Source organism: Salmonella sp. K21076, assembly GCF_039650795.1.
GTDB classification, from domain to species: Bacteria; Pseudomonadota; Gammaproteobacteria; order Enterobacterales; family Enterobacteriaceae; genus Salmonella; species Salmonella enterica.
On the sequence record NZ_JBCLYA010000011.1, the window covers coordinates 1 to 57,085 of the forward strand.

General features: G+C 50.7%; 58 protein-coding genes, 1 tRNA gene, 1 other RNA gene and 2 pseudogenes (1 of these 62 cut by a window edge). 27 read left to right on the forward strand and 35 right to left on the reverse strand.

The features are described 5' to 3' along the window. Positions 1–192 precede the first annotated feature (192 nt). The 11 genes from flgL to flgB form a co-directional block, all read right to left on the reverse strand. Entirely contained in the window at positions 193–1,146 is a 954-nt protein-coding gene (gene flgL / locus AAYN39_RS05345) for a flagellar hook-associated protein FlgL (RefSeq protein ID WP_001223025.1), read from the reverse strand. A gap of 14 nt (positions 1,147–1,160) precedes the next feature. Next, on the reverse strand, positions 1,161–2,822 hold the full coding sequence (flgK, locus tag AAYN39_RS05350; RefSeq protein ID WP_000096425.1) for a flagellar hook-associated protein FlgK: 1,662 nt from the start codon (positions 2,820–2,822) through the stop codon (positions 1,161–1,163). A 64-nt stretch (positions 2,823–2,886) separates the two neighbouring features. After that, positions 2,887–3,837, reverse strand: coding sequence for a flagellar assembly peptidoglycan hydrolase FlgJ (gene flgJ / locus AAYN39_RS05355; RefSeq protein WP_000578683.1), 951 nt, complete (start codon positions 3,835–3,837; stop codon positions 2,887–2,889). Beyond that, a complete protein-coding gene (locus tag AAYN39_RS05360; protein WP_001518955.1) occupies positions 3,837–4,934 on the reverse strand; it encodes a flagellar basal body P-ring protein FlgI in 1,098 nt (365 codons plus the stop codon). Before AAYN39_RS05360 ends, flgJ begins: the two co-directional genes overlap by 1 nt. Positions 4,935–4,945: 11 nt before the next feature. Continuing rightward, positions 4,946–5,644 (reverse strand): flagellar basal body L-ring protein FlgH, encoded by a 699-nt coding sequence (gene flgH / locus AAYN39_RS05365; RefSeq protein WP_001174897.1) that lies wholly within the window; start codon positions 5,642–5,644, stop codon positions 4,946–4,948. A gap of 54 nt (positions 5,645–5,698) precedes the next feature. Further along, entirely contained in the window at positions 5,699–6,481 is a 783-nt protein-coding gene (gene flgG / locus AAYN39_RS05370) for a flagellar basal-body rod protein FlgG (RefSeq protein WP_000625851.1), read from the reverse strand. Positions 6,482–6,494: 13 nt separating this feature from the next. Beyond that, positions 6,495–7,250, reverse strand: coding sequence for a flagellar basal body rod protein FlgF (locus tag AAYN39_RS05375; RefSeq protein WP_000349284.1), 756 nt, complete (start codon positions 7,248–7,250; stop codon positions 6,495–6,497). A 20-nt stretch (positions 7,251–7,270) separates the two neighbouring features. Further along, positions 7,271–8,482 (reverse strand): flagellar hook protein FlgE, encoded by a 1,212-nt coding sequence (gene flgE / locus AAYN39_RS05380; RefSeq protein ID WP_000010567.1) that lies wholly within the window; start codon positions 8,480–8,482, stop codon positions 7,271–7,273. Between the two features lie 26 nt (positions 8,483–8,508). After that, positions 8,509–9,207 (reverse strand): flagellar hook assembly protein FlgD, encoded by a 699-nt coding sequence (gene flgD / locus AAYN39_RS05385; protein ID WP_000020450.1) that lies wholly within the window; start codon positions 9,205–9,207, stop codon positions 8,509–8,511. Positions 9,208–9,218: 11 nt separating this feature from the next. Next, entirely contained in the window at positions 9,219–9,623 is a 405-nt protein-coding gene (gene flgC, locus AAYN39_RS05390; protein WP_001196448.1) for a flagellar basal body rod protein FlgC, read from the reverse strand. Positions 9,624–9,626: 3 nt separating this feature from the next. Then, on the reverse strand, positions 9,627–10,043 hold the full coding sequence (gene flgB / locus AAYN39_RS05395) for a flagellar basal body rod protein FlgB (RefSeq protein WP_000887042.1): 417 nt from the start codon (positions 10,041–10,043) through the stop codon (positions 9,627–9,629). Between the two features lie 156 nt (positions 10,044–10,199). Between flgB and flgA the strand changes: the two genes are divergently transcribed. The 3 genes from flgA to flgN all read left to right on the forward strand — a co-directional run bounded on the left by flgA (position 10,200) and on the right by flgN (position 11,671). Next, positions 10,200–10,859, forward strand: a complete 660-nt coding sequence (gene flgA / locus AAYN39_RS05400; protein ID WP_001194076.1) for a flagellar basal body P-ring formation chaperone FlgA — start codon at positions 10,200–10,202, stop codon at positions 10,857–10,859. Positions 10,860–10,950: 91 nt separating this feature from the next. After that, entirely contained in the window at positions 10,951–11,244 is a 294-nt protein-coding gene (gene flgM, locus AAYN39_RS05405; protein WP_000020892.1) for a flagellar biosynthesis anti-sigma factor FlgM, read from the forward strand. Positions 11,245–11,248: 4 nt separating this feature from the next. After that, entirely contained in the window at positions 11,249–11,671 is a 423-nt protein-coding gene (flgN, locus tag AAYN39_RS05410; RefSeq protein ID WP_000197547.1) for a flagella biosynthesis chaperone FlgN, read from the forward strand. Positions 11,672–11,752: 81 nt separating this feature from the next. On the opposite strand, the gene murJ is transcribed toward flgN, so the two are convergent. The 4 genes from murJ to rimJ all read right to left on the reverse strand — a co-directional run bounded on the left by murJ (position 11,753) and on the right by rimJ (position 15,784). After that, positions 11,753–13,288, reverse strand: coding sequence for a murein biosynthesis integral membrane protein MurJ (gene murJ / locus AAYN39_RS05415; protein WP_001764055.1), 1,536 nt, complete (start codon positions 13,286–13,288; stop codon positions 11,753–11,755). A gap of 303 nt (positions 13,289–13,591) precedes the next feature. Further along, positions 13,592–14,515, reverse strand: a complete 924-nt coding sequence (locus AAYN39_RS05420; RefSeq protein ID WP_001259737.1) for a Gfo/Idh/MocA family oxidoreductase — start codon at positions 14,513–14,515, stop codon at positions 13,592–13,594. A 1-nt stretch (position 14,516) separates the two neighbouring features. Beyond that, positions 14,517–15,164, reverse strand: coding sequence for a YceH family protein (locus tag AAYN39_RS05425; RefSeq protein ID WP_000873047.1), 648 nt, complete (start codon positions 15,162–15,164; stop codon positions 14,517–14,519). Positions 15,165–15,199: 35 nt separating this feature from the next. Beyond that, entirely contained in the window at positions 15,200–15,784 is a 585-nt protein-coding gene (gene rimJ / locus AAYN39_RS05430) for a ribosomal protein S5-alanine N-acetyltransferase (RefSeq protein ID WP_000468201.1), read from the reverse strand. 236 nt (positions 15,785–16,020) lie between these two features. Here rimJ and mdtH point away from each other — a divergent pair, with 236 nt between their 5' ends. From mdtH to AAYN39_RS05480, 10 genes and pseudogenes are all read left to right on the forward strand, one after another. Next, positions 16,021–17,229, forward strand: a complete 1,209-nt coding sequence (gene mdtH, locus AAYN39_RS05435; RefSeq protein WP_000092170.1) for a multidrug efflux MFS transporter MdtH — start codon at positions 16,021–16,023, stop codon at positions 17,227–17,229. A gap of 63 nt (positions 17,230–17,292) precedes the next feature. Further along, positions 17,293–17,940 (forward strand): glutaredoxin 2, encoded by a 648-nt coding sequence (grxB, locus tag AAYN39_RS05440; protein WP_000780893.1) that lies wholly within the window; start codon positions 17,293–17,295, stop codon positions 17,938–17,940. A gap of 84 nt (positions 17,941–18,024) precedes the next feature. After that, a complete protein-coding gene (locus AAYN39_RS05445; protein WP_000088637.1) occupies positions 18,025–18,624 on the forward strand; it encodes a lipoprotein in 600 nt (199 codons plus the stop codon). Between the two features lie 103 nt (positions 18,625–18,727). Further along, positions 18,728–19,774, forward strand: a complete 1,047-nt coding sequence (pyrC, locus tag AAYN39_RS05450; protein WP_000126592.1) for a dihydroorotase — start codon at positions 18,728–18,730, stop codon at positions 19,772–19,774. Positions 19,775–19,847: 73 nt separating this feature from the next. Then, positions 19,848–20,093, forward strand: coding sequence for a DNA damage-inducible protein I (gene dinI, locus AAYN39_RS05455; protein ID WP_001217768.1), 246 nt, complete (start codon positions 19,848–19,850; stop codon positions 20,091–20,093). A 289-nt stretch (positions 20,094–20,382) separates the two neighbouring features. After that, positions 20,383–20,637, forward strand: a complete 255-nt coding sequence (gene bssS / locus AAYN39_RS05460; protein ID WP_000414440.1) for a biofilm formation regulator BssS — start codon at positions 20,383–20,385, stop codon at positions 20,635–20,637. 112 nt (positions 20,638–20,749) lie between these two features. Beyond that, entirely contained in the window at positions 20,750–21,868 is a 1,119-nt protein-coding gene (gene solA, locus AAYN39_RS05465) for an N-methyl-L-tryptophan oxidase (protein ID WP_000872781.1), read from the forward strand. 40 nt (positions 21,869–21,908) lie between these two features. Next, positions 21,909–22,022 carry a YceO family protein gene (locus tag AAYN39_RS05470; RefSeq protein WP_001253282.1) on the forward strand — a complete coding sequence of 38 codons (114 nt, stop codon included), beginning with the start codon at positions 21,909–21,911 and terminating at the stop codon, positions 22,020–22,022. A gap of 262 nt (positions 22,023–22,284) precedes the next feature. Then, positions 22,285–22,857 (forward strand): annotated as a pseudogene (locus AAYN39_RS05475) (cytochrome b). Then, positions 22,854–23,429 carry a YceI family protein gene (locus AAYN39_RS05480; protein WP_000739886.1) on the forward strand — a complete coding sequence of 192 codons (576 nt, stop codon included), beginning with the start codon at positions 22,854–22,856 and terminating at the stop codon, positions 23,427–23,429. The pseudogene AAYN39_RS05475 and the gene AAYN39_RS05480 overlap by 4 nt, the downstream one beginning before the upstream one ends. Before the next feature lie 51 nt (positions 23,430–23,480). Here AAYN39_RS05480 and AAYN39_RS05485 read toward each other — a convergent pair whose 3' ends face one another. After that, positions 23,481–24,533, reverse strand: a complete 1,053-nt coding sequence (locus AAYN39_RS05485) for a rhodanese-related sulfurtransferase (protein ID WP_001144640.1) — start codon at positions 24,531–24,533, stop codon at positions 23,481–23,483. A 219-nt stretch (positions 24,534–24,752) separates the two neighbouring features. On the opposite strand from AAYN39_RS05485, the gene AAYN39_RS05490 reads away from it, so the two are divergent. The 3 genes from AAYN39_RS05490 (at position 24,753) to AAYN39_RS05500 (ending at position 27,498) form a co-directional block, all read left to right on the forward strand. Beyond that, positions 24,753–25,673, forward strand: coding sequence for a Kdo(2)-lipid IV(A) acyltransferase (locus AAYN39_RS05490; RefSeq protein ID WP_000163974.1), 921 nt, complete (start codon positions 24,753–24,755; stop codon positions 25,671–25,673). 154 nt (positions 25,674–25,827) lie between these two features. Continuing rightward, complete coding sequence (gene mdtG, locus AAYN39_RS05495) at positions 25,828–27,042, forward strand: multidrug efflux MFS transporter MdtG (RefSeq protein WP_000075040.1); 1,215 nt, start codon at positions 25,828–25,830, stop codon at positions 27,040–27,042. 81 nt (positions 27,043–27,123) lie between these two features. Further along, complete coding sequence (locus AAYN39_RS05500) at positions 27,124–27,498, forward strand: MysB family protein (RefSeq protein WP_000180050.1); 375 nt, start codon at positions 27,124–27,126, stop codon at positions 27,496–27,498. Here the strand turns inward: AAYN39_RS05500 and AAYN39_RS05505 are convergent, their stop codons facing one another. From AAYN39_RS05505 to mdoG, 3 genes are all read right to left on the reverse strand, one after another. After that, positions 27,499–27,726 (reverse strand): YceK/YidQ family lipoprotein, encoded by a 228-nt coding sequence (locus tag AAYN39_RS05505; RefSeq protein WP_001217832.1) that lies wholly within the window; start codon positions 27,724–27,726, stop codon positions 27,499–27,501. A gap of 73 nt (positions 27,727–27,799) precedes the next feature. Next, entirely contained in the window at positions 27,800–30,343 is a 2,544-nt protein-coding gene (gene mdoH / locus AAYN39_RS05510) for a glucans biosynthesis glucosyltransferase MdoH (protein WP_001044602.1), read from the reverse strand. Beyond that, the gene (mdoG, locus tag AAYN39_RS05515) at positions 30,336–31,871 is read right to left on the reverse strand and encodes a glucans biosynthesis protein MdoG (RefSeq protein WP_001562609.1); all 1,536 of its coding nucleotides are present in this window, start codon (positions 31,869–31,871) and stop codon (positions 30,336–30,338) included. The genes mdoH and mdoG overlap by 8 nt, the downstream gene beginning before the upstream one ends. Positions 31,872–32,142: 271 nt before the next feature. On the opposite strand from mdoG, the gene mdoC reads away from it, so the two are divergent. Next, complete coding sequence (mdoC, locus tag AAYN39_RS05520; protein ID WP_000100054.1) at positions 32,143–33,297, forward strand: glucans biosynthesis protein MdoC; 1,155 nt, start codon at positions 32,143–32,145, stop codon at positions 33,295–33,297. Positions 33,298–33,313: 16 nt separating this feature from the next. Here the strand turns inward: mdoC and AAYN39_RS05525 are convergent, their stop codons facing one another. From AAYN39_RS05525 to csgB, 6 genes are all read right to left on the reverse strand, one after another. Beyond that, the gene (locus tag AAYN39_RS05525; RefSeq protein ID WP_000976323.1) at positions 33,314–34,801 is read right to left on the reverse strand and encodes a phospholipase D family protein; all 1,488 of its coding nucleotides are present in this window, start codon (positions 34,799–34,801) and stop codon (positions 33,314–33,316) included. After that, complete coding sequence (gene ymdB, locus AAYN39_RS05530) at positions 34,737–35,276, reverse strand: O-acetyl-ADP-ribose deacetylase (RefSeq protein WP_000203944.1); 540 nt, start codon at positions 35,274–35,276, stop codon at positions 34,737–34,739. The genes AAYN39_RS05525 and ymdB overlap by 65 nt, the downstream gene beginning before the upstream one ends. 87 nt (positions 35,277–35,363) lie before the next feature. After that, entirely contained in the window at positions 35,364–35,684 is a 321-nt protein-coding gene (locus tag AAYN39_RS05535; RefSeq protein WP_000111254.1) for a type 1 fimbrial protein, read from the reverse strand. Positions 35,685–35,815: 131 nt separating this feature from the next. Further along, complete coding sequence (csgC, locus tag AAYN39_RS05540; RefSeq protein WP_000557254.1) at positions 35,816–36,142, reverse strand: curli assembly chaperone CsgC; 327 nt, start codon at positions 36,140–36,142, stop codon at positions 35,816–35,818. Positions 36,143–36,203: 61 nt separating this feature from the next. Continuing rightward, positions 36,204–36,659, reverse strand: a complete 456-nt coding sequence (gene csgA / locus AAYN39_RS05545; protein ID WP_000771416.1) for a curli major subunit CsgA — start codon at positions 36,657–36,659, stop codon at positions 36,204–36,206. 41 nt (positions 36,660–36,700) lie between these two features. Further along, entirely contained in the window at positions 36,701–37,156 is a 456-nt protein-coding gene (csgB, locus tag AAYN39_RS05550) for a curli minor subunit CsgB (protein ID WP_000791653.1), read from the reverse strand. Between the two features lie 755 nt (positions 37,157–37,911). On the opposite strand from csgB, the gene csgD reads away from it, so the two are divergent. Genes csgD through csgG form a run of 4 tightly spaced genes read left to right on the forward strand, consistent with a single transcriptional unit; the run spans position 37,912 to position 40,265 of the window. Next, positions 37,912–38,538 carry a biofilm master transcriptional regulator CsgD gene (gene csgD / locus AAYN39_RS05555; RefSeq protein ID WP_000481516.1) on the forward strand — a complete coding sequence of 209 codons (627 nt, stop codon included), beginning with the start codon at positions 37,912–37,914 and terminating at the stop codon, positions 38,536–38,538. A 28-nt stretch (positions 38,539–38,566) separates the two neighbouring features. Beyond that, positions 38,567–38,962 carry a curli production assembly/transport protein CsgE gene (csgE, locus tag AAYN39_RS05560; protein ID WP_000833307.1) on the forward strand — a complete coding sequence of 132 codons (396 nt, stop codon included), beginning with the start codon at positions 38,567–38,569 and terminating at the stop codon, positions 38,960–38,962. 26 nt (positions 38,963–38,988) lie between these two features. Beyond that, positions 38,989–39,405: a curli production assembly/transport protein CsgF gene (gene csgF, locus AAYN39_RS05565; protein WP_001264073.1), complete on the forward strand. Its 417-nt coding sequence runs from the start codon at positions 38,989–38,991 to the stop codon at positions 39,403–39,405. 26 nt (positions 39,406–39,431) lie between these two features. Next, positions 39,432–40,265: a curli production assembly/transport protein CsgG gene (gene csgG / locus AAYN39_RS05570; protein ID WP_001137620.1), complete on the forward strand. Its 834-nt coding sequence runs from the start codon at positions 39,432–39,434 to the stop codon at positions 40,263–40,265. Between the two features lie 37 nt (positions 40,266–40,302). On the opposite strand, the gene AAYN39_RS05575 is transcribed toward csgG, so the two are convergent. From AAYN39_RS05575 to ghrA, 4 genes are all read right to left on the reverse strand, one after another. Beyond that, on the reverse strand, positions 40,303–40,785 hold the full coding sequence (locus tag AAYN39_RS05575) for a DUF1097 domain-containing protein (RefSeq protein WP_001546652.1): 483 nt from the start codon (positions 40,783–40,785) through the stop codon (positions 40,303–40,305). Between the two features lie 100 nt (positions 40,786–40,885). After that, positions 40,886–41,440 carry a molecular chaperone gene (locus tag AAYN39_RS05580; RefSeq protein ID WP_001001883.1) on the reverse strand — a complete coding sequence of 185 codons (555 nt, stop codon included), beginning with the start codon at positions 41,438–41,440 and terminating at the stop codon, positions 40,886–40,888. Between the two features lie 23 nt (positions 41,441–41,463). Then, the gene (locus AAYN39_RS05585) at positions 41,464–42,201 is read right to left on the reverse strand and encodes a phosphatase (protein ID WP_000283643.1); all 738 of its coding nucleotides are present in this window, start codon (positions 42,199–42,201) and stop codon (positions 41,464–41,466) included. An 84-nt stretch (positions 42,202–42,285) separates the two neighbouring features. Continuing rightward, entirely contained in the window at positions 42,286–43,224 is a 939-nt protein-coding gene (gene ghrA, locus AAYN39_RS05590) for a glyoxylate/hydroxypyruvate reductase GhrA (protein ID WP_000402555.1), read from the reverse strand. Positions 43,225–43,459: 235 nt separating this feature from the next. Between ghrA and AAYN39_RS05595 the strand changes: the two genes are divergently transcribed. Both AAYN39_RS05595 and AAYN39_RS05600 read left to right on the forward strand, forming a co-directional pair. After that, positions 43,460–43,547, forward strand: a tRNA-Ser gene (locus AAYN39_RS05595). A 48-nt stretch (positions 43,548–43,595) separates the two neighbouring features. Beyond that, positions 43,596–43,732, forward strand: a non-coding RNA gene (locus AAYN39_RS05600) — RtT sRNA. A gap of 151 nt (positions 43,733–43,883) precedes the next feature. Here the strand turns inward: AAYN39_RS05600 and AAYN39_RS05605 are convergent. The 4 genes from AAYN39_RS05605 to AAYN39_RS05620 all read right to left on the reverse strand — a co-directional run bounded on the left by AAYN39_RS05605 (position 43,884) and on the right by AAYN39_RS05620 (position 48,456). Then, the gene (locus tag AAYN39_RS05605; RefSeq protein ID WP_001779729.1) at positions 43,884–44,990 is read right to left on the reverse strand and encodes a Gfo/Idh/MocA family oxidoreductase; all 1,107 of its coding nucleotides are present in this window, start codon (positions 44,988–44,990) and stop codon (positions 43,884–43,886) included. A 10-nt stretch (positions 44,991–45,000) separates the two neighbouring features. Continuing rightward, the gene (locus tag AAYN39_RS05610) at positions 45,001–46,281 is read right to left on the reverse strand and encodes an MFS transporter (RefSeq protein WP_000560763.1); all 1,281 of its coding nucleotides are present in this window, start codon (positions 46,279–46,281) and stop codon (positions 45,001–45,003) included. A gap of 282 nt (positions 46,282–46,563) precedes the next feature. Further along, the gene (locus AAYN39_RS05615) at positions 46,564–47,256 is read right to left on the reverse strand and encodes an oligogalacturonate-specific porin KdgM family protein (RefSeq protein ID WP_000700857.1); all 693 of its coding nucleotides are present in this window, start codon (positions 47,254–47,256) and stop codon (positions 46,564–46,566) included. Between the two features lie 45 nt (positions 47,257–47,301). Beyond that, positions 47,302–48,456 (reverse strand): N-acetylneuraminate epimerase, encoded by a 1,155-nt coding sequence (locus AAYN39_RS05620; protein ID WP_000525766.1) that lies wholly within the window; start codon positions 48,454–48,456, stop codon positions 47,302–47,304. A gap of 506 nt (positions 48,457–48,962) precedes the next feature. On the opposite strand from AAYN39_RS05620, the gene AAYN39_RS05625 reads away from it, so the two are divergent. From AAYN39_RS05625 to AAYN39_RS05635, 3 genes and pseudogenes are all read left to right on the forward strand, one after another. Continuing rightward, positions 48,963–49,643: an N-acetylmannosamine-6-phosphate 2-epimerase gene (locus AAYN39_RS05625; RefSeq protein WP_000054243.1), complete on the forward strand. Its 681-nt coding sequence runs from the start codon at positions 48,963–48,965 to the stop codon at positions 49,641–49,643. A gap of 336 nt (positions 49,644–49,979) precedes the next feature. Further along, positions 49,980–51,477 (forward strand): annotated as a pseudogene (locus AAYN39_RS05630) (sodium:solute symporter). A 285-nt stretch (positions 51,478–51,762) separates the two neighbouring features. After that, on the forward strand, positions 51,763–52,644 hold the full coding sequence (locus AAYN39_RS05635) for a MurR/RpiR family transcriptional regulator (protein WP_000433673.1): 882 nt from the start codon (positions 51,763–51,765) through the stop codon (positions 52,642–52,644). 105 nt (positions 52,645–52,749) lie between these two features. Here AAYN39_RS05635 and phoH read toward each other — a convergent pair whose 3' ends face one another. Then, the gene (gene phoH / locus AAYN39_RS05640; RefSeq protein WP_000533527.1) at positions 52,750–53,538 is read right to left on the reverse strand and encodes a phosphate starvation-inducible protein PhoH; all 789 of its coding nucleotides are present in this window, start codon (positions 53,536–53,538) and stop codon (positions 52,750–52,752) included. A gap of 892 nt (positions 53,539–54,430) precedes the next feature. Then, positions 54,431–55,939: a sodium/proline symporter PutP gene (gene putP / locus AAYN39_RS05645; protein WP_001018468.1), complete on the reverse strand. Its 1,509-nt coding sequence runs from the start codon at positions 55,937–55,939 to the stop codon at positions 54,431–54,433. 421 nt (positions 55,940–56,360) lie between these two features. On the opposite strand from putP, the gene putA reads away from it, so the two are divergent. Beyond that, positions 56,361–57,085: the 5' portion of a trifunctional transcriptional regulator/proline dehydrogenase/L-glutamate gamma-semialdehyde dehydrogenase gene (gene putA / locus AAYN39_RS05650; protein WP_000537509.1), read on the forward strand. The gene runs 3,238 nt beyond the window's last position; the window shows 725 of its 3,963 coding nt (coding positions 1–725); its start codon is at positions 56,361–56,363; its stop codon lies off the right edge, out of view.

A 57,085-nucleotide genomic window follows, 5' to 3' on the forward strand; every position in this document is an offset into this window, starting at 1 on the left:
TTTTGCAGTTGCCAGACCGCAAGATGTTTTAACAAATCAAAAGGGGTTTTAATAACTGGCTTAAAGCTGAAAGCTTTCCGGAACCCCCAGCCTAGCTGGGGGTTTTCCATAGACAAAAAATGCCCGCGCCGGGGTGGATGGCGCGGGCAGACAAAACATATCCAGTTTCGTGATATGTTTCAAAAAGAGGCGTTACCGGTTCAACTGGAAAAGCGACATTCCCTGCATGTCGGTAAACGTTTTATAGGACGCCTGTAATGCCGCCTGTTGCATGACGTAGGAGGAAATGACCGAGTTCCAGTCCACATCTACCAGGTTGCTCATCTGTAGCTTCTGTCCCAGCGCACGGTCGCTTCCCAGTGAATCCAGCGTACTGAGTTCGCTCAGTTGCGTTCCCAGTTCCGCACGAACGGTCAGGACGTTATTAAGCGAATTTTTTAAGCCGCGATTGGTTTTATCAATGGCGGCAGCGGCTTTTTCTTTTTCCACGTCATTGCCTTCCACCGGGGTCTTGAGCGCGGCAATTGCCGTATCGAGCATGACAAACAGATTCTTTTCGGAGTCCGAGCCATCCGGTTCCGGCACCGCATTGCTGGTGATGCTATTAAAAATTTGCGCTCCCGTATGGCCAATTACCATCGTGCGTGCGGAATCCACCTGCTGGGTAACACTTTTCTCGCCGCCATGATAACCACCTGTCGCCTGGTCGAATGGCGCCGCTTCCGTTTTATACCCGGCAAAGATATAGCGACCATTGCCGTCAGTGCTGTTTGCCAGGTTCATCAGCTGATCGCGGATCCCCTGTAAATCCGTCGCCAGCGACGCGCGGTCATCGTCGCTTAACGTGCCGTTTCCGGCATAGACGATTTTTTCCTGCGCGGTTTGAATCGCCGTCGTCACCTGACTGAGTACGCTTTCTTCCAGCGACACTTTTTGGGTGGCAAACGTACGCGCCAGGGCGTACTGGCTATTCTGCGCCTGCGCCTGAAAGAGTACTACCGCCTGCGACGCGGCGATCGGATCGTCAGATGGGTTGGTAACGCGCTTACCGGTAGACATCTGCTCGCCCAGCTTCATCCATTCGGCCTGAGAATTAGTGATGCCGCTCATATTTTGTTCGTACATCATCTGGGTACTGATACGCATGTCATCCTTCTCCTTTAGCGAATATTCAATAACGCATCAAACAGCGCATTCGCGGTCTGCAATACTTGCGCATTCGCCAGATAATACTGCTGATAACGCTGCAAATTGCCGTACTCTTCGTCGAGGTTAACGCCGGAAACCGACTGTTGCTGTTTATAAAGCTGTTTAACCACATTCGCCTGCGTGGTGCTGCTGGTTTTCAGCGTTGACGTTTTGTTACCCACATCGCTGACCAACGTGGCGTAAGCATCGTTAAAGGTTTTGTTGCCGCCCACTACATTGCTGTTTTGTAAGTCCAGCAATGCCTGACCATTGCGGTTATCGCTGTCGCCGGTATCCACATCAGGATCGAGTTTTGACTCAGACGCCATCGCAATCTCGGCTTCATTTGTCACTTTAACGTTCATGTCGACGATAGCATTGCTGACCGGCTTGAGAAGAAAACTGTCGTTTTTCTGTGCGCCAGTCCCTACCGTCACTTTCAGACCGTCAATCTCCAGTTTTCCGTCAGCATCTTTTGTTGCCGTGAAGGTGGTGTTATCCGCAGTGCGAGTAACCTGCCAGTCTGTACCGTCAAAAACAATCTTATAATCCGTCGCCTGAACCTTCGTGCTGTCGACCACCTTAGCGGTTAGCGATACCGTTTTATCGGCATTATTACTGTTGCTATATACCACCGGCGAGCCAATGCTAAAGAAGTCTTTCCCTTTATTGCCGTCGGCGTCATAACCTTTGGTATGCTGCGCGTTAAACGCATCGGCAAACGCCAACGCCAACTGGCCCAGCGTATTACGAGTCTGATCCAGATCCTGAGAACGGAACGTCAGTAGCCCGCCGAGCGAACCGGTGTTCAGCAACTTTTCCGGAATTTCGATGTTACCGGCGGCCTCATCGACATAAGCGACAGTCGTTCGCGTCGGGTCGGCGCTGGAGGGAACCGCCGCCAACTGACGCGCCGTCGACCCCTGCACCAGCGTATAGCCATTGGCCATCGTCAGGTTATAGGTGCCGCCGTCCTGTACACTCACCTCGACGCCAACGATCTTGTTAAGCTCGCTAACCAACTGATCACGTTGATCGAGCAGGTCGTTCGGCGATGCGCCCGCGCCTACGCCCGTCATACGGGAGATTTGATCGTTCAGGTTAGCTATCTGCTTCGCGTAATTGTTGATTTGCGCCACGCTGGAGCCAATCGCGATATTGACCTGTTTATCCTGATCGCGCAGATACTGATCGGTGGTTTTGAACTGGTTTACCAGCCCTTCCGCTTTACCAATCAGCGCCTGACGCGCCGCAGGATCTTCCGCATTACTGACTAACGTTTGCAGGCTGGTAAAAAAACTCTGCAGCGAGCCAGACAGTGAGCTGGATTTATCGGCCAGCAGGTTGTCGATTTTCGACATTTGTTCATAGCGCGTGGTTAAGCCGCTGCTCTGGTTTTGCGCGCCGCGTAGCTGATTAGTGATAAACGCATCATATTCGCGCTGTACGCCTGAAACGTAAACGCCATTACCTATCCAGCCGCCAGCCCCTAACGTACTGTTTGCCTGCGCCAGAATAGTTGTCTGCCGGGTATAACCCGCAACGTTATAATTGTTGATGTTATTACTGACCGTATTTAACGCGGCCTGCGCGGCGTTAAGTCCGCTCATGGCGTGATTAATCAAGCTGGACATGATGGTTCCTTTTAATCCTTCAATACTCGTTGTTATCGGCAGCGACTACGTGGACTTGAGCAATTTAAAAGAGATTGTCGAGATTCGCGCTGTAGGTTTTGCTGACCTTTTCACTCATCGCTTTCAACTGCTGAATCATGCTGGCCAATTTACGCGCGTAATTCGGGTCAGTGGCGTATCCGGCGTTTTGCAGAGCCACTGCGCCCTGCTCTGCCGTGGCGGCAGTGGTCACGGCAGCGTAGCGTGGGTTACGCGTTAACAGCGCGACATAATCCGATAACGCCTCCAGATACGAGCTATAGACGCGGAATTTCGCTTTCACTTTTTTCGCTTCGCCATTTTCGTATTCAGTGGTGGTGATTTCCGTCACCGGCCCTTTCCAACTGGCGGTCGCTTTCACGCCAAATACGTTATAGCTGGGTTCGCCATTCTCCCGCAGGATTTGCCGCTGCCCCCAGCCGGACTCCAGCGCCGCCTGCGCCAGAATCAGATGATGCGGCACCCCGCTTTGTTCGCTGGCCAGCCTCGCCGGGAGCGAAAGCCGGGCCAGAAAGTCTTTACTGTCGCCGGAGAGCGGCGCATCGCTGCTGTCCGGCGTTTTCGGTATGGCTTTGCGCACCAGTTGGGTCAGCGCCTGATTTTGATAGCTGTTTACCGTCTCCAGGGAGAATTTAAGCGGTACTTGCGGCGCATCATCTGCAGGCATCGTCTGCCCGCCCGTCATCTGTTTAACCATCATATCCGCCAGCCCCAATCCCTTACCGGCGGTCATCTGCTGGGCGATCTGCTGGTCATACATGCTGGTATACAGACGCGTCTGATCGCTGCTGAATAAACCATCTTTGGGTAAAGCCTCGCGCATACTTTTCAGCATCATCTGCACAAACATCCCTTCCACCTGACGGGCCACAGGACGGATATTCGCCGCCGGGTCCTGGCCCGCTTTCGCTTTCAGTTCGTTCAGAGATTGCGCATCCCAGGCCGCGCTGGCCAGCAATTTACCGTCTCCGATCATCAGATGATTTCCAGTTTGGCGCGTAGACAGCCCGCGCTCTGCATGGACTGCAAAATCGACATCAGATCCATCGGCGTCGCGCCAAGCGCATTCAGCGCGCGCACTACGCTGTTCAGATTGGCGCTGGAACGCACGCTCTGTAGCGATCCGCCGCTCTGACGCAAATCTATCTGAGTCTGTGGCGTCACCACGGTCTGCCCGCCGCCAAATGGCGTATTCGGCTGGTTGACGTTGAGTTGGCGATTGACTGTCACTGACAAATTGCCCTGCGCCACAGCGCAGCTATCCAGCGTGACTTCCCGATTCATGACCACCGAACCGGTACGCGAGTTGATCACGACTTTTGCATCCTGCGGCGTCACGTTGACTTCCATATTTTGAATGTCCGCCAGAAAACGCACCTGCGAGCTGTTGCCGCTGGGCACGCGTACCTGTACCGTTCGCGCATCAAGCGCAGTGGCGCTGCCGTAACCGCGGGCGCGGTTGATGGCGTCGGTAATTTGCTGCGCCATCGTAAAATCTTCGTCGTTCAATTGCAGATTAATGGTGTTGCCAGCGCCGAACTGAGTCGGCAACTCGCGTTCGATAATCGCGCCATTAGTGATGCGCCCGCCATTAAGCTGGTTAACCTGCACGCTACTGCCGCCTGCGGAAGCGCCCGCGCCGCCGACCAGAATATTGCCCTGCGCCAGAGCATACACCTGGCTGTCCACCCCTTTTAACGGCGTCATTAATAACGTCCCGCCACGCAGACTTTTAGCGTTCCCCATTGAGGAAACGACGACATCGATCGTTTGTCCCTGTCGCGCAAAAGGCGGATACGACGCCGTCACCATCACCGCCGCCACGTTTTTCAACTGCATATTGGTGCCGGTGGGGACCGTAATCCCCAGTTGTGACAGCATGTTATTCAGCGTCTGGGTGGTAAATGGCGTCTGGGTCGTCTGGTCGCCCGTACCGTCCAGCCCGACCACCAGCCCGTAGCCGATCAGCGAGTTTTCCCGTACTCCCTGGACACTGGTCAGATCCCGGATACGCTCGGCGTGCGCCAGAGTGGCAACCAGTGCCAGAACGATTCCTGCAAGAGCTTTAAACACATACACCTCGCTTACATCGGCGACAAATTAAGGAAGAAACGTTGCAGCCAGCCCATATTTTGCGCTTCGTTAATATAGCCGTTCCCGACATATTCAATCCGCGCATCCGCCACCTGTGTCGAGGGAACAGAGTTGCTACCGCTGATGGTGCGTGGATTTACCACGCCGGAGAAGCGGATGAATTCCGTTCCCTGATTAATCGCGATCTGTTTTTCCCCCACGACGTGTAAATTGCCATTGGCCAGAACCTGATCGACGGTCACGGTCAGCGTGCCGCTAAAGGTATTGCTGGCATTCGCGCCGCCTTTACCATTAAAAGAGTTGCCGCCGGAGGCCTCCATATCCGCGCGGGAATTACCGAATAATCCCTGCAGATAACGCGGTACCGTATCAAAACCAAAGCTGGTTTTGCCGTCGCGGCTGGCATTTGCCGACGAGCTTTTACTGGCGCTGACGTTTTCCTGTAACACAATCGTGAGCGTATCGCCGATATTACGCGGTCGACGATCTTCAAAAAGCGGCTGATAGCCATAATTAATCGGCTGCGCAGACTGAAATATGGAGCCATTCGCCACCGGTACCGGGCCAGGTATCGGCTGCGCCGTGGTCGCCCCCTGCACGAGCGGTTTAGCGGGTATCCAGGCGCATCCTGTCAGCGTCGCGACCATCAGGGCCATAACTGGGTAAGCGTGAAGCGCGTATTTTTGCATTACCTTCATCTTCAAAATCAGGGAGCCGGTGGCGTATCCCCCACCGGCGGCCCCTTAGAGTTGCGTCAGTTTCTGCAGCATCTGATCGGTCGTCGATACTGCTTTACTGTTAATTTCATAGGCGCGTTGAACCTGAATCATGTTCACCAGCTCTTCCGCCACGTTAACGTTCGACGTTTCGACATACCCTTGATACAACAACCCCGCGCCGTTGAGCCCCGGCGTGCTTTCGTTCGGCGCGCCGGACGATTGCGTTTCGATATAGAGGTTCTCGCCGATGCTTTCCAGACCGGTGTCGTTCATAAAGGTGGTCAGGTTAAGCTGCCCGACCTGAACCGGCGCGGCCTGCCCTTGCTGGGTAACGCTGACCACGCCGTCGCGGCCAATCGTGATGCTTAACGCGTTGGCCGGAATGGTGATTGCCGGCTGCACCTGAAAACCGCCCGCCGTCACCAGTTGACCATTCTGATCCACCTGGAAAGAGCCGTCGCGGGTATAGGCAGACGTACCGTCCGGCAGCATGACCTGGAAAAAGCCCTGCCCTTTAATCGCCACATCTTTACTGTTGTTGGTCTGCGACAGGTTCCCCTGACTGTGCAGGCGCTCCGTGGCGACCGGACGCACGCCGGTACCGATTTGCAGCCCGGAAGGCAGCGTCGTCTGCTCGGACGACTGCGCGCCCGGCTGGCGGATGGTCTGATACAACAGATCTTCAAATACCGCGCGCTGACGCTTAAAACCATTGGTGCTGACGTTTGCCAGGTTATTGGCAATCACATCCATATTGGTTTGCTGCGCGTCCAGACCGGTTTTGGCGATCCATAATGAACTGATCATAAAATGTCCTGTATTAACTCATCGACAGCAGTTGGTTAGCTCGCCCTTCGTTCTCATCTACGCTGGTGATAACCTTCATCTGCATTTCAAAACGACGTGCGTTGGCGATCATGTCGGTCATGGCTTCAACCGGCTTGACGTTACTGCCCTCCAGCACGCCCGACATAATGCGAATTGACGGGTCGGCGGCCAGTACCGCCCCGCGTTCAGCCTGTGCCTCGGCGGTAAGGCGGAATAAACCGTCATCGCTCCGCTGCACCTCATTGCCTTCCGCTTTGACCAGCTTCAGCCGCCCAACGGGCGCCACCGTGTTTGGCGGGTCGCCGGGATTGAGCGCGGAGATCGTGCCGTCTGCCGCAATGGTGATTTCCGACCCTTCCGGAACGGTAATCGGGCCGCCTTCGCCGATAACCGGATGTCCCTGAATGGTTAACTGCCCGGTCGGGCCCACCTGGATATTCCCGTTACGGGTATATCCTTCAGCGCCATCCGCCGCTTGCACCACCAGCCAGCCGTCCTGCTGTAACGCAACATCCAGCGGGCGGGAAGTGTAGTCCAACTGACCCTGGGTCATATCCGCCCCCGGCGTCGACGCCGTAACCAACGTGCGCGTCGCTAAAGAGAGGCCATCAACGGGCACCGCGCGTAGCGCGTTAAGCTGCGCGCGAAAGCCCGGCGTTGAGGCATTAGCCAGGTTGCTGGCCGTTACCGCCTGCTGGTTAAGCGTCTGGCTGGCCGCCCCCATGGCGGTATAAATTGCGTGATCCATTAAGCTATCCCGTCAGGCGCTTAGCGCAGGTTAACCAGCGTATTGAGGATCTGGTCCTGGGTTTTGATGGTCTGCGCATTCGACTGGTAGTTACGCTGCGCGACGATCATATTCACCAGCTCTTTACTCAAATCCACGTTAGAGGCTTCCAGCGCGCCGTTCGTCAGCTTACCGAAGTTGCCGGAACCGGCAGTCCCCAGCAGCGCTACCCCGGAGGCCTGCGTCGCCGCCCAGACGTTATCGCCCTGGGATGCCAGACCTTCGTTGTTGGCGAAGTTAGCCAGCACAATCTGCCCCAGCACCTGCTCCTGCTCGTTGGAGTAGTTGCCAACCACGGTGCCATCATTGTTAATCTGGTAGCTCACCAGGTCGCCAGGCTTATAGCCGTTTTGATTGGTGGCGACGATGTTATTAGCCCCGGTGTTCTGCTGCATGGAGTTAAGGAAGCTGAGGGAGAAGGTGGCCGCTGTCGCGCCATTAATCGTACCGGTGGTGATGTTCACCGTACCGCCAGACTCCAGAATCCCGTTTTCATTGAATTTCAGCGTAGTGGACGCCGTTGTTGGCGCAGTGGCTGCAGGATCGCTGCTGTCATGGGTGTACACAGCCCATTCATTATCTTTGGTTTTCACAAAATAGACGTTCATGTCATGGGCATTACCCTGGCTGTCATAAACGGTGACGGTGCCTTTTTTGTTATACGAATCCGCATCACTCACGCTAAAGGGCGTTTTAGACGGTACAGGGTCCGTTGAGTTCAGGTTGATCTGCATTGACGCGGTGGTGGTCGATTTCGCCGCCATCAGCGTGTTCGGAATGGTGATCGGCGCAGGATTCGCCCCCTGCTGAATGGTCGGCGGCGTACCGGTGGCCGGATAGCCGGTCAACTGCATCCCCTGCATATTGACCAGGTTACGGTTCTCGTCCAGTTTGAACTGGCCGTTGCGGCTATAGAACACGGAACCGTTGCTGTCTACCAGGCGGAAAAAACCGTTCTGGCTAATCGCGACATCCAGCCCGCGCCCGGTGTTCGTTGTCGTACCGTCGGTAAAATCCTGGGTAATCCCCGCCACTTTTACGCCCAACCCCACTTTGGAACCGGCGAACATATCGGCAAATGATGCCGTACCGGACTTAAAGCCATAGGTGGCGGAGTTGGCGATGTTATTACCGATAACATCAAGGTTGGTGGCCGCAGCGTTCAGGCCGCTAACCGCTTGAGAAAAAGACATGACTGACTCCTGATAAGTGTAAGGGCTTAGATTATTTGCCGAACTTCGTCGAGTGTGGTGGTGCCGTAGGTACCCAGATCCAACAGGTTGCCGTTACTGCCCTTCGTCACGCCCTGTACCAGAGCGAATTGCAGCGGCTGCGCCACCAGTTGCGTCCCGCCATTGCTGGCGGTAATCGCAATGTTGTAAGAACCATTCGGTACCGTTGTTCCGTCCGTTTGCTTACCATCCCAGGTAAAGGTGTGTACCCCGGCTCGCAACTCACCGATCTCCAGCGTCCGTACCACCCGGCCATCTTTATCGGTAATGGTTGCCGTCACTTTGTCCGCAGGCTGTTGCAATTCCACGCCAAACGGCGTCGTGGACGTCACGGCCCCTTCTTCCGCGCCTTTACCCGCCAGAATTGTGGTGCCAGGCACCATAACGCCATGTCCAATCAGCGTGGTCGCCTGTAGGGACTGACTATTATCGATTTGCCCGGAAATAGCCCCCAGCGTCGTATTCAGTTTTTCAATGCCGCTCACGGTACTGATTTGCGCCAACTGTGTCGTTAACTCATTATTTTGTAATGGGTTAGTCGGGTCCTGGTTCTTCAATTGCGCGACCAGTAAGGTCAGGAAACTGCTTTGCAGATCGGCAGCGTTGCTTCCGGTCATCGACCCGCTGCCGGTCGTCGTTTTGACGCCCGTGTTGGTCGGGTCATTCATATTTACGGCAATAGACATACGCGCCTCCTTTACTGGCCTAATGTCAGCGTTTTAAGCATCATGCTTTTTACGGTATTCAGGACTTCGATATTTGCCTGATAGCTGCGCGAGGCTGACATCGTGTTGACCATTTCGCCGACCACATCGACGTTGGGCATTTTGACGTAACCATTAGCGTCCGCCAGCGGATTGCCTGGCTCATAAACCAGCTTTTCCGGTGCCTGACTTTCAATCACGCTGGCGACCTTTACCCCGCCAGTGGCTTGACCCGGCGCGGCGTCCACCTGAAAAACCACCTGTTTGGCGCGATAAGGCTGTCCGTCCGGGCCGGTGACGCTATCCGCATTCGCAAGGTTACTGGCCGCAACGTTCAACCGCTTGGACTGTGCGGCAAGCGCCGATCCGGCAATATCAAAAATGTTTAACAGCGCCACGAATTAGTTTCCTCCCTGTAGCACATTCATCATGCCTTTGAGTTGGCTACCCAGAACGGTAAGCCCCATCTGATATTTGAGACTGTTATCCGCAAACTGCGTACGTTCCCTGTCCATATCTACGGTGTTACCATCCAAAGAAGGCTGATCGGGTACGCGGTAAAGCAGATCCACTGCGGGAGAAGAGACCGCCTGGGCGGGAATATGGCGAGAAGAAGTCAACGACAACGCGACGCCGCCGGTTTCTTCCCGTCCGCGCACCATCACTTTTTTTAACTCACTGGCAAAATCAATATCGCGCGCCTGATACCCCGGCGTATCGGCATTGGCGATATTCGCCGCTAATATTTCCTGACGTTGCGCGCGCAGATTTAGCGCTTCCTGCTGAAATCGTAAGGCGGCATCGAGCCTGTCGAGCATATCTCCTCCGCAAATGGCAAAATTCAGCCGACAGCTTAAATGCCTTCACGCGCGCGTTATCGCCGGAATAAACGCAAAATGCGTCGCTATTTATTGCGTTGATGCTTGCTTCACACGGGTAGAATCCTGTCATGACATCAACCAGGGGGAAGTACCATGCAAACGTTAAAACGAGGATTCGCCGTGGCGGCTTTGCTGTTCAGCCCCCTGACAATGGCGCAGGACATCAACGCCCAGCTGACCACGTGGTTTTCCCAGCGTCTGGCTGGCTTCAGCGACGAGGTGGTTGTCACGCTCCGTTCACCGCCCAATCTGCTACCGAGCTGCGAGCAGCCAGCCTTCAGCATGACGGGCAGCGCGAAGCTGTGGGGCAACGTCAATGTGGTGGCGCGCTGCGCCAATGAAAAACGTTATTTGCAGGTGAATGTGCAAGCGACCGGCAATTATGTCGCCGTAGCCGCGCCCGTCGCGCGCGGCGGAAAATTGACGCCGGCCAACGTCACGCTAAAACGTGGCAGACTGGATCAGTTACCGCCGCGGACGGTACTGGATATCCGTCAGATTCAGGATGCCGTCAGTTTGCGCGATCTCGCTCCCGGGCAGCCGGTACAGCTTACGATGATACGTCAGGCCTGGCGTGTCAAAGCGGGTCAACGAGTACAGGTCATCGCCAATGGCGAGGGGTTTAGCGTCAATGCGGAAGGTCAGGCGATGAATAATGCCGCCGTCGCGCAAAATGCGCGCGTGCGCATGACATCGGGTCAAATCGTGAGTGGAACCGTCGATTCTGATGGGAATATTCTTATTAACCTATAATTGTGTAAAGATTTTGTCGCGGCTGCCGATGAGATATTCAACCATGATGGTAGCTGGCCGCTACAACGTAACCCTCGATGAGGATAAATAAATGAGCATTGACCGTACCTCACCTTTGAAACCCGTTAGCACTGTCCAGACGCGCGAAACCAGCGACACGCCGGTACAAAAAACGCGTCAGGAAAAAACGTCCGCCGCGACGAGCGCCAGCGTAACGTTAAGCGACGCGCAAGCGAAGCTTATGCAGCCAGGCGTCAGCGACATTAATATGGAACGCGTCGAAGCATTAAAAACGGCTATCCGTAACGGTGAGTTAAAAATGGATACGGGAAAAATAGCAGACTCGCTCATTCGCGAGGCGCAGAGCTACTTACAGAATAAATAAGCGTATGACTCGTTTGTCAGAAATACTTGACCAGATGACCACCGTCCTGAATGACCTGAAGACGGTGATGGACGCCGAGCAACAACAGCTTTCCGTAGGCCAGATTAACGGCAGCCAGCTACAGCGTATTACAGAAGAAAAAAGCTCGTTGCTGGCGACGCTGGATTATCTGGAACAACAGCGCCGTCTGGAGCAGAACGCGCAGCGTAGCGCAAACGATGACATTGCAGAGCGCTGGCAGGCGATTACCGAAAAAACGCAGCATCTGCGCGACCTCAACCAGCACAACGGCTGGCTGCTGGAAGGGCAAATCGAGCGTAATCAACAGGCGCTGGAGGTGCTGAAACCTCACCAGGAGCCGACCTTGTACGGGGCTGACGGTCAGACTTCCGTCTCTCACCGCGGCGGTAAAAAAATATCTATCTAATCATTGCCGGATGGCGACGTTGCGCCTTTCCGGCCTGAATGCCTTGTAGGCCTGATAGCACAGCGCTATCAGGCACTGAATTTACGCCGTCCGGCGAACAAACTCTTTCACTTTAAAGCCCAGCACGGCAAGCGCGGCGAAATAGGCCGCGATACCCGCGATCACTACCGCCATCAAACGCAGCAAACGCCATAGCATCGACCCTTGCGACCACTCCGGCATAATATGCAACACGCCGAACAACACGGCGGCCATTACCAGTACGGAAATGATCAGACGCATCAGGAACCACATCCACCCCGGTTGTGGCGTAAAGATATTCTGTTTGCGCAGTTGCCAGTACAGCAGCGACGCATTGAGACATGCCGCCAGACCAATAGAGAGCGACAGCCCGGCGTGTTTCAGCGGTCCAATAAACGCCAGGTTCATTAACTGCGTCATGATTAACGTCACGATGGCGATTTTCACCGGCGTTTTAATATCCTGGCGAGAATAGAAGCCCGGGGCCAGCACTTTTACGACGATCAAGCCAATCAGCCCCACCGAATAGGCGATTAACGCCCGCTGCGTCATCGCCGCATCAAAGGCGGTGAATTTACCGTACTGAAACAGCGAGACCGTCAGCGGCTTCGCCAGAATGCCTAGCGCTACCGCGCTCGGCAACGCCAGTAAAAAGCACAAACGCAGCCCCCAGTCCATCAGGCGGCAGTACTCATCATGATTGCCGCTGGCAAAGCTTTTCGACAATGACGGCAACAGGATGGTCCCCAACGCCACGCCCAGCACGCCGGACGGGAACTCCATCAACCGATCGGCATAGTACAACCATGAGACCGAGCCGGAGGCCAGAAACGAGGCGAAAATGGTATTGATGATAAGGGAGATCTGACTGACGGAAACGCCCAAAATCGCCGGCCCCATCTGTTTGACCACCCGCATCGCCCCGGTGTCGTGAAAGTTAATGCGCGGCAGCACCAGCATACCGATCTTTTTCAAATACGGAAGTTGATACACCAGTTGCAGCACGCCGCCGACGGTGACTGCCCAGGCTAACGCCAGCACCGGCGGATTAAAGTATGGCGCGGCGAATAATGCAAAACCGATCATACTGATATTAAGAAATGTCGGCGCAAAAGCGGGAATAGAGAAGCGATTCCAGGTGTTGAGAATGGCGCCAACCAGTGAAGCCAGCGAGATCAGCAGAATATAGGGAAACGTAATCCGCAGCAGTTGCGTCGTCAGCGCAAATTTATCCGCAGTATCGGCAAAACCCGGCGCGGTTACCATAATCACCCACGGGGCGGCCAGCATACCGGCCACCGTCACGACGGCCAATGCCAGCGTCAACAGGCCGGAAACGTAAGCGACAAAGATCCGCGTCGCTTCTTCACCCTGCTTGCTCTTATATTCCGCCAGGATAGGCACAAAGGCCTGAGAAAAAGCGCCTTCGGCAAAGATCCGGCGTAGTAGATTGGGAAGTTTAAACGCCACAAAAAAGGCGTCGGTCGCCATCCCTGCGCCAAAAATTCTGGCGACAATCGCATCACGGGCAAAGCCCAACACGCGTGAAAACATAGTCATCGAGCTGACGGCAGCCAGCGATTTCAATAAATTCATTTCTTTTGTATTCCAGACCCTGGCGTAAAACTCCTGCATGGCTGATCCATCGACCGGATAACGCAACTTCTGCCGTATCCGGCTGTATCACTGCGCCTGACGGCGACGTCAAAACGTCTTATCAGGCCTTACAGACTCCCCACGGTTTGCCATTATTCACTGTGAAAAGAGGTATTATGTAGAGTGGGCATATATACCCGCCATACTTCGAGCTGCATGTGCGTTAGCTTTTCTGCAACTCGAATTATTGAGGGTATAGTACCTGGATTACGATGAATTACTACCGCCAGATGTTACAGAGGATTATTCGCTGATGGCGTCCCGCCACAGCGCCTCCACGACGCGCTGGGCCAAAATCGCCTGCTCCCCCGCCGTTTCCGGAACCGTCTGATTTTGTACGCAGTCAATGAAATGCCGCGCGCATCCGACAAAACCACGCTGCTCAAGCGTTGTTTGCCAACCCGGAATGGGTTTGATGAGAATACCCTGCCCGCGCTCTTCGCGCCATTCACGCATATCCGTCACGTCATACAGCCCGCCATCGGTGACGGCCTGGACCGATTCACGCTGACTTCCGGCGCGCCGGTGCATACTGGTGGTAATTTGTAATTTGTCGGCGGAAAAATGATGTTCCGCATAGCACATTTCGCCGGACTCGCTGGTGAGCAACGTGCCGCTGGCAAGGCGCGCCTCGCCGCCCGCCAGCCACAGAACGGTATCCACGACATGCAGATAGTCATCGAGCAAAGTAAAACGTAAGTCATGCGGCCCGATGCTATCGGTACGATGTTTATCCATACGCAGTGACGCCGCAGTGCCGAGGCGCGTCTTCAGTTCGCGGTACAGCGGCGCGAAACGGCGATTAAAGCCAACCATCAGCGTCAATTTTTTTTGCGCCGCCAGCGCCACCAGCCGTTCGGCATCACGTAGATTTTCCGCCAGCGGTTTATCCACGCAGACATGGACGCCAGCGTTGAGAAGTTCGCTGACCACGGCATAATGGCTTGCGGTACTGGAGTGGACGAAGACCGCATCGCAGCCGGACGCTAAATTCGCCAGCGAATCCACATACGGTATGCGCCAGCTTTCGCAAATACGTAAGGCTTTATCCCGCGAAGGAGACCAGGCGCCCTGTAACGTCCATCCGGCGGTGTTGGTTAATACCGGCAGCCAGGCCTTCTGCGCAATACCACCTAACACGACAATGCCAATCCGTAATGTTCTCACATTACTCTCCCAGGTGAGCTAACAAAGAATCCAGCCGCTGCTTTAACTCCGCCACTTCGCTTTCCAGCGCTTCGACGCGCGACTGAAGATCGCCCGACGCACTTTCCGGCGCAGACGTCTGGAGAGACAGTTCATCGACGTCGCCGCAAAAAAGGTGCATATAGCGGCTTTCGCGCTTACCCGGTTCACGCGCCAGACGGACGACATACGGGCCGTCCTCACGACTGGCAAGCCGTTCCAGCGTGGATTCAACTTCCGCCATATCGCTGAATTCATGCATCCGCGACGCCCGGCTACGCAACTCGCCGGGCGTTTGCGCGCCGCGCAGCAGCAACGTAGTGACGAGCGCCACTTCCGCCGCGCTAAGTTTCAGATCGCCAAATTCGGAATTACAGAAGCGCTGTTCATATTTGGTGACGCGGTTGCCAAACCCGCTGACCGTACGCAAAAAGTGGCGTTTCACCAGGTTATCGAGCTGTTCTTGTACCTCTTGTTCCGTCAGGTTCATCACCGGTTCACGGTTGGTTTTCTGATTACAGGCTGTCACCACCCCGTTGACGGAAAGCGGATACTGTTCCGGCGTTGTCACCTGCTTTTCCAGCAGACAGCCAATCACTCGCGCTTCAGTGGCGGTTAATTCATATTTCATCGTTTTCTCCCTTTGCCTCTCATTCCGTAAGCCGCTCAACGCCCCGGCGTCCATAACGGCGTGGTTAACGCCGTCAGGACATGGTCGCGCCATTGTCCATCAATCAACAGGTAATCTTTCGCATAGCCTTCTTTTTCAAAGCCAAGCCGCGCCAGCAACGCGCCGCTACGTTTGTTGTGCGGCATATAGTTCGCCATGATACGGTGGATATGCTGAGTGCGCTGCATATAGCGAATCGCAGCGGTTAAGGCTTCAAACATCAGCCCTTGCCCCTGCCACTCTTGCGCAATGGAATAGCCCAGATAACAGGCATGAAAAGAACCGCGCACCACATTGGAAAAATTCGCCACGCCGATAATTTCTTTTTCTTCCGGATCAAGTAGCGCGAAATAGAAGGCGGAGCCCTGTTTGTGAAATTCACCGATCATTCCCAGACGCGCCTGCCATCCTGAAGGATAACAATGACTTTCATCACGGACCGGTTCCCAGGGTTTTAAAAAATGACGATTTTCCGCGTAATAATCGGCCAGACGCCAGGCATCACGCTCATGCACTAAACGTACCACCAGACGATCGGTGGTTAAGCGCACTTTTGGCACGTTACTGCGATAGCCAAACATTCTATACCTACTCCTTCCTGTAACGTCTTCAGCACGCCAGTAACATTACTATACCTGCGCAACCAGGCCCTGTGAAAAGCGCAAATCGTCATTTTTTGAATTGCTGCCACATTTTGATGAAAACTCTCGATTAAAAAGGACTTTTGATAAAAAAATATTGTCCCGCTAACGGTAGGAAAAAACGAAACGCCGCCGCAGAATAGAAGACGCTCATCTTTTATTTCCCGGGAGGGGAAATGTCGCGCGTCTCGCAGGCGAGGAACCTGGGTAAATATTTTCTTCTCATCGATAACATGTTAGTGGTGCTGGGTTTTTTCGTCGTCTTCCCGCTCATCTCTATTCGCTTTGTCGATCAAATGGGGTGGGCTGCCGTAATGGTAGGGATCGCGCTCGGCCTGCGTCAGTTTATTCAACAAGGTCTGGGCATTTTTGGCGGCGCCATCGCCGATCGCTTTGGCGCGAAACCGATGATTGTCACCGGTATGCTGATGCGCGCCGCAGGCTTTGCCACCATGGGTATCGCGCATGAGCCCTGGCTCTTGTGGTTTTCCTGCTTTCTTTCCGGTCTCGGCGGTACGCTTTTCGACCCGCCGCGTTCAGCGCTGGTGGTCAAATTAATTCGTCCGGAGCAACGGGGCCGCTTCTTCTCTCTGTTGATGATGCAGGACAGCGCGGGCGCGGTGATTGGCGCGCTGCTGGGAAGCTGGTTGCTACAATACGATTTTCGCCTGGTCTGCGCGACGGGCGCTATTTTGTTCATATTATGCGCCCTTTTCAACGCATGGCTGCTTCCGGCCTGGAAGCTATCAACGGCCAGAACGCCGGTGCGTGAAGGAATGCGCCGCGTCATGAGCAATAAAAGGTTTGTCACCTACGTGCTGACGCTGGCGGGCTACTATATGCTGGCGGTACAGGTCATGTTAATGCTGCCGATTATGGTAAACGATATCGCCGGTTCGCCTGCTGCCGTGAAATGGATGTACGCTATTGAGGCGTGTCTCTCGCTGACGTTGCTCTACCCGATTGCCCGCTGGAGCGAAAAGCGTTTTCGGCTGGAGCATCGGCTGATGGCCGGTTTGCTCGTCATGTCGCTGAGCATGCTCCCCATCGGGATGGTGGGCAATTTACAGCAGCTTTTTACGCTTATTTGCGCTTTCTACATCGGCTCGGTTATCGCCGAACCGGCGCGCGAAACGCTCAGCGCGTCGCCCGCGGACGCGAGGGCGCGGGGAAGCTATATGGGCTTTAGCCGTCTGGGATTAGCCATTGGCGGCGCGATTAGTTATATCGGCGGCGGCTGGTTGTTTGATATGGGTAAAGCGCTTGCGCAGCCTGAACTACCGTGGATGATGCTCGGTATTATCGGCTTTATCACCTTTTTGGCTTTAGGCTGGCAATTTAGTCATAAGCGCACGCCGCGCCGGATGCTGGAACCCGGCGCCTGATTTGATACCTGTCGCTATCTCCTCCATACTGGTCAGGAACCGACAGTCAAATGGAGGAGAAACGTGAAGCTTTATATTTACGATCATTGCCCTTTCTGCGTTAAAGCCCGCATGATTTTCGGCCTGAAGAACATCCCCGTTGAACTTAACGTGTTACAAAATGACGACGAGGCGACGCCCACCCGGATGATTGGTCAAAAGATGGTGCCCATCCTGCAAAAAGATGATAGTCGCTACCTTCCTGAAAGTATGGATATTGTACATTATGTCGACAACCTCGACGGCAAACCGCTGTTAACCGGGAAACGTAATCCAGCCATTGAAGAGTGGTTGCGCAAAGTTAACGGTTACGTTAATCAGCTACTGCTGCCGCGATTTGCAAAATCCGCTTTCGATGAATTTTCTACCCCTGCGGCGCGCCAGTATTTTATCCGCAAAAAAGAGGCCTCATCTGGCAGTTTTGACAACCATCTTGCGCACTCTGCCGGACTGATTAAAAAGATCGGCGATGATTTACGTTTGCTGGATAAACTCATCGTACAGCCTAACGCCGTTAACGGCGAATTATCGGAAGATGATATTCATCTGTTTCCGCTTCTGCGTAATCTGACGCTGGTCGCCGGTATTCACTGGCCGACAAAAGTCGCGGACTATCGCGATAATATGGCTAAGCAGACGCAAATTAATTTACTCTCCTCAATGGCTATCTAACGCCCGCCAGGCGGCAACCCTTTCTTGCCGCCTTTTTCAGCTTTTTTTAGTGGCGCCATGTCCGCTGGCGCGACATGCTGCTTTGTGTCAAGATTAGGGCACAGGCAACATGCTAAGGAACGCCATGAAAAAGTTTTTTTTGCCGCTGCGCTGGTAGTTAGCGGCCTGTTAGTGGGTTGTAATCAACTTACGCAATACACCATTAGCGAACAAGAAATCAATCAAGCGCTTGAAAAACGGAATAATTTCTCAAAAGATATTGGTCTGCCTGGCATTGCCGACGCGCATATCGTATTGACTAACCTTGCCAGCCAGATTGGTCGGGAAGAGCCTAATAAAGTCACCCTTACTGGCGATGCCAGGCTGGATATGAATTCCCTGTTTGGCAGTCAAAAAGCGACGATGAAACTCAAGCTAAAAGCCCTGCCGGTCTTTGATAAAGAAAAAGGCGCCATCTATCTTCAGGAGATGGAAGTAGTAGACGCCACCGTGACGCCGGAGAAAATGCAATCAGTGCTACAAACGCTCCTGCCCTATTTAAATCAGTCTTTACGTAGCTACTTTAACCAGCGGCCCGCTTACGTGTTGCGTGAGGACAGTAGTAAAGGCGAAGCGTTAGCGAAGAAACTCGCGAAAGGCATTGAAGTTAAACCTGGTGAAATCGTTATTCCTTTCACCAATTGATTTCGGAGGGCGCGCTCGCGCCCTTTTTTTACGTGCAAACGAAAACGTTTCCGCTTATCCTTTGTTTCCGGCAAAAAGACTATTCCTCAGCCGGAGCTTATTAATGACTGCACCATCCCAGGTTTTAAAGATCCGCCGCCCGGACGACTGGCACGTTCACCTTCGCGATGGCGACATGTTAAAAACGGTCGTACCCTATACCAGCGAAATTTATGGTCGCGCTATCGTGATGCCGAACCTGGCGTCCCCCATTACGACCGTTGATGCAGCGATCGCCTACCGCCAGCGTATTCTCGATGCGGTGCCCGCCGGGCATGATTTCACGCCGTTAATGACCTGCTATTTAACGGATTCGCTCGATGCCGATGAACTGGAGCGTGGTTTCCATGAAGGCGTGTTTACTGCGGCCAAGCTTTACCCGGCCAATGCCACCACTAACTCCAGTCATGGCGTAACGTCAGTCGACGCTATCATGCCGGTACTGGAGCGGATGGAAAAACTCGGAATGCCATTGCTGGTCCACGGTGAGGTGACCCATGCGGATGTTGATATCTTCGATCGCGAAGCGCGTTTTATCGACACCGTAATGGAACCGCTACGCCAGCGTCTGACCGCGCTTAAAGTGGTCTTTGAACACATCACAACCAAAGATGCCGCGCAGTATGTACGTGACGGCAGCTACAACCTGGCGGCGACCATTACGCCTCAACATTTAATGTTTAACCGTAATGATATGCTGGTTGGCGGCATTCGTCCTCACCTGTACTGTCTGCCGATTCTGAAACGCAATATTCACCAGCAGGCGTTACGCGACCTGGTCGCCAGTGGTTTTACGCGCGCCTTCCTGGGGACGGATTCAGCGCCGCATTCACGTCATCGTAAAGAGACCCGTTGCGGCTGCGCCGGTTGTTTCAACGCCCCCTCCGCTCTTGGCAGTTATGCCGCCGTGTTTGAGGAAATGAACGCGCTGGCGCACTTTGAAGCGTTCTGTTCACTGAATGGCCCGCAATTCTATGGCCTGCCGGTGAATACGGGGTGGGTGGAACTGGTTCGCGATGAACAACAGATACCGGAAAATATCGCGCTGGCTGATGATTCGCTGGTGCCTTTTTTAGCGGGTGAAACAGTACGCTGGTCAGTAAAAAAATAAAAAATGCGCTTACCTGTTGCTATATATTGGATTTAACTGTATATATATCCAGTATATTCAACAGGGGGCCATTATGCGTATTGAAGTCACTATAGCCAAAACGTCACCTCTGCCTGCCGGTGCGATTGGTGCGCTGGCGGGCGAACTCTCCCGCCGTATTAGCCATCATTTTCCTGAGAATTTGGGTAACGTCACCGTGCGTTACGCTACCGCCAACAACTTGTCCGTCATTGGCGCGTCAAAAGAGGATAAAGAACGCATTAGCGAGATTCTCCAGGAGACCTGGGAGAGCGCTGATGACTGGTTCATCAATGAATAAAAAATGATATGCAGTGATGTATGTTTGCCGGGTCGCCCCGGCTTTTTTATTTGCGCAACTGATGAATATTTCGCCTGACCGTCAAAATAATTGCACAACATCCTAAAAAAATATGAATGAACTGCCGCTTTATTGTTCATATAATTCTTAAAAAGAGAAATTTATCCTCCGGTCTCTTTAAAAACGCAGTGAATAGCCTTATTAATTGGTATACTGAAGTTGCTTCAGAAGAAAAACACGCATTGAACCTCGAGAACCGTTGTCTTATAACACGTACCAGGGGGGCATGATGGAAAAGAATAATGAAGTCATTCAGACCCATCCGCTTGTAGGATGGGACATCAGCACCGTCGATAGCTATGATGCGCTGATGCTGCGTTTACACTACCAGACCCCAAATCGTCCGGAACCGGAAGGGACTGAAGTTGGTCAAACGCTCTGGTTAACGACAGATGTAGCCAGGCAATTTATTTCAATATTAGAAGCCGGCATCGCCAAAATAGAATCAGGCGATTACCAGGAAAACGAGTATCGTCACCATTAGCGTGACGCGCTCCCCCTCTCTCAGGCACCGTAAGGTGCCTCACTTATTTCTGGCTTGTATATCTCAGCGCAGTTATTTACCTTGAAATCATCGCGATAGCAGAGAGAAGCTGATGAAATACGACCTTATTATTATCGGCAGCGGTTCGGTTGGCGCCGCCGCTGGTTATTACGCCACCCGCGCCGGGCTAAAGGTCCTGATGACCGATGCGCATATGCCGCCTTATCAACAGGGCAGCCACCACGGCGATACCCGTCTTATCCGCCACGCTTATGGTGAAGGCGAAAAATATGTCCCGCTGGTGCTTCGCGCCCAGACGCTTTGGGATGAGCTCTCCACACACAATGAAGAGCCTATTTTTGTCCGCTCCGGCGTCGTCAACCTCGGCCCGGCCGATTCCGCTTTCTTAGCCAACGTCGCACGAAGCGCGCAACAGTGGCAATTGAACGTCGAGCGCCTGGACGCGACGGCCCTCATGACGCGCTGGCCGGAAATTCGCGTGCCCGATAATTATATCGGGCTGTTTGAAGCTGACTCCGGTTTCCTGCGCAGCGAATTAGCCATTACCACATGGCTTCGTCTGGCCCGAGAGGCAGGCTGCGCACAGCTATTCAACAGCCCGGTAAGCCATATTCACCATGATGATAACGGTGTGACGATAGAGACGAGTGAAGGCTGCTACCACGCCAGCAAAGCGCTGATTAGCGCGGGCACCTGGGTCAAAACGCTGGTACCGGAGCTGCCCGTTCAGCCCGTACGTAAAGTTTTTGCCTGGTTTAAGGCGGATGGACGTTACAGCACTAAAAACCGCTTTCCGGCCTTTACCGGCGAAATGCCCAACGGCGATCACTATTACGGTTTCCCGGCGGAGAACGACGAGTTAAAAATCGGCAAACACAATGGCGGGCAGCGAATACAGGCACCGGAAGAGCGCAAGCCCTTTGCCGCCGTTGCCAGCGATGGCGCGGAAGCATTTCCTTTCCTGCGTAACGTACTGCCGGGTATCGGCGGTTGTTTACATGGGGCGGCATGTACCTATGATAATTCGCCGGACGAGGATTTTATTATCGATACGCTGCCTGGCCATGAGAATACGCTTGTCATCACTGGACTCAGCGGACATGGTTTTAAATTCGCCCCGGTGTTAGGAGAAATCGCTGCGGATTTTGCGTTGGGAAAAACGCCCTCCTTTGATCTGACGCCGTTCCGGCTTTCCCGTTTTAGCCAATAATTTGTCGGCCCCGTAAAGGGGCTGTTTATTAAGGTAAGCTATGCGTCGTCTCTTTCATTTTCTGATGAATAATATTCGCGAACATTTCATGCTTTACGTTATTCTTTGGTCGCTGCTGGCGGTGATGGATATTGTTTATCTCCTTTTCTTCTGATTGCTTTTCATTGACGTTAACTAACACTTCCTGAAAGTTCCTCACTTTTTATTTCATAATGTTGAAGCACGGCAATAATGCCAACTCCTGCCGTTGTGCGGTTACAGGAGTGAAATATCTCGAAACTTCTGAAGCTGAATCGCAAACAACATCAAAATTATTGAAATAAAAATAAATATCATTCAAATTCTTATTTATAAGTTGCATTCGGCGCTTTTCCACGCCATTTTCATTCTCTCGTGAAATATTCATTGGTGTGTTTATGCAATTTAAAAATACTCCACAACGTTATGGCGTAGTTTCCGCCGCCCTCCACTGGCTGACCGCCCTAGTGGTCTATGGCATGTTTGCGTTGGGTTTATGGATGGTCACGCTCAGTTATTACGACGGCTGGTATCACTAGGCGCCGGAAATACATAAAAGTATTGGCATGTTACTGATGATGGCGCTGATCGTGCGTATTATCTGGCGGCTTTATTCTCCGCCGCCCGTTGCGTTGACCAGCTATTCCCGTTTAACGCGCATTGGCGCCGCCGCGGGTCATATCCTTCTGTATCTCCTGCTCTTTGCGATAATCATTAGCGGCTACCTGATTTCCACCGCCGACGGTAAACCGATTAGCGTCTTTGGCTGGTTTGAGATTCCGGCCACGCTTACGGACGCGGGCGCGCAGGCTGACATCGCCGGAACACTGCATCTGTGGTTTGCCTGGTCGCTGGTCATTATCTCGCTCTCGCATGGGGTTATGGCGCTAAAACACCATTTCATCGATAAAGACGACACACTGAAACGTATGACAGGAATGTCGTCATCTGACTATGGAGCTCAAAAATGAAAAAAAACCTGCTGGGATTCACCCTCGCATCCTTGTTATTCACGACCGGTTCCGCCGTGGCGGCGGAGTATAAAATTGATAAAGAAGGCCAACATGCGTTCGTCAATTTCCGCATCCAGCATCTGGGCTACAGCTGGCTATACGGCACCTTTAAAGATTTCGACGGCACGTTCACTTTTGACGAAAAAAATCCGTCAGCAGACAAAGTGAATGTGACCATTAACACCAATAGCGTCGACACTAACCATGCCGAACGTGACAAACACCTGCGTAGCGCGGAGTTTCTTAATGTTGCGAAATTCCCGCAGGCAACCTTCACCTCTACCAGCGTGAAAAAAGAGGGCGATGAACTGGATATTACCGGCAATCTGACGCTCAATGGCGTGACTAAACCGGTGACGCTGGAAGCGAAGCTGATGGGCCAGGGCGACGATCCGTGGGGCGGTAAGCGCGCGGGCTTTGAGGCCGAAGGAAAAATTAAGCTGAAAGATTTCAATATAACTACCGATCTCGGCCCAGCCTCACAAGAGGTGGAGCTTATCATCTCAGTAGAAGGCGTTCAGCAGAAGTAACGCCTGGCGAAATGCCGGATAGCAGCCTTTACGCCGCTATCCGGCAAAATATTACTCAGCCGGATCGGGAATGCTCAGTTTGCTATTAAGCCGACCCCGCGATTTATTAAAAATTTTGTTGCCGTTCTCACGACCCGCGCGACGTCGGCGCTGTTCTTCCTCCGGCAAGGCCAACTCTTCACAGCATTGTTCACTACAGCAGCCGTTAAATTTACTGGCGCACTGCGGACACTGGATAAACAGCAGATGGCAACCGTCGTTTTTGCAGTTGGTATGGCTATCGCAGGACACGCCGCACTGATGGCAATGCGCGATAACCTCATCCGAGATGCGCTCGCCCATTCGCTCATCAAATACAAAGTTTTTGCCGATAAAGCGAACGGGAAGCCCCTGCTCGCGCGCGCGACGGGCGTACTCAATGATGCCACCCTCAATATGCCAGACTTTATTGAAACCGTTGTGTTTCATCCAGGCGCTGGCTTTCTCACAACGAATACCGCCGGTACAGTACATCACTATCTTTTTATCTGCATGTTCCCGCAGCATTTCAACCGCTTTTGGCAACTGTTCACGAAACGTATCCGCCGGGATTTCCAGAGCATTTTCGAAATGGCCGACTTCATACTCATAGTGGTTGCGCATATCAATAAAGACCGCGTCAGGATCGTCCAGCATCGCATTCACATCTGCCGCCTTCAGATAATCGCCGACATTACTGGCGTCAAAACTCGGATCGTCAATACCGTCAGCGACGATACGGTCGCGAACTTTCATACGCAGCACCCAAAATGACTTTCCGTCATCCTCCAGCGCGATATTTAAACGCACCCCGTCCAGCGCGGGGTCGAACGTATAAAGCTGTTGACGAAAGGTCTCAACCTTGCTTTGCGGCACGCTGATTTGCGCATTGATGCCCTCATGCGCCAGGTAAACGCGACCAAAAACGTCCAACGCCGTAAACACCTGATACAACGCGTCCCGCGTCTGTTGCGGCGAGGCGATAGTGAAATATTTATAAAAAGAAATTGTCGTACGCGGCTCGCTTTCCGCCAGCATTTTGGCTTTCAGCTCGTCATTAGAGATGCGGTTGTGTAACACTGGCATGGTGTACGTATCCTGCAATCAGCAAAAAATAAAGTGGGCAGGCATGATAAGGCAAGTCTCGCCAATTTACATCCACACATTTTGCGCTACATTTCCTGCTTTACGCTAAATAATTAACAACAATTGTCGATTTAATCGCCACTCTCCTGCTACATATTTTTGCTCAACGCAAAAAGATGCGAGAATACGGAGAATTGTTCGTTGAAAGACAGGATAGAAATGACGAAGTTGCCTAAGTTCTCCGTGGCCTTACTGCACCCGCGCTATTGGTTAACCTGGTTGGGTATAGGCGCGCTTTGGTTGGTCGTGCAACTCCCCTACCCGGTCATCTATAAATTGGGTTGCGCATTGGGCCACCTGGCGCGACGCGTAATGAAACGCCGCGCGAAAATCGCCTATCGCAACCTTGAATTATGCTTTCCGGAAATGAGCGCGCAGGAACGCCACACCATGGTGGTCAAAAACTTTGAATCCGTCGGTATGGGCGTGATGGAAACCGGCATGGCCTGGTTCTGGCCCGATCGGCGAGTGAACCGCTGGATGGAAGCGAGCGGTCTGGAGCATATCCGTGAAGTTAAGGCGCAGGGGCTGGGGTTCATTCTGGTAGGAATACATTTCCTTACCCTTGAGTTTGGCGCCCGCATGTTTGGTATGCATAACCCGGGTATCGGCGTTTATCGCCCGAATGATAATCCGTTGCTCGACTGGTTACAGACCTGGGGGCGCTTACGCTCCAATAAATCGATGTTGGATCGCAAAGATCTGAAAGGTATGGTTAAGGCATTGAAAAGCGGCGAATTGATCTGGTATGCGCCGGATCACGATTATGGCCCGCGCGCCAGCGTCTTTGTACCGTTATTCGCCGTCGACCAGGCCGCTACGACCTCCGGTACCTGGATGCTCGCGCGCATGTCTAAAGCCTGTATTATCCCCTCCGTGCCTCGCCGTAAACCCGACGGGAAAGGCTACGAACTGATCATCCTTCCTGCGGAATATTCGCCTCCGCTGGAGAGCGCAGAAGCGACTGCCGCATGGATGAATAAGATTGTTGAGCAGTGCATTATGATGGCGCCAGAGCAGTATATGTGGCTGCATCGCCGCTTTAAAACTCGCCCTGAAGGCGTACCGTCGCGCTATTGACAGGATTGCAGCCGTCAGGCTGCAATTTTTCCCCTCTTTTAGCTTTAAAAGCTCCCCACATTGCGAGGCTGGTAAGGTCGGCGCATAATTATAATTAGTACGCTCATAATTAAATTGATGATAGCGCAAAACGCGCATCATACTGTGGAACACTATGTCACCCTCTGATGTCCCCATAAACTGGAAACGCAATCTAACCGTTACCTGGCTGGGCTGTTTTTTAACCGGCGCGGCATTCAGTCTGGTCATGCCTTTTCTCCCTCTCTACGTTGAGCAACTCGGCGTAACAGGCCATAGCGCGCTCAACATGTGGTCCGGGCTGGTCTTTAGTATTACGTTCCTCTTTTCAGCTATCGCTTCCCCTTTTTGGGGCGGTCTGGCGGATCGTAAAGGGCGTAAGATCATACTGTTGCGTTCCGCTCTCGGCATGGCCATTGTGATGCTGTTAATGGGCATGGCGCAAAATATCTGGCAATTTCTGATCCTCCGCGCGTTATTAGGCCTGCTGGGCGGATTTATTCCCAACGCCAATGCGCTCATCGCCACTCAGGTGCCGCGCCACAAAAGCGGCTGGGCGTTAGGGACGCTCTCTACTGGCGGCGTCAGCGGCGCTCTGCTTGGCCCACTTGCGGGCGGTCTGCTCGCCGACCATTACGGCCTTCGCCCGGTCTTTTTTATTACCGCCAGCGTTTTGTTTATCTGTTTTCTGCTCACCTTCTTTTTTATTCGCGAGAATTTCCTGCCGGTGAGCAAAAAAGAGATGCTTCACGTTCGGGAAGTGGTCGCCTCGTTAAAAAATCCCCGCCTGGTGTTAAGCCTGTTTGTCACCACGCTGATTATTCAGGTGGCGACGGGGTCTATTGCGCCCATCCTGACGCTCTATGTGCGCGAACTCGCGGGAAATGTCAGTAATATTGCGTTCATTAGCGGGATGATAGCGTCCGTTCCCGGCGTGGCGGCATTACTTAGCGCCCCCCGGCTCGGCAAGCTCGGCGACAGAATTGGCCCGGAAAAGATCCTTATCGTCGCGCTGATTATTTCCGTACTGCTGCTGATTCCAATGTCTTTTGTGCAAACGCCGTGGCAGCTCGCGCTATTGCGGTTTCTGCTTGGCGCGGCGGATGGCGCGCTGCTGCCAGCCGTTCAAACTCTGCTGGTTTACAACTCTACCAACCAGATAGCCGGGCGCATATTCAGTTACAACCAATCTTTCCGCGATATCGGCAACGTCACCGGCCCTCTCATGGGTGCCGCAATTTCCGCGAGCTATGGCTTCCGCGCCGTATTCTGCGTCACGGCAGGCGTGGTGTTGTTCAATGCTATCTATTCATGGAACAGCTTACGACGGCGCAGACTGGCAATAGAATGATTTTTGCGCTTTCATACTTGCAATATCACAGAATCAGCTATTCTTTCCCTAAATACCTCGTCAAATCAAAGGGAGACACTGATGACCATGTATGCCACGCTGGAAGAAGCTATCGATGCAGCCCGGGAAGAATTTCTGGCTGACCATCCAGGCCTCGAACAAGACGAAGCGAATGTGCAGCAGTTCAACGTTCAGAAATATGTACTGCAGGATGGGGACATCATGTGGCAGGTCGAATTTTTCGCCGATGAAGGTGAAGATGGCGAATGTCTGCCGATGCTGAGTGGTGAAGCCGCACAGAGCGTGTTTGACGGCGATTATGATGAGATAGAGATCCGCCAGGAATGGCAGGAAGAGAATACTTTGCATGAATGGGATGAAGGGGAATTCCAGCTTGAACCCCCGCTTGATACCGAGGAAGGCCGTACTGCGGCAGACGAATGGGATGAGCGTTAATTACTCATAAGGCCCGTGGTGAATATCGAGCGGCAGTAGCAGTGTATCGAAGATCAGTGAGAAGGGCAGATCGAGGATAGTGATATAGCGCCATGCGGAATCACGCATATCCCACTGCACGCCAGGGTAATACTGGTTGCCGTGTCCTTGTCCGGGGATCGTTCTGCTGATAATACTGCCGCAGCCGCTCAGGGTAATCACCATTATGCTCACCGCGAATATACGCACCTGATACCTCATTTCACTATAAAAATACCGGCATCACGCCGGTATTTTTCACCTCACTCCAGACCTGAAGACCTTATCCCGCTGACGATGTTCGTCCCTGCAACGCCTGCGGATTCAGGACGAGAGACTGATAATGGTTTACCCAGGAAGAGTATCTCTCTGGCGCATTCCAGACCCGATAGTGTAAACGCGCCATCGTCACCGGATCGCTGAGCAAAACCAGACGCCGATCGCGGTTCAGTTTCTCCGGCGTTTCGTTTAGCGCCTGCTCCACATGACGATCGCGGGCTATTTCCAGCACCTTACTGGCGCGGTGACGCGCGGTGGCCATCGCGGTCGCCAGCGCATTAAGCGACGGGTTAAATACCGCATGCATAAAGCCATCGTCCAGAATACGGCGGCGATTCATCTCCAGATATTTATCGGTATCGACCAACACCTGAGGCGGCGAATACTCTTCCGGGATCAGGAACAGCTTCCAGCGTTTGGTGCGTAATCCTACCGTTGAACGACTGGAGATCACCGAAACAAATGGCGACAGAATCAGCGAAAAGACAATCGGCGCCAGCCAGAACAGAAAGCGTAAATCCAGCCACGCCATACCCACCGCCCAGACCAGCCCCAGCAGCAGTTGAGAGCCGTGACGCATAAAGGCTTCTCCCCACGGCGTAGAATCATCGTCGCGTTGCGGTGAGTTCCAGACCACTTCCCAGCCGAGGAACGCGCTGACCACAAACACGGTATGAAACAGCATACGCACCGGCGCCAGCAACACGGAGAACAGCACTTCCAGCAATAGCGACAGCGTAACGCGCCAGAAACCGCCATACTCTTTGGTGCCTTTACACCAGATCAGCATAATACTGAGCAGCTTCGGCAGGAACAGCAGCACCATCGTTGACGCAAACAGCGCGATTGCCAGTTCCGGACGCCACTGCGGCCAGACCGGAAAAAGCTGGCGCGGCTGAAGGAAATATTGCGGCTCTGTTAACGCATGAACGACCTGCAGCGCGGTAGAAAGCGCGAGGAACATAAACCATAACGGCGCGGACAGGTATGACATTACCCCGGTCAGGAACACGGCGCGATGCACCGGGTGCATTCCTTTCACCAGGAACAGACGAAAGTTCATCAGGTTGCCGTGACACCAGCGGCGGTCGCGTTTAAGCTCATCCAGCAGGTTTGGCGGCAGCTCTTCATAGGAGCCGGGGAGATCGTAGGCAATCCAGACGCCCCACCCTGCCCGACGCATTAGCGCCGCCTCCACAAAGTCGTGGGAAAGAATCGATCCGGCGAACGAACCTTCTCCCGGCAGCGGCGCCAGAGCGCAGTGCTCGATAAACGGCTTCACGCGGATAATGGCATTGTGCCCCCAGTAGTGCGACTCCCCCAACTGCCAGAAGTGCAGCCCGGCGGTAAACAGCGGTCCATAAACACGGGTCGCGAACTGTTGGCAGCGGGCATACAGAGTATCCATCCCCGACGCTTTCGGCGAAGACTGGATAATCCCGGCGTTAGGGTTCGCTTCCATCAGGCGCACCAGCCCGCTCAGACACTCGCCGCTCATCACTGAGTCCGCGTCCAGCACCACCATATAGCTGTACTGATTGCCCCAGCGGCGGCAAAAATCGTCAATATTGCCGCTTTTGCGTTTCATACGGCGGCGGCGGCGACGGTAAAAAATTTGGCCTTCGCCCTGCACTTCCGCGATGAGCTCCATCCACGCCTTTTGCTCCGCCACGCAGATATCCGGGTTATAACTATCGCTAAGGATATAGACGTCAAAATGCGCGGCGTTGCCTGTGGCTTTAACGGACTCCCAGGTCGCGCGCAGACCGGCGAAAACGCGGCTAACGTCTTCATTACAGATAGGCATGATCAGCGCCGTCTGGTGTTCCGGATTGAGGGGCTCATCGCCAACCGTAGACGCGGAGATACTGTACTTATCGCGCCCGATAAGCAGTTGCAGGAAGCCCATCAGCGCCGTCCAGAATCCGGCAGACACCCAGCAGAACAGCACGGCAAACAAAATCAGGATACCGGTTTGCAGCATGTAGGGCAGGAGCTGCATAAAGGAGACCCAAATATCCTGCCCCACCATATCCATAGGATTGATGAGCGCCCATCCCTGATAGGGCAGAATGGTCTTCATATACCAGGTCGCGACGACGGTTTGCGCCAGAGTCAAAATTAACAAAATATAGCGGCGTATAGTGCCGACGGTACGCCATTTTTGCTCACTCGCCTGCTCTTCTTTTGTCAGACGAGAAACATAGCGCGGCGTTACATCCCGCCCACGCAGGCGATCCCAGAAACGGCCAACCGGGTTGGTTCGCCAGGGATCAGGAAACATCGAAGAGCGCGTCGCTTTTGGCATAGCCTGCAACTGATCGCGCCCTTCATCATCTTTAATTAACTGCCCCTTCGCCAATGAATCCGGCCAGGCGTGTTCAAGGCGGGCTTTTACGGAACCCTGCGGTGAATCGTCTTCTCGCGAGTAAGTCCGATGCTCGGCATCCAGCGCCTGATGCACGGCGCGGATGTCAGTTTTCGGCAATGCCGCTTTCTCACGTTCAGAAAGCAGCAGTGCGTCAATATACTCAGTTGTTTTATTCATTGGCAGGTAACTGGTAGCTCCAGGTTTCACTTAGCGTCTGATCGGCATTCACCAATGCGGCACGCATTTCCGTGGTTTTCTTCGCGTCTTTGACTTTCACGCGCAGCATTAAACGCCAGCCTTTAGTGACTGGGTTATAGCGTACATTACTGTCAACGATTTCACCGTTATCGCCAATGCTGGTTTGTGCAGCGACGGGCGTATCCGGCGGCAGTTTTTTCATGTCGGCGCCAACGAAATCCACCACAAAGGCAATAGTGCCGTCGGGCTGGCGAATCAGATTCGACTGTTTAACGTCGCCCGTTGAGCGGCGTGTTTGCAGCACCCAGGCATTATCCGGCGCATGAAGTTTATCTTCATCGCGGCTGAAGGTCAGAGTGTACTTGAAGTTCATCTCTTTACCCGGTTCCGGCAGTTGATCCGGAGTCCAGTAAGCGACGATGTTATCGTTGGTTTCATCATTGGTCGGAATTTCAACCAGTTCAACCTTACCTTTGCCCCAGTCGCCTTTCGGGGTAATCCAGGCGCTTGGACGCAGGTCATAGCGATCGTCTAAATCTTCAAAGCGCGAGAACTCGCGACCACGCTGCAACAGGCCGAATCCCTGAGGGTTTTCCATCGCATAGCTGCTCACAGCGAGGTGTTTTGGATTGTTCAGCGGACGCCAAATCCACTCGCCATTACCCGCATGAATGGATAAGCCGTTCGAGTCATGCAATTCCGGACGATAGTTGGTCGTCGGCGACGGCTGGTTTGGCCCAAACAGGAACATACTGGTTAATGGCGCAACGCCCAGCTTGCCCACCTTATCGCGCAGATAGACTTTTGACTGCACGTCCACCACGGTATCGCGGCCAGGAATGATCACAAAACGGTAAGCGCCGGTCGCGCGCGGAGAATCCAGTAATGCATAGACGGTCAAACGCTTATCGGTGGGTTTTGGACGCTCAATCCAGAACTCGCGAAAGCGGGGAAACTCTTCACCAGATGGTAAGGCGGTATCAATCGCCAGGCCGCGCGCAGATAAGCCATACACCTGGCCTGCGCCGATAACGCGGAAATAGCTGGCGCCAAGCATACTGACGATTTCGTCGTTCTTATCTTTACTGTTAATGGGGTACAGGACTTTGAACCCGGCGAAGCCTAAATCTTTTACCGTGTCTTTATCGTGCTGAACATTGCCAAAATTGAAGTAATCCGGGCTGTATTTGATTCTTTTGACCGTCGTCGCCGTCACTTCGTTAATCTTGACCGGCGTATCGAAGTACATCCCCTGATGGTAAAATTCGAGCTTAAAAGGGGTCTTTAAGTTGTTCCAGTAGGCTTTATCGCTGTTAAACTGGATCTGCTGATAATCCGCATATTTCATGTCGCGGAAAACGGAGGGCAAGTTGCTTTTAGGCGCCTCATAGCCTTTCCCGGCTAAAGATTGAGCTTGTTTTGCCACGTCATCAATACTGAACGCCCAGCTCGATGATGCGTAGAGCGTTAACATAATAGCTGCGCCCAACCAACGCATTTTCATCATTTGTCGTTTATGTTTCATAATAAGTAAGCACTTCCCCCTTTGTGTGCTTATATCGATCCGATCCATTTTAATGGATAATCAGGCATTACGACAACTGAATCCAGGCTTTGTTCAGCGCGCTGGCTCATGGATTAAGCACCTCCCGCGCCTGTTTTCACTTTGCGTGCTTATCCTGGAGACAGGTTGTCGGAGTTGGTGTAGGGTTGCTACCGAATGTAACTATAATTCGCCTTATGGATAAGGTGAAAAATCTGAGAATACGTGACCTTATATGAGCTCTGTACCCGCGCCGCGTGAATATTTTCTTGACTCTATCCGCGCATGGCTGATGTTGTTAGGGATTCCCTTTCATATCTCGTTGATCTATTCCACTCACAGTTGGCATGTCAATAGCGCCGCGCCATCGTGGTGGCTAACCCTGTTTAACGATTTTATCCACGCTTTTCGTATGCAGGTGTTTTTTGTTATTTCTGGTTATTTTTCGTACATGTTATTTTTACGTTATCCATTAAAACACTGGTGGAAAGTACGGGTAGAACGTGTGGGTATTCCCATGCTTACCGCAATCCCTTTGCTTACCTTGCCGCAATTTATCCTGTTGCAATATGTCAAAGAGAAAACAGAGAACTGGCCTACACTCTCTGCCTATGAAAAATATAATACGTTAGCGTGGGAACTCATTTCACATCTGTGGTTTTTACTGGTGCTGGTGATATTAACCACCGTCAGCATCGGGATTTTTACCTGGTTCCAAAAAAGGCAGGAAACAAGCAAGCCTCGTCCCGCCGCTATTTCGCTGGCCAAACTTTCGCTTATTTTTTTCCTGCTGGGGGTGGCGTACGCTGCTATCAGGCGCATTATATTCATCGTATATCCGGCAATCCTCAGTGACGGCATGTTCAATTTTATTGTGATGCAAACGCTATTTTATGTGCCGTTTTTTATTCTCGGCGCGTTGGCCTTCATTCACCCCGATCTGAAAGCGCGCTTCACCACGCCCTCACGCGGATGCACTTTAGGCGCTGCCGTTGCTTTTATCGCGTATCTGCTGAATCAACGTTATGGGAGCGGCGACGCCTGGATGTACGAAACCGAATCCGTGATTACGATGGTAATGGGGCTATGGATGGTGAACGTGGTATTTTCACTGGGGCATCGCTTGTTAAACTTTCAGTCCGCGCGTGTCACCTATTTCGTGAATGCTTCGCTGTTTATTTATCTGGTGCATCATCCCTTAACGCTTTTCTTTGGCGCGTATATTACACCGCATATCTCCTCCAACCTGATCGGGTTCTTGTGCGGGCTGATATTTGTTATGGGTATTGCGTTAATTCTGTATGAAATTCATTTACGCATCCCGCTCCTGAAATTTCTCTTTTCAGGTAAACCGCCGGTAAAACAAGAAAGCCGCGCCGCGATCGGGTAGTTTTCCGCGCGCGGGTTCACAGCAACCATTCCACAGGTAAAATTGCCGCCAACCGTACCAGAACTCGCTGCCAGAAACGCGTAGCGGGTTCTTTCTTTAACACCTTTTCCTCTTCTTGCTGACGATCGATCCAGTTAATTCGTCCCCAGCGATCCAGCCGCAGTTGCCAGGCCGCATCGCGTTGGCTCTGCGTAAAACGCTTATGAATAAGCGTCGCCAGCGTTTCACTTTCAATGACAAAGCCCATTTCGGTATTTAAAAGCGTTGAACGGGGATCAAAATTAAGCGACCCGATAAACACCTTACTACCATCAATACTGAACGTTTTAGCATGTAAGCTGGAACCTGAGTTCCCGGTGAGTCCGCGATCATGTACGGCGGTTTCATGTTCGCGGGTCGGTTTCAGTTCGTAGAGCTCCACGCCATAGCGCAGTAATTTCTTGCGCCAGCGCGCGTACCCTGCGTGAACGACCGCCACATCGTTGGCCGCCAGAGAGTTAGTTAAGATGGCGATCTTCACACCTTTCCTGACCAGATTAAGCAACTGCGCCACGCCTGCGCGCGTAGGGACAAAGTAAGCGGAAATAATGTCGATACGCTCCGTCGGCGACCCCATCACGTCAAATAATCGCTGCGGAAGAAGCGAATGGCGCTGCGCCTTCCCCTCGCCTTTAGAAGGGTCATCGCTAAGCAAGCGTGTTTTTGCCCAAATCAGCGGCAACGTTCCGCGATCGAGATCCGCCATAAACTGGCTGGTTTCCAGCTTATGCAGATAACGGCGGGTGATCTCATCGTTATACCAGGATTCGGGAAGTTCGATACGCTGCGTCAGTTCCTGCTCAGAAAGGGATAATACTTGCTGCAATGTCGACACTGAACTACAGCGCCAGTAACGTTCAAAATCATTGGCGACATCATTGACCACCGGGCCAATGGCCATCACGTCCAGATCGGAAAATAGCGGCTCCTCGCCAGCGCCGAAATAGGCATCGCCGATGTTGCGCCCACCGACCAGCGTCACTACGCCGTCGGCAGTGTAACTTTTATTGTGCATCCGCCGATTCAGCCGCGCAAAATCCGTCAAATATCCCAGCGCGCGTAGCGTACGAAAAGAGAAAGGATTAAACAGACGAACTTCGATATTAGGATGGCTATCCAGCAAGCGCAACGTATCATCCAGACCAGGCGTATTGTTATCATCCAGCAGCAGACGAACATGAACGCCGCGCTTCGCCGCCGACAGCAGAACCGAAAAGAGCAGCCGCCCGGACATATCGTCTTCCCAAATATAATACTGCACATCCAGCGTCCGCGCCGCCATTTCGGTCAGGCGGTAGCGGGCGGCAAAAGCGTCCAGACTGTTATCCAGCGCAAGAATGCCGCACTCTCCGGGATGGCGCGCGCATAGCGGTTCAACGGCACGCTCCAGGCGTGTTTTATCAGGCAGGGTCGTCGCCTTGCTGAGTAAGTAATCTTGCGTAAAGCCGGGCAGTTTCTTCATCATAACAGACAAAGTATACCTGTTCAGGCAGAGCGTAACGGGTAATAAAATCTGAAACCGTCCTGACGGCGACTTCAGCGGCCTGGGCGCGTGGATAGCCATAAACGCCGGTACTGATTGCCGGAAAAGCGATGGAACGAAAGTGATTCGCCTCGGCAAGCAGCAAACAATTCCGGTATGCCTCTTCGAGTAGCTCAGCTTCCTGGTGTTCGCCGCCTCGCCAGACGGGCCCCACTGTGTGAATAACCGCCTTTGCCGAAAGCTTGCCAGCAGGCGTGATAACCGCATGTCCCGTCTGACATTCGCCCTGTTGCTGACGGATGAGTTTACAGGCGTCCAGCAATGCCGGCCCCGCCGCGCGATGAATTGCGCCGTCTACGCCACCGCCGCCCATTAATGATGCGTTAGCGGCATTCACAATCGCATCGACGCTAAGTTGAGTGATATCACCCTGTATGACCTGAAGACGTGATGTCATAACCCCCCCCTTTTGTCTCACCTTATCTGCAAAGTGTACAGCAGGGCTTTCAACAGAGTCGCTCTTTTTATATCTATGACACCGCCGTTAACGGTACTCAATATTCATCACCGCCAGGCTTTTTTGCGCATCGAGATAATGCAGCCGTACCGTCGCAATGGACTGAATATCCTGCGGTAATCCAGATGCCTGCCGAAGGTCTATCCGGTGCATTTGCTTTTTACCTTCGCGTAGGCAGGTTAAATCAATATTTTCGGCGTGAGTAGAAATATCGCACAGTGGCTCAACAATCGCGCCGCGAAAATGGATAACGCCGCCCTGTACCGTTTGTTGCCCTACCGCAGAATGGATAAAAAAAGCGCAGATACACAGGCCTATGGCAGGGATATTTTTCTTGATTACGGACATGTTAACTCCTCAATGATTAGTCATCCTCGAGGGTTCGGCGTTACCTTTTAGCGACATGCCGAGACGATGAGACGCTTTTATCGCCTCTTTAATACCCAGGTCAGCCAATCCATTTCCGCCACCATCAAAAACTACTGTGCAGAAGGCGGCCATTGTTGTGATAAATGCAGTGATTGTCCGTCCGAAACAGTAACAATAATTTTAACCGAGTCCTCTGAAGATATATTTACACTAAGACGAGACAACTCAATCGGTTGATTAGCAGGTAAAGATAGCGTTTGTTTTTGCTGTGTATGGCTTTGTCCCCCGACGCCGTCGCGCACAGAGAGAATTTGCACCAGACAGACGCAGGGTTCGTTTAATGTGACCTGAGGGATCACCGTGTAAATATCGCCTTGCTGAGTCGTGGTAAACGTAATCTGATTTGAAAGTGCGGCAAGGAGCAATAAAGTATGCATAATTTCCTCCCGAAAAAAAACAGGGCTTACGCCCTGTTTTTTTATTAGCGCAGACGCTAAATTAATACTGGTTAGCCGTGGCGTTGTTGCCAAAACCAACCTGACGCACCATTACGCTGGAATCAGATGCGGTCTGATTAACCAGCGCGGCGTTATTACCGCCGTATTGACCGACAGTAATATCGGAGTTTTTAGCGTTCCACTGGTCGATGGTGGCATTGTTTCTGAAACCATTCTGAGTCAGTTCAATAGTACTGTTATCCGCACCCTGGCCTACATCGGCGCCGTTACCATAACCGCTCTGGGTAATGGTCGTTTCAGATTTACGGGCATCGCTTTGCAGAGCAAGCGCAGCGTTAGCGGAACCGTACTGATAAATGCTCAACGTGGAATCCGGCCCGGAACTATTGCCGCCGCCGTTATGATTACCGCCGCCGCCCCATTGTGGAACGACGCCAGCCAGAGCACTGCCAGAAACTACGATTGCTGCGAATGCTGCCACTTTTAAAAGTTTCATGGTAAAACCCCCATCGGATTGATTTAAAAGTCGTAACGGTATTAGCGTTGGGTGACGCGAATAGCCATATGCGACTGTTTCTGCACTACAACTGCTGTTTTCTGCGTACCGTACTGGGTAATATTGGCCTTATTTCCAGAACCTTTCTGGATAATAGCCGCACTATTACCGTAAGCGCTTTGCGATATACTGGCATCGTTGGCATTGCCCGTTTGCTCAATATACGCAAAGTTATAATTCCCTGCCTGGTCGACTTTCGCCCGATTATTTTCTCCTTCTTGTGAAATAACGGACAATAGTTTTGATCCTTCCTGGCGTACTCTGGCACTATTATCCGTGCCGACTTGACCAATAATGGCCGCCTGATTAAATGAAGACTTGCTTAATTCATTTACCGCAAAATTATACTCTGAACGAGCCAGATCATAATTTGTCGCGGTTGCAATCCCAGGCGCACCCAGTATTGTCAACATCATAAATAACAATTTGTTTTTCATGCTGTCACCCTGGACCTGGTCGTACATAGCGAAAATTATCTATTACCTTGTTAGCGACATGCGTTTTTTGTTAACGCGTCGTTACGATGAAGAGTATGTCCGTGGAAACATTTTTAATAACTCACCCACGCGTGGTATTTTGTTATTTAAGCTCATACCAAAGTGCTAATAAAACGATAGCCATGTGATTTTTTATAATTGATTTTTGGCCACAGAAGATAGTGTATCGCGCACCTAAAAAATGAAGTGTTGGTGTGTGTTATGCCGCCATGGGGATGTTCTTATGCTTCCCATGGGGGGCAATACGCACAAGACGTGACACACTTCGTTTTTTTTTGTCTTTGTGCTGTCCAGGTTAATGCCACGTCTCAAATTTTAAGAAAAAATAAAATCAAAACATGACATACAATAATTAAAATGATTAAAAATCAATGAATTATTATAATTTGTATGATTTTTTAAATCTATGCAATAACAGCGAAATGTACAACTTTACTATCAAATCTAAACTTCAAAAAAACCCAAAAACAACATTTTAATATATATTTTTACATCTTGTTACAAGTTTAACACTTGCTTTAAGATTTGTAATGGCTAGATTGAAAACAGTTAAAAGTATTTTCGTAAATATTTTTCTCTTTCTGGATAATGGGCTATTTCAACCCACAGCAGTGCAACATCTGTCAGTACTTCTGGTGCCTTTATTTTATGGGGGCAGCTGTCAGATGTGCGATTAAAAAAAGTGGAGTTTCATCATGTTTAATGAAGTCCATAGTAGTCATGGTCACACACTATTGTTGATCACAAAGCCATCTCTGCAAGCTACGGCATTATTGCAACATTTAAAGCAATCGCTGGCCATAACCGGAAAACTGCATAATATTCAACGTTCTCTGGAAGATATCTCAGCCGGTTGCATTGTTTTAATGGATATGATGGAAGCGGATAAGAAGCTTATCCACTATTGGCAGGATAATTTAAGCCGCAAAAACAATAATATAAAAACATTATTGTTAAATACCCCTGACGATTATCCCTACCGTGAAATTGAAAACTGGCCTCATATTAACGGCGTGTTTTACGCCACTGAAGACCAGGAACACGTGGTCAGCGGATTACAGGGTATTCTGCGGGGCGAATGCTATTTTTCACAAAAATTAGCCAGTTACCTGATTACACACTCAGGAAATTACCGCTACAACAGCACCGAGTCCGCATTACTCACTCATCGCGAAAAAGAGATCCTCAATAAGTTACGTATTGGTGCCTCTAATAATGAAATCGCCAGGTCGCTATTTATCAGCGAGAATACGGTTAAGACACATCTTTATAATCTTTTCAAAAAGATAGCTGTCAAAAATCGCACCCAGGCAGTTTCATGAGCAAACGATAATCTCAGGCGGTAAGGCCATGAAACGCTATCTGACCTGGATTGTAGCAGCAGAGTTACTGTTCGCTACCGGAAACCTGCATGCCAATGAAGTTGAAGTCGAGGTTCCCGGATTGTTAACCGACCATACCGTCTCTTCGATAGGACATGAATTCTATCGTGCATTCAGCGACAAATGGGAAAGCGAATACACCGGCAATCTGACCATTAATGAAAGACCCAGTGCGCGTTGGGGAAGCTGGATCACCATAACGGTAAATCAGGACGTTATTTTCCAGACCTTTTTATTTCCAATGAAAAGAGACTTCGAGAAAACCGTCGTCTTCGCATTAGCGCAAACAGAGGAAGCATTAAATCGCCGACAAATAGATCAAACGCTATTAAGTACGAGTGATTTAGCGCGTGATGAATTCTAAAACATGATTTTTATCCGGAGGCTGTCATGCGTGTTAAACATGCAGTAGTGCTGCTCATGCTTTTTTCGCCATTAACCTGGGCTGGAAATATGACGTTCCAGTTCCGTAATCCTAACTTTGGTGGAAACCCCAATAACGGTTCCTTTTTATTGAATAGCGCCCAGGCGCAAAATTCATATAAAGACCCCGCTTATGATAACGATTTTGGTATCGAGACCCCCTCAGCGTTGGATAACTTTACGCAGGCTATTCAATCGCAAATTCTGGGCGGCTTGTTGACCAATATTAATACCGGAAAACCAGGACGTATGGTGACCAATGATTTTATTATCGATATCGCTAATCGCGACGGACAGCTCCAGCTCAACGTCACGGACAGAAAAACGGGAAGAACCTCGACCATCGAAGTGTCAGGTTTACAAACTCAGTCAACCGATTTTTAAGCTACAGTCACTAAAGGATATAAATCATGCCGCGCTTACTTATTTTGGTTGCCGTTTTATTGTTGAGCGGATGCTTAACTGCCCCGCCGAAACAAGCTGCGAAACCGACATTAATGCCCCGCGCACAAAGTTACAAAGATTTGACGCACTTACCTGCTCCCACCGGTAAGATCTTTGTTTCGGTATATAACATTCAGGATGAAACGGGCCAATTTAAACCTTACCCGGCAAGTAACTTTTCCACGGCTGTGCCGCAGAGCGCCACCGCTATGTTGGTCACCGCGCTGAAAGATTCGCGCTGGTTTATCCCACTAGAACGACAAGGCTTACAGAATCTTTTGAATGAACGGAAAATTATTCGCGCAGCCCAGGAAAACGGCACCGTGGCGATGAATAACCGTATCCCGCTTCAGTCGTTGACGGCGGCAAATATTATGGTGGAAGGTTCTATTATTGGTTATGAAAGTAACGTCAAATCCGGCGGGGTCGGCGCAAGATATTTCGGTATTGGCGCCGATACGCAGTATCAGCTGGATCAGATTGCTGTCAACCTGCGCGTGGTTAACGTCAGTACGGGCGAGATCCTTTCTTCGGTGAACACCAGTAAAACGATCCTTTCCTATGAAGTACAGGCAGGCGTGTTCCGTTTTATTGATTACCAGCGCTTACTGGAAGGCGAAATCGGCTATACCTCGAACGAACCGGTGATGCTGTGTCTGATGTCAGCCATTGAAACCGGCGTTATCTTCCTCATTAATGATGGTATCGATCGCGGACTGTGGGATTTGCAGAATAAAGCGGACAGGCAAAATGATATTCTGGTGAAATACCGTGAGCTGTCAGTACCGCCAGAATCCTGATGAATACGACAAAGCGTGGGGAAAACCCCACGCTTTTTTATTTTGTGACCGCCGTATTCGCTGAATGTTGCTCGCGGCGTGATGCCAGCCATAGCCCACTATTTTTCATGGCATAGCCAAAGATTAGCCCCAGCGCCAGCGACGGTAATACCAACCGCCAGTCACCCTGCCCTGCAAATGTCGCGCAGGCGCCGATAAATGTTCCCGGAACAAAAGAAAGCAATAGCTGCTTTGCCTGGATACACATCAGGAATGCCACGATCCCCGTCAACACGTAACTGACAATTTCCAGATGCGGCGCCAACGCGCTACCGTGAATAATGACCAGCGCCCACACCATACCGCTTAACAGCGTACAGGCGGAAATCAACAATCCCTTAAAGCCGCCCTGCGGACAGGCGAAATAAGCCGTACAGCCTAAAAAACCGGCCCAGCTTAGTAACCCCAGGGAGACGGCCACCCATCCCCATATTCCAGAAAGGATGCCCGTAGTGATAGCAATAGAAAGAAGTATGTTCATGGCGCGCATCATAACAGAAAAGCGGCACATTAATGAGATCACGCACACATTTTATGCAATGATGCAAAACCCGTTGCAGTTAATGGTGATTTACATCACATTATTCTTCATCTTCTTCCTGAAGTTCATCCCACATGGCCCCTATCGCATCACGCGTTAGCGGCGCCAGAGTGCGCCAGAATGGCGTAACGGCATGGGCTTCAACTTTACCGAGGAAGGTATTGCACCAGGGAAGCAGATAATCGGCAAATAAGGTTTCCAGCGCTTCACTTTCATCTTCGGCAGACTGATCTTCCAGCCAGGAGGCCGCGAGCAATAAAGTGCCAATGTGATCGGCAGGCGTATCGGCCAGCGGCATCCCTCGCGACGTTAAAAAAGCGCGCACCTCAGACTCTTCCGCGCCTTCGACCCACGCACTGCGGTATGGCGCTACCGCGCACTCTTCCCCAACAAATAACGCATTGTAATCAGTGGAAATCTGCGTGATATCGCAGCTTTTCTGTAAACGCGCCAGCATGTCATCCTGCTCCAGCGGCCAGTTTGCCGCCAGTTTACCTTCACGGATTAACGTAAACAGCGGAACCAGTAAAGGATCTTGCGGTTGGCGGTAAAACAACGATCCCAGCACACGGCACAGGATTGAAAACTCATTCATTGATATCTTCCCGTAAATAACGATTAAAGTTCGGCAAATTCCGGTACAGGCGCCATACCGCGTGATTCGAGAAAGGCCAGTAAGCGCTGCGGAGAGACGTTCAGGATTCGATCTTCCGGAAAATTCACCGCATCCAGAATTTTCCGGCATTCGGTGAAATCGCCAAGCGTAAAGGCCGTATGGGAATCAGAGCCTAACGCTACCCAGCCTCCCGCATCGCGTACGGCGGCAGCGACCGCGCGGCAATTATCTTCGCTTCCTTTACGCGAATGCAGAAAAGAAGAGTTGTTGATTTCCAGCGCTACATGGTGTTTCGCCGCCGCCTGCGCGATGGCTTTAACCTCCACTGGATACTTTGGATTTCCGGGGTGACTAATTATATGCACCTTGCCGCTGGCGATGGTCGCGATCATCGCCTGAGTATTGGTTTCTTTATCATGCGGCGCAAAAACGGGCTCATGAAAGCCTGCGATAATCAGATCCAGCGAGTCGAACATCTTTCCGGAACAATCAATTTCACCGTTAATATTCTTGATATTCGCCTCAATGCCACGCAGTATCCCCACGCCGTCAACCAGACGCGGCCAGATGCGCATGTTAATAAAATGCCAGTGATGCGGCGCATCTTCCATGTCCGGACCATGATCGGTAATCGCAAAAAGTTTAATGCCTTTGCGTTTGGCTTCCGCGATATAATCGCTCAGAGTACTGTAGGCATGAGTGCTGGCGACGGTATGCATATGCAGGTCAACGGGATACATTGCTCTCTCCTGTAGTCATTTCCGACAAGGATAGCAGGTATCGCCAGCGTTTTTTAGCGAAACCCGGCCCGCGCCGGGTTGATATCAATATCCTCTCGCCCGATCCACCTGCCCCGTCACCGGCTCTCCCTTCTCCAGCTGGGTAATGGTGCGGCTAATATAATCGATGGCTTCCGCCGGACGGGTGACTGCCGCAATGTGCGGCGTCATGGCGACTCGCGGATGGCGCCATAATGGACTTTCCTGCGGTAACGGTTCCTGGCTAAAGACATCCAACATCGCGCCTTTTAGCTTACCGCTATCAAGCGCAGCCAGCAGATCCGCCTCCTGAACATGAACGCCGCGCGCGAGATTCAGCACGTAAGCGCCATCCGGCAATTGATCCAACAATTCGCTATTAATAATTCCTACCGTTTGGGCCGTATTCGGCAGCAGATTAATCAGCACCCGCGTCTGGTTCAGGAAAGCGCGCAGTTCTTCACGCCCTACATAACTTTCCACGCCAGGCCAGGATTTGCGGCTACGACTCCAGCAACGTAACGGGAACCCCCACGCCTGTAGACTTTCTGCCACTTTTGCGCCCAGTACCCCTGCGCCTATGATACCGACGCTAAACTCTTCGCGGGTATATTCCGGCAACGGTTTCCATAGCGCCTGATTTTTCAGCGCCTGATAATCATCGAAACGACGGAACCAGTGTAATACCTGGCTGGCGGCATACTCCTGCATTTGCAGGCCCATTCCGGTATCTTCCAGACGGAATAGAGGAATGGAGGCGTCCAGCATTTCCGGATGCGCATTTAATTTACTCAGAATTGCATCCACCCCCGCGCCCAGCACAAAGACGGCTTTTAAGCGTCTTCCGGCCAGCATTTCAACCGGGGGCTGCCATACAAGCGCATAGTCTGCGGGGTTGTTATCACCGACCTTCCATTCACGAACGCGCGCATGTGGGAGAGCCTTCTCCAGCGCATTTACCCACCAGGCGGCGTTAAATGTCGGGTGATAAAAAATTATCTCCATGTTATCTCCTGAGCAGTATTGTGCGGAATGTGATTGCGCCTGTTATCAGCGTTTTCAACGGGATGTGCAGCATAGCAAATTTCCCGGCGCGGGCAAAAAAAGCAGTTTTCGCTTATTAAAGCCACAGATTGATGGAAGTTTGTATAAAAGCGCTTTTTTTTAAAAAAGTTGATTGACGTAGAAAGGATATTTCCCTACATTAGCGCCCGTTCCAGTAATGCTGGAGCGACAATTTGGTGAGGTGTCCGAGTGGCTGAAGGAGCACGCCTGGAAAGTGTGTATACGGCAACGTATCGGGGGTTCGAATCCCCCCCTCACCGCCATCTTCAAGTTGAGAGCCTGTACAGAAGTACAGGCTTTTTGCTTATATGTATCCCCCAAACCAAGGGGGGATGAGAACCACCGACCGGGGTTCGACAACTGGCGCAGCCAGTTGGACAGACCGGGCGCGCAGCGAACGGGCTGCCCGAAGGGCGAGCGCAGCGAGTCAATCCCCCCCTCACCGCCATATTTAAGAAAGAGCTCGTACGAATGTACGGGCTTTTTTTCGCATTAAGCCCCCGTCCATTGCCGGATGGCGGCACAGTTCACGGGCGCCTTATCCAGTCTACATAAGCGCAGCGCCACCGGCCAATAACACCACCATCCGGCTTTAAATTTTAGCCAAGAATTTCAGTGAGTTTAACTTTGCGCCCCTCGTTTGAAGAAAGCGTCGCAGCATCAGCGGTAGCAATGGCATTTGTCGCCGCTTCTCCCGTTAGCAATTTAGCAAACTCCTCGCCTGGCTCCAGACCGTTTATCACATCATGCAAGTACTGCATCTCCAGTTTCATAATTGATGAGAGCCACATCGGCGTACGTTTACCGGGTTTACCATAAGCGATTGCGCCATCCATCTCGCTGGATATGTTACCGTTGCGACGATCATCATCCTCCGCCTGGCTTTCATGCACAAGAAAGTGTGTTTTTTTGCCCGCTTTTATTAGATAACCAGCCGTGTTTTGCATATCAATGAGAATTGCACCTGTCGTGCCCTCAATTAATACATAGTGCTCAGGGTAGTGGAACGATGATCCCCACTGAAGTGTCGCGAAACGACCGCTTTCAAACTCAAGGGTGATTAGGACAACATCATCTTCATCACCAAATTTTTCACCTTTGTGCGCAACATTCCCCGCCGCCATTGAAACCAGGGATGGGGTTTCATCCATGATGAACAGTGTACAATCTAGCTCGTGAATGTGATGGTACAGATGCCCACCTGACTTTGCGCGAATCTTCTTCCATGAGATCTCATCCTGCACGTCTTCAAAACCATTACGTTTAGTGTGAACTTGTGTAACTTCACCGATTTCACCGGCTTTGATGAGCGCTTTAGCGTGGCGAACCCCGTGAAAAAAGTTCATAACGTGACCCGCCATAAAGGTAACACCAGCTTCTTTGCAGGCATCAACCATATCCTTACAATCCTGGTAATTTAAGGCGATAGGTTTTTCACAAAACACGTGTTTACCCGCTTTAGCCGCCGCAATGACCGGCGCTTTATGTAAGTAATTTGGTGAAGCAATAATTACGCAATCCACATCAGGATGGGTACAAAGCGCCTCCATCGTTGAAGTGGCGACACAGTTCAGCTCTTTCGCTATCGGAGCCGCATTTACCGGATCGTAAATCGCAGTGATTTTCGCCCCTTCAACCTTAGACATAAATCGCGCCAGTTCAGCGCCAAAATAACCTGTACCTATAACACCGTATTTCGTCATCATTTATCCTCTATTAAAATTCTTTTGTTGACTGAAACCTTTCACGACGTGCTTTTAGTCTATCCGGAATGGATAGGCCAATAATGAGTAGAATTGTTGCGGTCCAGAAAGCAACAATGAACGTTAGCGCAGCGCCTAGCCCCATTGTTATTCCAAGCCAGGTCGCCGCCATTGAATTGAATGTGCCTGATGTCGCAGCAAGATTATAAATAAGCCCGGTACCCAAACCACGAACCTCAAGAGGAAAGTAGTCGTAGAGAAATTTGGGAACCAGCCCGCCAACACCTACGTTAGTCGCCATTAAACCGAATAAACATGCGCCCAGCAGTAAATAATTATCTTGCGGAATTCTGAATAACGGGAAAATGAATAAAAAGGACATGAGAAGACCAATGCTGAACGTTTTCTTCAAACCAATTCTATCTGCGCACAGACCCCAAACGATATTTCCCAATACAGTGCCGAATGCCGCCGCCGTCATTAAATTAGAGACCACGCCCGTATCAAAGCCCTCTCCCGCCAAATATGTAGGCAGTAGACCAAAGATCGGCCAGTTTGCGCCGAAAATAGAGAACAGAACAATAAATACACATAATGTCAGTGGAAATTGAGCTCGATTAAATAGCCCTTTCATTGACAAAGAGAAAACTGACCAGGCACTTTGTGAATGCTTTCCGAGACCACTGAGTTTGGCTTCTTCCCACTCTTTAGATTCAGGAGCCCTGGCCCGGATGTAGATTACTAAAAGAACGGGTAGCAAACCGACAAAAAAAGCAGCACGCCAACCATACGCTTCGGCAAATGACGGCATAAAATAGGCTGCTATGATGTTACCAATACCGAAACCTGAAACCAGAAATGCGCTCGCTTTAGATTTTAAATGCTTTGGCCAACTTTCCACGGCATAAGTAGAAGCGCAAGCATACTTCCCCGCCATCCCCATACCGACAATAAAACGACTAAGCGTCAGCATAATTACACCGGAAGCCAGGCCACTTAACCCTGTACCTACAGAATAGGCAACTATCGACCACATCATTAACGGCTTACGGCCAAATTTGTCTGCCAGCAGACCAAATAGCGCCCCGCCAAATGGTCGCCCAATAAAGGCCGCTGTGGCAAGGAATGCGCCCTCCATATCTGTCAATCCTAAGTCAGCCTTGATCAGATACATAATGTAGAAAATCAGCATAAAGTCGAAGCCATCAAAAACGTAACCCAGCCATGCTGAAAATAAAGCATTTTTTTGTGGACGTGTTATCTCGCTATACCACGGGAAGAATTTTGCTATCACAATAAAACCCTTATTTGCTGTTACCGTCTGAAATGCTTACGGAATTAATTTTTAAGTCATATCAATTGCCGAATAAGACACTATCAACCGGCACTTTCCGACAACCGCCTGAGATCGTAGCTATGTAAGGCGTATATTCATTGTTTATCATCCTTGTTCGTAGCTACGTTAAGGACGTGAATACTCAAGACAAAGTCTAACGTTCTGTAACGTAGCTACGGGCTATAAGATTATCGATATGAATACTAAGCAAAGATTAGTACAGTAACTCTTTAACCTTTCTCAAAAGTGGTATTGTAATCCAACGCGATAACGGGTCTGTCTCTCATCGGTATTATTTCTCACCGCTACATTTCCGACCTCAACGTATGGTGTAAATGACTTATTCAGTTTCCAGGCTAAAGCCACATTATGTTCATAGTTTGTTTTTTTGTTATCAAATTTAATTTGATCGCTATCCATCCAGGTAAATTTATATTCCAATTTCAACTCATCAAAAACATAACCTATATAAGTATCAAATCTATTCGTTTTCTCATCATCATTATAGTTAGCTGTCTTCCTTGCATAGTCATAACGGTAACGACCAGCCATATAAACACCAGAATCAAAATTATATTGCGCCCTTAAATAAGGCTTATAAATTGAAGTGTCTGGACCGCTTTCAAATATAAATCCAGGCTGCAAAACAAAATGGTCCGTAACTTTATAATTATAACTTACGCCCAGTTCTATAGCGTTTGCGACGAGATCGCTTAAATGCTTATCCTGCTCACCATCTACTCCTCCCGATTTAACGCTGGCATCGACATAAAAACCAATGCCGTTAGGAAGCTTTTCAATTATAGCAATACGGTCTTTATTAATTCTGGTTCTATCAGCATATTCATGCCGATAATCAAGGGTTGCCGCTTGTAGATATGATGAAAATGCTATAAACGAAACCATACCCAGAAGATATCTGTTGATTTTCATAAAATACTCCGCTTATCAATTAACTTTATTTTTGTATTTAAAAAATTATTTTATTAATAAATTACCATCACGCATGGTAAAGGAGGTTACAGACGAAACAGGTTTCCCTTTAGCATTTTCACCACCAATAAGGAAAACTTCATCACCATAACTTACTGATACACCATAGCCGAGAGGTTGTTTCATTTTACCCATATATTGCCAATGGCCATTAATCAAACCATAGACTTCATCTCGCCATTTTTTATTTATCCCTTCGTGGGAATAAAACTTTCCATTAGTATAATTTTGTTTTGCTCCCGGAAAATTCGCGCCACCACCGACAAGCAGGACACCGTGGCTATAGCCCGAAAATGCTCCGGCCAACCCTTCCTGCTGTTGTTCTCCAGGCGATGGCGGTAACTGGCTGTTCTTCAACCATGTTAGCTTATCGTTATCCCACATGGCGCGGTAAATCACATCGGTACGTAAACCCGGTTTGAGCTCACCATTAATCAGCATCAAGAAATTATTTTCCATTACCGATGACGATCCTGCCGTCCCCGCGCCTGGCAGCTCACCGGCATTCTTCCATGTGTTCTCTTTAGCATTGTAGATAAATACGATTTTATTAAAAAAATAATCTTTGGCAGGTTTATTAAAATAATTATAGATGACTTTATTTTTTTCACTTTCATCCGCAGCCGCTATATCAATAAAATACTTATCAAAGATATGCTCATTAACCCCTCCGGTAATAAGTACCATCGTTTCGTTTAATTTTACTCCCGTATGCCCTGTTAATCCAACTGGAGATATAGTATCAACTTTTTGCCATGTATTTTTCACCGGTGAGTATTTGTACACATCGCTATAAACCTGCAACGGTGATTCACTGTTTTTTTTCCCTACGCCACCAAAAACATACAGCTTATCATTTAAAAATACCGACACGGATTGCTCACGAGCTCCACCAGGAAACGACTTTATACGCTCCCAGTCTTTATGTTGCTTTTTAAGATCAATTTTATACCAGGATGTCCCTGCGGTACCTAAGCCGACATAAATCACGCCATTATTATCAATAGCGCCAGTACCATTTTTCAGTGGTTCTGGTATATCAGGAAGCGTGGTTGCATATCCTGATGTGGTGATAGCAACTGATAAACATAGCGCCATTAGCGTCATCATTTTCTTAAAATTTTTCATCTGCATCCCCATGCGAAGAAATACAACTGGAGTAAAGCTTCATCATTAGTGATCTTATGGTGCATAATTTCAACAATGAAAATGACAAAATGTGACCAAGCGCTAAAAATAATTACATGGGGTTACCATGTGCGAGGTAAAAGCACACTATGGTGATGTTAGAAGTGATTATGGGTGACCTGTTATGGGCAAACTCATTAGTGATTGCATTCTGAATAAATACAACAAGAATTATGTGATGCATTTCATACTGGCTATCCCGTGGCGTATAAGCTCCTTCTGAGCATTTTATCTTTATGCCGGAAGCAGTTAATAAAATACAGCATGCTGCCGTCAGAATGAATTGTATTTGTCTTGTAGCTTCAGGTTATAGCCTCAAATCCGCTGGCGCAGTAATTGAATGACAAACATACCTTATGACTGTGTTCACATTTTTCTATCTTTTTGCTTGATGCAGCAACACTCCACAACATAATATAAAACGGAGTAAAACTTCAAAATATATAAGGCGGAACTGGATGTCACTATTAGCCAGGCTGGAACAAAGTGTACACGAAAACGGTGGGCTGATTGTCTCATGCCAACCGGTACCAGGCAGCCCTATGGATAAACCTGAAATTGTGGCTGCAATGGCACAGGCAGCGGCTTCGGCGGGTGCGGTCGCTGTGCGCATTGAAGGCATTGAGAATCTGCGGACTGTTCGTCCCCATCTTTCTGTTCCTATTATTGGGATAATTAAACGTGACCTTACAGGGTCGCCAGTCCGTATCACTCCATATTTACAGGATGTTGACGCCCTGGCGCAGGCAGGTGCCGATATTATCGCTTTTGATGCCTCATTCCGCTCTCGCCCGGTTGATATTGATAGTTTACTGACACGTATTCGCCTGCATGGATTACTGGCGATGGCAGACTGTTCAACCGTGAATGAAGGCATAAGTTGCCATCAGAAAGGAATCGAATTCATTGGTACAACACTGTCTGGCTATACCGGTCCCATCACGCCGGTTGAGCCAGATTTGGCAATGGTGACACAACTGAGTCATGCAGGTTGTCGTGTTATTGCCGAGGGGCGCTATAACACGCCTGCACTGGCGGCCAATGCTATTGAGCATGGTGCCTGGGCAGTTACCGTTGGTTCCGCTATCACCCGTATCGAGCATATCTGTCAGTGGTTCAGTCACGCAGTAAAACGCTGAACAGGAAAAGAAAATGAACACGCTTACTATTGATATTTATGTCTCAGAGAATAATCCGACGTTAAGAATGCTATCGGCAAATACGATACCCAGGCCTGAAGCCTGTTTGAACGCAATATCGGATAGCTGCTATTTCAGGTATCCGGCAGGACATACGTCTGGGCATCACCATTGGTGGAGCATAAATGCTCTGCCTTTTACATCTCATGATTAGCGTCATTGAGATTAACAAAAACTATTGCTTGATCTGAATATCGTATCGTCTGAATGATGGGAAGATAAAAATACACAGACGATGACCGCAACGCTACTCAAAACCATAAGCAGGAAAGAACTATGATTACACATTCTTTCGGCATCGTTAATTATTTTGTATTATTTGGCTACCTCCTGGCCATGATGTTAGTCGGTGTCTATTTTTCCAGACGGCAAAAAACAGCAGACGATTATTTTCGCGGTGGTGGCCGGGTTCCTGGTTGGGCGGCTGGGGTCAGTGTATTTGCTACTACGTTAAGCTCAATTACATTTATGTCAATTCCTGCCAAAGCGTTTACTTCCGACTGGACGTTTATCATTGGTCAGTATCTGGCTATCGCAATTTTACCGCTGGTTTTTTATTTCTATATTCCGTTTTTTCGGAAATTGAAAGTCACATCAGCCTATGAATATCTCGAAGCACGGTTCGATGTGCGCTGCCGTCTGTTCGCCAGCATGTCATTTATGTTGTTTCATATTGGACGTATCGCCATTATCACTTTCCTCACCGTGCTGGCCTTGCGCCCCTTCATCGCTATAGACCCGGTGATTTTGGTACTGTTGATTAGTGTGATGTGTATCATTTATACCTGGATGGGGGGGAATTGAAGGAGTAATATGGACTGATGTTATTCAAGGTCTCTTACTTTCTGGCAGCGCGATACTGATTTTTATAGTGATATGTCTCAAAGTCCAGGGCGGCATTGGTGAAATTTTTACGGTGACGCAGCAGGCGGATAAATTCTTTCCGGCTACGCAGTTCCACTGGAGCTGGACGGAAAGCACAGTACCTGTATTGATGATTGGTTTTCTGTTTGCCAATATTCAGCAATTTACTGCCAGTCAGGATGTGGTCCAACGCTATATCGTGACTGACTCCATAGAGGAAACGAAGAAAACATTACTTACAAATGCCAAACTGGTTGCTGTGATCCCTGTTTTCTTTTTTGCTATCGGCTCGGCATTATTTGTCTACTATCAGCAACATCCACAATTATTACCGGCGGGATTCAACACTGGCGGCATTTTGCCCTTATTCGTGGTCACCGAAATGCCAGTCGGCATTGCAGGGTTGATAATCTCCGCTATTTTCGCTGCCGCGCAGTCCAGCATCTCCAGCAGCTTAAACAGCATTTCCAGTTGTTTTAATTCCGATATCTATCAGCGTTTGAGTCATAAAAAAGGAACGCCAGAAAACCGTATGAAAATAGCTAAGTTAGTTATTCTGGTCGCGGGCCTGATAAGTAGCGCGGCCTCGGTATGGCTGGTCATGGCCGATGAATCAGAAATCTGGGATGCATTTAATAGTCTGATAGGTCTGATGGGAGGGCCAATGACCGGTCTGTTCATGCTGGGCATTTTCTTTAAACGAGCAAATGCCGGGAGTGCGGTTTTAGGAATTATTATCAGCGTCATTACCGTGCTGGGCACACGCTATGCCACTGACCTTAACTTCTTCTTTTATGGGGTCATTGGCTCGCTAAGCGTGGTGATCAGCGGCGTTATTTTCGCCCCGTTATTTGCCCCGGCACCGCCATTGACGCTGGATGAAAAACCTGAACCAAAGGTGACATTATGATTTCATGATACCACGCTATACCGACACAGCACACGGTGACGCCAACGCGCGGGGCGACAATACCGGGCCAGATATAAACCATCCGACAGATGGCGCGCTATAAACACCGTAAGAGCAAACAGATTACTCTCCAGTGATGTTCTGTCATAAGTTGGCAACGCGATGTAAATATTCCCCCTCCTTTACTTACATCGCGCTTTTTTTCATGCCGCAGACTTGATAGGCTCTGCTCTGTTCGATATTGCAGGCTTTGTGCCGCAATCAGCCCTCAAGAGCAGGAACTATATGGAGCCTCAACCCCCACGTCTTAAACCCGGAAAAATCCTTGACACTCTGGGTGCTATGCAAAAAAGCCTGACACGTGCCTCCCAGCGTATTGCGCAATATATTTTAGCCTTCCCCAGACAGGTGACACAGTCATCTATTGCCGATTTGTCGCGCGACACACAGGCCGGAGAAGCCACGGTTATTCGCTTTTGTCGCACCCTGGGCTATAAAGGTTTTCAGGATTTTAAAATGGACCTGGCCATTGAACTTGCCACTACCGAGTCTGATGACAGTAGTCCTCTACTGGATGCCGAAGTTAGCGAATCCGACGATGCCCACGCCATTGGTTTAAAATTGCAGAACACCATTAGTAATGTATTATCTGAAACGCTAAATCTGCTTGATATGCAACAGGTTCTCGGTGTCGTGGACGCCCTACGTCACTGTCACTCAGTTTATATCTTTGGTGTGGGCTCATCGGGGATCACGGCGCTGGATATGAAACACAAGCTAATGCGTATTGGTTTACGGGGCGATGCGGTAAGCAATAACCATTTTATGTACATGCAGGCTACGCTATTAAAAGCAGGCGATGTCGCGATGGGTGTCAGTCACTCGGGCACATCGCCAGAAACAGTGCATTCACTCCGATTGGCCCGACAGGCTGGCGCCACCACAGTCGCCATTACCCATAATCTGGGTTCTCCATTATGTGAAGAGGCCGATTTTTGCCTGATCAATGGTAATCGGCAAGGAATGTTGCAGGGTGACTCGATCGGTACGAAAGCCGCGCAGCTTTTCGTCTTTGACCTGCTCTATACCCTTCTTGTACAGTCCTCGCCGGAACAGGCCCGAGAAAGCAAATTACGGACAATGAATGCCCTGGACATGACAAAATAATTCCCTTCACGTACAGGCGTCATTTTCCTTTTTTGTCCATGAGTCTGCTGGACGCTTTATAGACAACAAAGCCCGGTCTCCCGGGCTCTGAAAGTCAATGCTATATTAGCTGTATGCGTGGAGCGTTCGCTGACAAAGCGCCGAGCGCACGCAGTCGTCTTTGTTGAAATGCACAATCCCCACCATTTCATCTTCTTCAAAGCGTTCCAACGCATCACTCAACCCGGAACGCACACCGCGCGGCAGGTCGCATTGCGTAATATCGCCATTGACAATGACCGTGACATTTTCGCCTAATCGCGTCAAAAACATTTTCATTTGCGCCGCAGTCACATTTTGCGCCTCGTCGAGGATCACGACCGCATTTTCAAAAGTACGCCCACGCATATAGGCGAACGGGGCAATTTCTACCTTACCGATTTCCGGGCGCAAACAATATTGCATAAAGGACGCGCCCAACCGTTTAAGCAGGACATCGTAGACGGGACGAAAATAAGGCGCGAATTTTTCAGCGATATCACCGGGCAAAAAACCAAGATCTTCATCAGCCTGCAATACCGGACGCGTCACAATGATCCTCTCGACGTCCTTATGAATCAATGCTTCTGCCGCCTTTGCCGCACTGATCCATGTTTTTCCGCAGCCGGCTTCGCCGGTCGCAAAAATAAGCTGTTTACTGTCGATAGCGTTCAGATAATGCGCCTGTGCTTCATTTCGCGCCTTAACAGGAGAGGTATCGCGACTATCGCGCGCCATGCCAATGGCTTCTACTCCGCCCATCTGTACCAGTGACGTGACCGATTCTTCTTCACGTTGCTTATGACTACGCGAATCTCGTCTCAACACACGCTTTGCTTCACGACGAGCTTTGATCACTGCTTTTTGTCTTCCCATGGATAGCACCTTGAGTTGTAGGTATACATCACCCGCGTTCTCTTGAACGCGATTATGCGCACACACATCTGAGGGTTGGCTTCCTTGTAAGCCTTAGCTTGCTTTTTGAAACGACGCCACACACGGCTACGCGCACCACATATGGCGTCATGGGTATGGACAGTAAGGGAAATGATGAGAGCTTTTAAGATGACAAGACCACCACCGGAGAGAGAATGTCCGTACAGGGTGTTGTAACTACTGTAAACAATGTGTCCTGGTGCGGACATTACCATTCGCGATCTCCATAGTGAGTGACCATCACTGCCGGGGAACTACCGCTATTACTACTAAGTACAACACAAAACATCAATAATGCAACAATATATTCACCAAACATTAACCAAACATTATTGCGTCATTGTCAGTCTCTTACAGAAAGATTACACAATTATTTCATTGGCAGGAGACTAAAAAAGATAATCATTAGCTACTATGGGTATTAATGGTGAAAACACCCATAACCCATTGAATATTCAACATATAAAAGATTAAAACGGAGTAATTAACGTGTCCTCTCTCCCATCGCTAAAACGGCATTATTTATGCAAAATTTTGTGCGGCATACTTACGCCAGTAACGCTGACTCGTTTTAATTTTTGTCATTACTCTATTGCGTCAAGGCTATTGGTACCATTAACAGGCGATTTCATATATGGTCAGTTAGTGATTACTCGAGACGTATTACGGCCGCGTTAACGGCGCTCAAGGGCTAAAAATAGTTTGAGAGAGCGTCCTCATTTACCTGAACACCTTCAGTCAATCGGTCCGGGACTTATCAGAGGACCAGGCAGGCGTATAACGCCGCCTGGTAAAATATATCCGATGGCAATAATGCTATCGGACATGTCGGTTATTCCGCCTGTAGCTTCGACGGCGGCGCGGAATGATAATGCGCGTCCGCTTTTGCAAAGCGTTCCTGCATCGTTGCTGTCGGCGCTTTGCCAAGCAGGCTAAAGATTACGATCCCCAGGCTGCCGAAAATGAAGCCAGGGATAATCTCATACAGATCCAGCCAGCCATATTGTTTCCAGACGATAACCGTCACCGCGCCAATAATCATTCCCGCCAGCGCGCCGTTACGTGTCATACGCGACCACATCACAGAAAACAGGACAACAGGTCCAAATGCCGCGCCGAATCCAGCCCAGGCGTAGCTCACCAGCCCCAGCACACGGTTATCAGGATTCGCCGCCAGCGCAATGGCGATCAGCGCTACCACCAGCACCATCACTCGCCCTACCCATACCAGCTCTTGCTGGCTGGCGCTTTTACGCAGAAAAGCCTTATATAAATCTTCCGTAATCGCGCTGGAGCATACCAGCAACTGACAGCTCAACGTCGACATCACCGCCGCCAGGATAGCAGACAGCAGAACACCGGCAATCCACGGGTTAAACAGGATCTGCGCCAGTTCAATAAATACGCGTTCTGAGTTTTGGTTCACCGCCCCGGCCAGCGCGGGGTTATTGTTAAAGTACGCAATGCCAAAGAAGCCCACCGCCACCGCGCCCGCCAGACACAGAATCATCCAGGTCATACTGATACGACGCGCATGAACAATACTGTGATGGGAATCCGCCGCCATAAAGCGCGCCAGGATATGCGGCTGACCGAAGTAACCCAGCCCCCAGCCCATCAGAGAAATAATAGCGACAAAATTCAGCCCCTTGAGCATGTCGACATTCTCGATGCTCTTTTGCTTGATCACTTCCAGCGACTCGCTAAAACCGCCTACGCCGACAATAACCATCACCGGCGTCAGGATTAACGCAAAAATCATCAGGCTGGCCTGAACGGTATCCGTCCAGCTAACGGCAAGAAACCCGCCGATAAAGGTATAAATAATGGTTGCCGCGGCCCCCGCCCACAGTGCGGTTTCATAGCTCATACCGAAGGTGCTTTCGAACAGTCGTGCCCCAGCGACAATACCTGATGCGCAATAGATAGTGAAAAACAGCAGAATGACCAGCGCGGAAATAATACGCAGGACTCGGCTCTTATCCTCAAACCGACCGGTAAAATAGTCCGGCAGCGTGAGCGCGTTATTGTTAAATTCGGTATGCACGCGCAGGCGCCCGGCCACCAGCTTCCAGTTAATCCATGCGCCTAACGTCAGGCCAATGGCGATCCAGCTTTCAGAGATCCCCGACAGAAAGATAGCGCCAGGCAGCCCCATTAACAGCCAGCCGCTCATATCCGACGCGCCGGCTGATAAAGCCGTAACAAACGGCCCCAGGCTGCGACCGCCAAGAATATAGTCATCAAAGTTTTTGGTTGAGCGCCAGGCGATAAACCCAATCAATATCATGCCAAAAATATAGACACAGAATGTCACCAACATCGGTGTGCTAATAGCCATCAAGGTTCTCCAAATTTATTTATTGGCACTACCGTAGCGTGCCGTTTTGTACCCTGCCGGAACGTGGCAAGGGTGTTATGTTTACCAGGGCGACCGTATCCTGCCGGAATCGGTGGTTATTCACAATCGATTTAACACACCATTTACATCAAATTTGATTGCAGAGGGATACTATTTTTCTCCAGGTTGCACTCTCTCACATTTTTTGCGGTTGCACCTTTTAAAAGTGTTAACTACCGCAGAGAAAATAAATCCAGATGGTTTTCCCCGTCAGACTCCCACTTTCTTTTTTTAACAATTTATTCATTTTTAAGCTTGCAACGCAGGTCACATTTAACGCGGTTGCACAAAGTTGCAATATAGTGGATATTTTCCGCTAACTATTGGTTAGCAGATAGAGCGAATAACAGGAGTAGAGGGTATGGGAACCACCACGATGGGGGTTAAGCTGGACGACGCCACGCGCGAACGGATCAAAATGGCCGCGTCGCGTATCGATCGCACGCCGCACTGGTTAATAAAACAGGCAATCTTTAGCTATCTGGACAAGCTGGAAAATAGCGATACGCTACCGGAGCTACCTGCGCTGTTTGCCGGCGCGGCAAATGAAAGCGAGGAGCCGGTCGCGCCGCAGGATGAGCCGCATCAGCCCTTTCTGGAGTTTGCCGAACAGATTCTTCCCCAATCCGTCTCTCGCGCCGCCATCACCGCCGCCTGGCGCCGCCCGGAAACCGATGCGGTGTCAATGCTAATGGAACAGGCGCGCCTGTCGCCGCCTGTCGCTGAGCAGGCGCATAAACTGGCGTATCAACTGGCGGAGAAATTGCGCAATCAAAAATCCGCCAGCGGTCGCGCGGGTATGGTGCAAGGCCTGTTGCAGGAGTTTTCCCTCTCTTCGCAAGAAGGCGTAGCGCTGATGTGTCTGGCGGAAGCGCTGCTGCGTATTCCCGACAAAGCTACGCGCGATGCGTTAATTCGCGACAAAATCAGTAATGGCAACTGGCAGTCGCATATTGGCCGTAGCCCGTCGCTGTTTGTAAACGCCGCCACCTGGGGGCTGCTCTTTACCGGCCGACTGGTCTCAACGCATAACGAAGCCAATCTTTCGCGCTCGCTGAACCGCATTATCGGCAAGAGCGGCGAACC

Excerpts from the sequence above, each read along its gene's own strand:
- flgE (WP_000010567.1), bottom strand. The coding sequence starts at position 8,482 with ATGTCTTTTTCTCAAGCGGTTAGCGGCCTGAACGCTGCGGCCACCAAC.
- mdtG (WP_000075040.1), top strand. The coding sequence starts at position 25,828 with ATGTCACCCTCTGATGTCCCCATAAACTGGAAACGCAATCTAACCGTT.
- csgB (WP_000791653.1), bottom strand. The coding sequence starts at position 37,156 with ATGAAAAACAAATTGTTATTTATGATGTTGACAATACTGGGTGCGCCT.
- bssS (WP_000414440.1), top strand. The coding sequence starts at position 20,383 with ATGGAAAAGAATAATGAAGTCATTCAGACCCATCCGCTTGTAGGATGG.
- phoH (WP_000533527.1), bottom strand. The coding sequence starts at position 53,538 with ATGGGAAGACAAAAAGCAGTGATCAAAGCTCGTCGTGAAGCAAAGCGT.
- ymdB (WP_000203944.1), bottom strand. The coding sequence starts at position 35,276 with ATGACATCACGTCTTCAGGTCATACAGGGTGATATCACTCAACTTAGC.
- AAYN39_RS05615 (WP_000700857.1), bottom strand. The coding sequence starts at position 47,256 with ATGAAAATCAACAGATATCTTCTGGGTATGGTTTCGTTTATAGCATTT.
- AAYN39_RS05485 (WP_001144640.1), bottom strand. The coding sequence starts at position 24,533 with ATGCCAGTGTTACACAACCGCATCTCTAATGACGAGCTGAAAGCCAAA.
- flgJ (WP_000578683.1), bottom strand. The coding sequence starts at position 3,837 with ATGATCGGAGACGGTAAATTGCTGGCCAGCGCGGCCTGGGATGCGCAA.
- flgK (WP_000096425.1), bottom strand. The coding sequence starts at position 2,822 with ATGTCCAGCTTGATTAATCACGCCATGAGCGGACTTAACGCCGCGCAG.
- flgL (WP_001223025.1), bottom strand. The coding sequence starts at position 1,146 with ATGCGTATCAGTACCCAGATGATGTACGAACAAAATATGAGCGGCATC.
- pyrC (WP_000126592.1), top strand. The coding sequence starts at position 18,728 with ATGACTGCACCATCCCAGGTTTTAAAGATCCGCCGCCCGGACGACTGG.
- AAYN39_RS05470 (WP_001253282.1), top strand. The coding sequence starts at position 21,909 with ATGCGTCGTCTCTTTCATTTTCTGATGAATAATATTCGCGAACATTTC.
- AAYN39_RS05625 (WP_000054243.1), top strand. The coding sequence starts at position 48,963 with ATGTCACTATTAGCCAGGCTGGAACAAAGTGTACACGAAAACGGTGGG.
- csgE (WP_000833307.1), top strand. The coding sequence starts at position 38,567 with ATGAAACGCTATCTGACCTGGATTGTAGCAGCAGAGTTACTGTTCGCT.
- AAYN39_RS05585 (WP_000283643.1), bottom strand. The coding sequence starts at position 42,201 with ATGTATCCCGTTGACCTGCATATGCATACCGTCGCCAGCACTCATGCC.
- csgG (WP_001137620.1), top strand. The coding sequence starts at position 39,432 with ATGCCGCGCTTACTTATTTTGGTTGCCGTTTTATTGTTGAGCGGATGC.
- AAYN39_RS05575 (WP_001546652.1), bottom strand. The coding sequence starts at position 40,785 with ATGAACATACTTCTTTCTATTGCTATCACTACGGGCATCCTTTCTGGA.
- AAYN39_RS05605 (WP_001779729.1), bottom strand. The coding sequence starts at position 44,990 with ATGATGACGAAATACGGTGTTATAGGTACAGGTTATTTTGGCGCTGAA.
- AAYN39_RS05375 (WP_000349284.1), bottom strand. The coding sequence starts at position 7,250 with ATGGATCACGCAATTTATACCGCCATGGGGGCGGCCAGCCAGACGCTT.
- AAYN39_RS05480 (WP_000739886.1), top strand. The coding sequence starts at position 22,854 with ATGAAAAAAAACCTGCTGGGATTCACCCTCGCATCCTTGTTATTCACG.
- flgD (WP_000020450.1), bottom strand. The coding sequence starts at position 9,207 with ATGTCTATTGCCGTAAATATGAATGACCCGACCAACACGGGCGTCAAA.
- csgD (WP_000481516.1), top strand. The coding sequence starts at position 37,912 with ATGTTTAATGAAGTCCATAGTAGTCATGGTCACACACTATTGTTGATC.
- csgF (WP_001264073.1), top strand. The coding sequence starts at position 38,989 with ATGCGTGTTAAACATGCAGTAGTGCTGCTCATGCTTTTTTCGCCATTA.
- mdtH (WP_000092170.1), top strand. The coding sequence starts at position 16,021 with ATGTCGCGCGTCTCGCAGGCGAGGAACCTGGGTAAATATTTTCTTCTC.
- flgG (WP_000625851.1), bottom strand. The coding sequence starts at position 6,481 with ATGATCAGTTCATTATGGATCGCCAAAACCGGTCTGGACGCGCAGCAA.
- flgB (WP_000887042.1), bottom strand. The coding sequence starts at position 10,043 with ATGCTCGACAGGCTCGATGCCGCCTTACGATTTCAGCAGGAAGCGCTA.
- flgA (WP_001194076.1), top strand. The coding sequence starts at position 10,200 with ATGCAAACGTTAAAACGAGGATTCGCCGTGGCGGCTTTGCTGTTCAGC.
- AAYN39_RS05490 (WP_000163974.1), top strand. The coding sequence starts at position 24,753 with ATGACGAAGTTGCCTAAGTTCTCCGTGGCCTTACTGCACCCGCGCTAT.
- AAYN39_RS05525 (WP_000976323.1), bottom strand. The coding sequence starts at position 34,801 with ATGATGAAGAAACTGCCCGGCTTTACGCAAGATTACTTACTCAGCAAG.
- rimJ (WP_000468201.1), bottom strand. The coding sequence starts at position 15,784 with ATGTTTGGCTATCGCAGTAACGTGCCAAAAGTGCGCTTAACCACCGAT.
- AAYN39_RS05500 (WP_000180050.1), top strand. The coding sequence starts at position 27,124 with ATGACCATGTATGCCACGCTGGAAGAAGCTATCGATGCAGCCCGGGAA.
- flgM (WP_000020892.1), top strand. The coding sequence starts at position 10,951 with ATGAGCATTGACCGTACCTCACCTTTGAAACCCGTTAGCACTGTCCAG.
- ghrA (WP_000402555.1), bottom strand. The coding sequence starts at position 43,224 with ATGGAGATAATTTTTTATCACCCGACATTTAACGCCGCCTGGTGGGTA.
- mdoG (WP_001562609.1), bottom strand. The coding sequence starts at position 31,871 with ATGATGAAAATGCGTTGGTTGGGCGCAGCTATTATGTTAACGCTCTAC.
- csgA (WP_000771416.1), bottom strand. The coding sequence starts at position 36,659 with ATGAAACTTTTAAAAGTGGCAGCATTCGCAGCAATCGTAGTTTCTGGC.
- AAYN39_RS05620 (WP_000525766.1), bottom strand. The coding sequence starts at position 48,456 with ATGGGGATGCAGATGAAAAATTTTAAGAAAATGATGACGCTAATGGCG.
- AAYN39_RS05425 (WP_000873047.1), bottom strand. The coding sequence starts at position 15,164 with ATGAAATATGAATTAACCGCCACTGAAGCGCGAGTGATTGGCTGTCTG.
- csgC (WP_000557254.1), bottom strand. The coding sequence starts at position 36,142 with ATGCATACTTTATTGCTCCTTGCCGCACTTTCAAATCAGATTACGTTT.
- mdoC (WP_000100054.1), top strand. The coding sequence starts at position 32,143 with ATGAGCTCTGTACCCGCGCCGCGTGAATATTTTCTTGACTCTATCCGC.
- murJ (WP_001764055.1), bottom strand. The coding sequence starts at position 13,288 with ATGAATTTATTGAAATCGCTGGCTGCCGTCAGCTCGATGACTATGTTT.
- AAYN39_RS05635 (WP_000433673.1), top strand. The coding sequence starts at position 51,763 with ATGGAGCCTCAACCCCCACGTCTTAAACCCGGAAAAATCCTTGACACT.
- AAYN39_RS05535 (WP_000111254.1), bottom strand. The coding sequence starts at position 35,684 with ATGTCCGTAATCAAGAAAAATATCCCTGCCATAGGCCTGTGTATCTGC.
- AAYN39_RS05580 (WP_001001883.1), bottom strand. The coding sequence starts at position 41,440 with ATGAATGAGTTTTCAATCCTGTGCCGTGTGCTGGGATCGTTGTTTTAC.
- solA (WP_000872781.1), top strand. The coding sequence starts at position 20,750 with ATGAAATACGACCTTATTATTATCGGCAGCGGTTCGGTTGGCGCCGCC.
- dinI (WP_001217768.1), top strand. The coding sequence starts at position 19,848 with ATGCGTATTGAAGTCACTATAGCCAAAACGTCACCTCTGCCTGCCGGT.
- flgH (WP_001174897.1), bottom strand. The coding sequence starts at position 5,644 with ATGCAAAAATACGCGCTTCACGCTTACCCAGTTATGGCCCTGATGGTC.
- putP (WP_001018468.1), bottom strand. The coding sequence starts at position 55,939 with ATGGCTATTAGCACACCGATGTTGGTGACATTCTGTGTCTATATTTTT.
- flgN (WP_000197547.1), top strand. The coding sequence starts at position 11,249 with ATGACTCGTTTGTCAGAAATACTTGACCAGATGACCACCGTCCTGAAT.
- mdoH (WP_001044602.1), bottom strand. The coding sequence starts at position 30,343 with ATGAATAAAACAACTGAGTATATTGACGCACTGCTGCTTTCTGAACGT.